This is a genomic window from Pseudoxanthomonas sp. P4_B2 (genome assembly GCF_056402315.1).
The window spans coordinates 278,687-333,629 of the sequence record NZ_JBFUHQ010000003.1; the positions used below are offsets into that span (position 1 = coordinate 278,687).

Here is a 54,943-nt window from a genome sequence, read left to right on the forward strand (position 1 = left end):
CCCTGCTTGCCGTGCATGGCATTGATGACGGCTACGGCGCTGGCCACGCCACAGTAGGAACTGCGCGTTTGCGCGACGAAATTTTGGGTAAGGCTTTGGTAATCGGCCAGATATTCACTTTCGGCGACCAGCTTCTGGCCTGAGGGCGATTGCATGGAGACCAGATATTCCGGTACCGGCAACTTCTCTACCTGCGGCTTTCGGAAGTATCGATCCCAGGCAAGACTTCCGCCTGCGAGCAGAAGAAAAAATACCAGACCCATGACAACGGCCAAGGACCGTTTCATCGCACCCTCCCCGCGCTTGGACGCCGATCGGGGTTCAAGCGCGTGGGGTCAGGATTGTCCTTGGGGGGTCAAGTGGAGGTGAAAAATAAAGGCTTGGGAGCTTGGATGGTCTAGGCGGATGGATCGCGCCAAGAGCACCCCTCCCCAACCCTCCCCTGCTTCGCAAGGGAGGGGGCAAGAGCGGAGCGCCCTCCTCTCATTCGAGCTCCCCTGCGCCCCGAAGGAAGTCCCCTTGAGGGCTTCGCAAAAGAGGGGCCTAGAATCGAGGGAAATTCTCAGGGGATGAAGGTTTGTTCGGGATCGTCGAAGGATTTGAATTCCAGCGCGTTGCCCGACGGATCGAACAGGAACATCGTCACGTGCTGGCCGGGCTTGCCCTTCAAGCGCAGGTGCGGCTCCTCGTGGAAGGCGACGCCGGCCGTCTTTAGGCGCTTGGCCAGCGTCTCCCACGACTCGCGATCCAGATTCATGCCGAAGTGCGGAATAGGCACCGCCTCGCCATCGAAGCGGCCGCTCTGCAACGGCTCGCCCGCGCCGGAGATATGGGCGACCAGGTGATGGCCGAAGAAATCGAAATCCTGGTAGCTCACATCGCTCCTGCCCTGCGGGCAACCGACCACCCCGCCGTAGAAGCGGCGCGCCTCGTCCAGGTCGCGCACCGGAAAAGCCAAATGGAACTGGGTGAGGTTGCTCATGACACCGCCCTGCTCACGGCATGCCTGCTTACGGCACGCCTGCTTACGACACGACCCTGCGGCCGGCGCCGCAGGCTTCGAAGATGTTCTCCCAGAACTGATTCCATGCGCTGATGCTGCGTTCGTAGCCTTGGGCCAACTCCGGCAGCACGCTGGGATCCTGCTGCAGATAGTCGTCGATGGCTTGGCGCGTGAGTTCGCCGTGCACGAGGTCCACCTCGCCGGTATGGATGGTCCAGAACTCCCAGTCGATGCGGTCCGCGTGTTCGCGCAGGTACGGATGCACGCGCAAGTGTTCGAACATCACCGACAGATAGGTCTGGCATAGGCATTCGCCGCCCATTCCGCGCAGGCCCACGCCGAACGCCGGACCGCGGCGGCGCAACTCCCCGGTCAACGCGCTCAAGATGGCCGCATTGGCGGGCACGCAGCGCTCCCGCTGCTCCGGCTGCACGCCGATGCTGGTCAGGAAACGGTCGTAGATGGCCGGATGCGCTTTTGATGCATCGCCGTCGCCGAGTTCCTCGGCCAGTATCTGGCTCAACAGGCTGCGTAAACCACCGAACGGCAGCTTGGCCAACAGCAGCGCGAGGTCGCTGATGTAATGGATGGTGAAGAAGCGGTACTGCGTGCAGAACAAACGCAATGCCTCGACGGACAGGTGCGGCAGCGCTTTCATCTTCTGGTCGGCCAGCGCCTCGGTCGCTTCCTTGGCGCTGTCGGCGAACTGCCAGAACGATTGCCGATCCCACGCGCGTTGTCGCAACGCCATGGCGGGAACGAAGGGGGTTGCGGGCGCGTTTTGGCTTTTTTGCAATGACATGCGGTCCACCCGGAAGAAGGCCGTGGCGCATGCAACGCCACGAAGCGGCGGGGGCAAGCAAATTTCGCCGGGAGCATACTCCCCGACTTCGCCGGCGCACTTCACTCCGCATTCACGGAGGTGACTTAAGGTCGTGCGATATCGCGGCGAATGCGCAGGCGGGAACACCAAACCGATGGATGCGTCACGCTCTGGCGTGCCTCTGCTCTGGACCGGCGGCTGGGATTCGACCTTCCGGCTGTTGCAATTGCTGTTGATCCATAAGGTCCCTGTCGCTCCCCTTTATCTGCTGGACTCGACACGGGCGTCGACGCAGATCGAACTGCGCACGATGGCCCGCATCGGCGATCGCCTGGGCGACGCCTATCCGCACACGCGCAAATTGCTGCAACCGCTGCGCACCGCGGCGGTGGCCGACATCGCGAAGGATGCGGAGATAAACGCAGCGCTGCGGGAAATTCGCAAGCGCGTCTACATCGGTAGCCAGTACGCCTGGTTGCCGGCGTACTGCAAACACAATGCGATCGACGACATCGAACTGGGCGTGCATATCGACGACAAGGTGCAGGCGCTGGTGCGCCCGTTCGCCGAGGTGTTCGATCATCCCGGCGGTTACCGGAGCATCCGCGTGGATTCCAGGCATGCCGACACCCCCGAGTACAGATTGTTTCGCTACTTCAGCTTTCCGCTGTTCGGGATAGACAAGGTAGGGATCGACCGCCAGGCGGAAGCCGAAGGCTGGAGCGAGTTCATGGACATGACCTGGTTTTGCCACACGCCGGTGCATGGCAAACCCTGCGGCCTCTGCCCACCCTGCGTGTACACCATCGAAGAAGGACTGGCGCGCAGAGTGCCGGCTTCGCGGCGTGTGTTGTCTTTCTTCTACCGGCGCCTGGCTTTGCCCATGAAAGGGCCGCTGAGGCGAATGCGCGCTACTCACGCGCCATAAAAAAAGCCCCGCGATGCGGGGCTTTTTTTGCCAAGGAGCACGGATGGATCGCGCCAAGAGCACCCCTCCCCAGCCCTCCCCTGCTACGCAAGGGAGGGGGCAAAAAAATCAGGCGAACGGATCCTGCAACACCATGGTGTGGTCGCGGTCCGGTCCCGTGCTGACGATGGATAGCGGGCAGCCGGCCAGTTCTTCCAGCGCGCGCAGGTAGGCGCGGGCGGCGGCGGGCAGTTTGTCCCACTCGGTGACGCCATGGGTGTTCTCTTCCCAACCCGGGAATTCCAGATACACCGGCGTGCACTCTTCCCAACCCTGCGCATCCAGCGGCGCATATTCGGTGCGCTTGCCGTGGTACTCGTAGGCGATGCAGATGTTCAACTTCTCCATGCCGTCCAGCACGTCCAACTTGGTGATGCACAGGCCGCTGATGCCGTTGATCGCCACCGCACGCTTCAACGCCACGATGTCGATCCAGCCGCAACGGCGCGGACGGCCGGTGGTGGCGCCGAACTCCTGGCCCTTGGCGCGGATCAGCTCGCCGGTTTCGTCGTTCAACTCGGTCGGGAACGGACCGCCGCCCACGCGCGTGGCGTAGGCCTTGCAGATGCCCAGCACGTAATCGATGGCATCGGCGCCCACGCCGGTGCCGGCCAGCGCGCCGCCGACCGTCGTATTGCTGGAAGTGACGTAGGGATAGGTGCCGTGGTCGATGTCGAGCAGCGAACCCTGCGCGCCTTCGAACATCACCCGCTTACCCTGCTTGCGCAGGTCGTGGAGGATGCCGGCCACGTCGGACTTCATCGGCTGCACGTATTCGCCGAAGGCCAGGGCTTCGTCCAACGTCTGCTGGAAATCCACCGGATCGGTGTTGAGGTATTTGGTGAGCACGAAGTTGTGGTAATCCAGCGCCACGCGCAGCAGTTCGGCCAACTGCTGCGGATAATGCAGATCGGCGATGCGGATGCCGCGGCGCGCCACCTTGTCTTCGTAAGCCGGACCGATGCCGCGGCCGGTGGTGCCGATGGCCTTGCCGCCGGCCTTGAGTTCGCGGGCCTGATCCAAGGCGATGTGGTACGGCATGATCAGCGGCGCGGCCGGCGAGATCTTCAGGCGCGAACGCACTTCCACGCCGTTTGCTTCCAGCTCGCCGATCTCCTTCATCAGCGCCGCCGGCGAAATGACCACGCCGTTGCCGATCAGGCACAGCGCATCGGAGCGTAGGATGCCGGAGGGAATCAGGTGCAGCACGGTCTTCTTGCCGTTGATGACCAGGGTGTGGCCGGCGTTGTGGCCGCCCTGGAAGCGCACCACCGCGCCGATTTCCTCGGTGAGCAGATCGACGATCTTGCCCTTGCCTTCATCGCCCCACTGGGCACCGAGAACGACGACTGACTGACCCATGATGCTCGACTCCGAATTTTGTATGGTCTAGACGCAGAAAAAGCCGGAGGGGAGAAGAGTCCCCATCCGGCTTTTGTGCATTATCCGGGTTTTAGGGGGCGGGGGCTACCCTGCTCTCCCTCCCAATGCCGATTGAACCCCTCTCCCGCTTCGCGGGAGAGGGTGGCCGGAGGCCGGGTGAGGGCTCGGCTTTTGATTTTGAGAGCGGGAAGCAAGATCAAAAGCCGCCCCCATCCGCCCTTCGGGCACCTTCCCCCGCAAGCGGGGGAAGGGTTAAATCAGCGATCGCTCTTCATGTACTGCAAAAACGGATCGTCCTTGTCCAGGACGATGACGCTCTGGCCGTCGGCGAAGGAGGTGCGGTAGGCCTCCAGGCTGCGCTGGAACGCGTAGAACGAGGGATCGCGGTTGGCGGCCTCGGCGTAGATACGGGCGGCTTCGGCGTCGCCCTCGCCTTTCAACTTCTGCGAATCGCGTTCGGCTTCGGCCACTAGCACGGTCTGGTCGCGGTCGGCCGAGGCGCGGATGGTGCGGGCCTGCTCTTCACCCTCGGCGCGCAGCTTGCTGGCCACCTGCATGCGCTGGGCGCGCATGCGCTCGTAGACCTGCTTGATCACTTCGCTGTCGGTGGGCAGGTCGATCTGCTTCAGACGGATGTCGGTGATGTGCATGCCCAGCGTGGCGGCGCCTTCGTTGATGGCGGTGAGCTGCTTGACCACGATGTCGTTACGGTCACCGGACACCAGCTGCTGCAGTGTGCGCGAGTTGATCTCGTTGCGCAGCGAGTCGGTGATGATGGGCGCCAGACGCTCGTTGGCGGTCTTCTCTTCGCCGCCGGTGGCGCGGTAGAAGGCGCGCACGTCGGAGATGTAGCCCACGGCGAAGAAGTCGACGCTGACGTCCTTGCGTTCCAGGGTCAGGTAGCGCTCCGGCGCGGTTTCCAAAATCTGGAAGCGGCGGTCGAACACGCGCGCGGTTTCCACCAACGGTACCTTGAAGTGCAGACCCGGCTTGATGTCGGCGCGGGCCACCCGGCCCAGGTTCAACACCAGCGCGGTCTGGTCCTCGCGGACGATATAGACCGAGCCGAGCAAGCTAAACAGGATCACGGCCGCGATGGCGGCGTAGAAGGAAGTTTTCATCGTTCGACCTCCTCACGGCCGGTGGGTCGCGCGGGGCGTTCGTTCGAGTTGGAAGGCACGGTGCTGCGCACGGGCGGCATCAGCACGTCGCTGGGCAACACGGCGGGCGCGGGCGCGGCCGGCGCGCCGTTTTGCGCGGGCATCGGCACGTAGATCAGCTGCTTGCCGTCGCCGCCGACAACCTTGCGGTTCTGCGCCAGCACGTGCTGCACGGTTTCCAGCCACAGGCGCTTGCGGGTGACATCGGGCGCGGACTTGTACTGTTCCTGCAACAGGCTGAAGCGGGCGGCGTCGCCGGTGGCGCGGGCCACGGCAGCGGTCTTATAACCGTCGGCGGTGGTGCGCAGGCGAGCAGCTTCGCCGCGGGCTTCGGGCACGACCTTGGCGGCGTAGGCCTGGGCCTGGTTGACCAGGCTTTCGCGGACTTGCTGGGCGCTGTTGACCTCGTCGAAGGCCGGCTGCACTTCGGTGGGCGGACGCGCGTCGGGCAGGTTGAGTTCGGTCACGACCAGACCGGTGCGGTAGGCATCGAGCGAGTGCTGCAGGCGTTCCCTGGCCGAACTGCCCAGCGGACCGCGTACGCCGAGGACGGTGTCCAGGTCGGAACGGCCGACCTGTTCGCGCACGGCGCTCTGCGCGGCCTGCTTGAGCACTTCGTCGGCGTTGCGCGAGCCGAACAGGTACAGGCGCGGATCGCTGATGCGGTACTGCACGTTGAGCGAGACGGTAACGATGTTCTCGTCCTTGGTCAGCACCGGCACGGTGTTGCTGAAGGTCTTGATTTCGGTGGCGTTGACCTTGGTGACCCTTTCGATCGGCCAGGGCCATTTGAAGTTGGGGCCGGGCTGCATGATGCGGGCGAACTGGCCGAAGCGCAGGACCACGCCGCGCTGCTGTTCGCCGATCAGCTGAAAGCTGCTGAAGACGATCAGCAGGGCCAGGCCGATGGCCACCCAACGCAACGGATTGCCGCCGCTACCGTCGAACAGGCCGCGCAGGCGGTCCAGCAGGCCGTTCAGATCGTTGCCGCCGCCCTTGTTGCCTTTCGGCTTCCAAGGATTGGGCCTGGGCTTTTCGCCGTCGCCGTTCGATCCGTTGCCGCTGCTACCGGGGGTGTTCCAGGCCATGCCTACTCCACGTTTGATGATGAGCGCAGGCCGGGGCCGTTGCGGTTCCGATTCTACTAGATAGGGCCTTGCATCCCGGCAGACAAGCGTAGGGCGGGTCTTGACCCGCCATTGCCATGCTTCCGGTCGACGCGAGATTGGATCGAAGCCAACCGTCGCATCACTTTTTGCCACCTCGATTGAGGGCGTCGCTGGTGGAGACAGGGCAATGGCGGGTCAAGACCCGCCCTACGCCATCCATTCCTCTGGCAGCACTTCAGGCAGCAGCGCTTCCAGTGGCGCGCCGCCGGCCTGCACCGCCAGGCGCTGGGCGTCGGCGAGCGAGAGGTCGACTTGCAGATGCCAGCCGTCCTCGTCGTGGGTCTCGCCACGCACCGCGCCCAGGGCATGCAGGCGCGAACGCAGGCGTTCGGAATGCGCGGCCGGCAGATGCAAAGGGCCCTGCACACGCACTAGCGACAAACGCTGGGCCAGCGTTTCTTCCAGCAGGTCCAGGCCCAGTTCGTCGCGGGCGGATAGCCAGACGCGTTCGCGGCCTTCGTTGGGCTGGTCGTGGCGCGGCTGCGCGCCTTCGATGCGGTCGATCTTGTTGTAGACCAGCACCTGCGGAATGTCGCCGGCGCCGATGTCCTGCAGCACCGAATCGACTTGGGCGATGCGGTCTTCGCGCAGCGGATCGGCGGCGTCGATGACATGCAGCAGCAGATCGGCCTCGCGTGCCTCGGACAGGGTGGAACGGAACGCGGCGACCAGTTCGTGCGGCAGATCGCGCACGAAGCCGACTGTGTCCGAGAGCATGATCGCGCCGCCGCGCAGGTTCACCCGGCGCACGGTGGGATCCAGGGTGGCGAACAGCTTGTCGGCCGCGTAGGCGTCCGAGCCGGTCATGGCGTTGAACAGAGTCGACTTGCCGGCGTTGGTGTAGCCGACCAGGGCGACGCGCGGCATCTCGCTGCGCACGCGGGCGCGGCGCATCTGGGTCTGCTGCACTTCCACTTTTTCCAGGCGCTTCTGCAGTTGGTCGACGCGTTTCTGCAGCAGGCGGCGGTCGGTTTCCAGCTGGGTTTCGCCGGGACCGCGCAGGCCGATGGAACCGCCGCGCTGGCGTTCCAAGTGGGTCCAGCCGCGGACTAGGCGCGTGGCCATGTGTTGCAGCTGGGCCAATTCCACCTGCAGCTTGCCTTCGAAGCTGCGCGCGCGCTGGGCGAAGATGTCCAGGATCAGCCCGGTGCGGTCCAGCACCCGGCGCTCAAGGAATTTCTCCAGATTGCGCTCCTGGCCCGGCGACAGGGAATGGTTGACCAGGATCAAGTCGGCGCCGGTGGCATCGGCCGCGGTCCTCACCTCATCCAGCTTGCCGCTGCCGATATAGGTCGACGGACTGGGCTTATCCACGCGCGCGGTGATCACCGCGGCGATGGACGCCCCGGCGGAACGGGCGAGGTCGGCGAATTCCTCTTGCGCCCCGTCATCGGGCGAACTCCCCCCGGAACCCGAGCGCATGGGCTGTATCAACAGGGCGTGCTCGCCCTTTCTGGATCTTTCGAACATGGGACAAGTGTGGGGGCAGAGGGGCGGATTACAAAGGGCGAGGCCGCTTTTGCTTCAGATTCGGCTCTTACGCGCTTTTCGAGCCCCGTGAGCGGCGGCAGGCGGGCCGGGACAAACCCGAAGGGCAGCGCACAGGGATGTGCGCCGTTTCCGGAGGCGCAGAGCCTGCCCCGTACTTGATACGGGGATGCGCCTTACGGAAATTCCCGGCGCGCATGCGGACCCCACGGCTCCATCGTGGGGCGCGGCGTTAGGGTGTGTTTCTTTGGTTACTTTCTTTGCACAAGCAAAGAAAGTGACTCGCGCAAAGCACGAAACGCTTTTTGCTTGGGATTCAAAAGCAAGATCAAGATGGATCCCAGCTTGCGCTGGGATGACGTCGGGTATTTGGAGGACGTCGGGAAGGATCAGATCGCTACAGAAAACAAGCGCCCTACTCGTTCTCGTCCCCGCCTTCCTCGCTACCGTCCTCATTGCCCTGCACATACCCACCCCCCGGCCCCACCCGCACATTGCGCGCCGGCACCACCGTGGAAATGGCGTGCTTATAGACCATCTGGCTGACCGTATTGCGCAGCAATACGACGAACTGATCGAACGACTCGATCGTGCCCTGCAGCTTGATGCCGTTGACCAGGTAGACCGAAACCGGCACCCGCTCACGACGCAACGCATTCAGGAAAGGATCCTGCAAGGATTGCCCCTTGGACATTTCTAACTCCCGCCTATTTCAATAGGTGTTGTTTTTATTGGTCCGGAACGGCGCAAGGCTCCCCTGCCGTGGCCCGGTGACCCGATGTTACACAACATCGGGCGCTTGACCAGCTACCCAGTGCCCAGATTCGGGGGCAGGAACAGGGCCAGAGCCGCTTCCAGGCCCTGGCGATCGGCCAGTGGATCGAACCAACGCGCGTCTTGCTGGCCGCGCAGCCAGGTGAGCTGGCGCTTGGCCAGCTGGCGAGTGGCGAAGATGGCGCGGTCGCGGAATTCGGCTTCCGAGAGGGTTCCATCCAAGTATTCCCAGGCTTGCCGATAGCCGACGGCACGGATCGCCGGAAGGTCCAGCGGCTTGTCGATCGCCTGCAACTGCGGCAGATCGCGCAAACGATGCACCTCCTGCAAGAAGCCGGCCTGGAGCATCGCGTCGAACCGCAACTCGATGCGTTGATGAAGCAGCGCACGGTCGCGCGGCGAAAGCACCAGTTTGAGCACTCGAAACGGCAGGCGCTCGCGCACGGACGTCGCCTGCCATTCGCTGATGGGCTTGCCGCTGAGACGGAACACTTCCAGCGCGCGCTGGATACGTTGCGGATCGGTGGCTTTGATCTTCGCCGCAGCACGTGGGTCGATCCCGGCCAACTCGGCGTGCAGCGCCGGCCAGCCTTTGTCCGCGGCTTCGCTGGCGATGATCGCGCGGACCGCTGGATCGGCTTCCGGCATGGGGGCCAGTCCTTCCAGCAGTGCCTGGAAATACAGTCCGGTGCCGCCGGCGAGGATCGGGATTTTGCCGCGTGCGGCGATAGCGGCCAGCGCGGCGCGCGCATCGGTCGCGAATTCTGCCGCCGAATAAGGCTGCCACGGTTCGCGCACATCGATCAGATGATGCGGCACGGCCGCGAGCATGGCCGCATCCGGTTTGGCCGCGCCGATGTCCAGGCCGCGATAGACCAGCGCCGAGTCGACGCTGACGATTTCCCCGCCGAGGCGTTGCGCCCATTCCATCGCCAATGCGGTCTTACCCGAGGCGGTGGGACCCATCAGGGCGAGAGCGATCGGCCGGCGATCGGCCGCCATCAATCGTCGTCCGGCCAGCGGATCGTCGGCGCCTGGGTTTTGCCGCGCGGCATGGGCACGGCCGCGACTGCATTCCAGACCTTCAATGCATCCACGGTGGCGGCCACGTCGTGCACGCGCAGGATCAGGGCGCCGCGCTGTGCGGCGATGAGGTGGGCGGCCACCGAAGCGGCGACGCGATCCCGCGCAGCGTCGCGACCGGTGAGTTCGCCGAGAGTGCGTTTGCGAGACAAGCCGGCGAGCACGGGCACGCCCAGCTCGACGAAACGTTCCAGCTGCGCAAGCAGCGATAGGTTGTGCTGGGTGTTCTTGCCGAAGCCGAAACCCGGATCGACGATGAGGTTCTTCTTGGCAATGCCCGACATTTCGGCGGCGAAGATGCGCTCGGTCAGGAAACGATGTACGTCGCCGACCACGTCGTCGTAGTCGGGGGCCTGCTGCAGGGAATGCGGCTCGCCCAGCATGTGCATCAGTACGACCGGCACGCCGAGCGCGGCGGCCGTCTCCAACGCGCCTTCGCGGCGCAATGCGTAGACATCGTTGATCATGCCCGCGCCCGCCGCGACCGCGGCGCGCATCACTTCCGGCTTGGAAGTATCGATGCTGATCGGCAGCGAGGTCCGCTTCGCCAATTGCTCGATCACCGGAATCACGCGACGGAGTTCTTCTTCGACGGAAACCTGCTTCGCACCCGGGCGTGTGGACTCGCCGCCGATATCGAGCAGGTCGGCGCCCTCCTCCGCCAGTTTCAACGCGTGCGCCACCGCGGTTTCCAAGGTGTCGTGCGCGCCGCCGTCGGAGAAGGAATCCGGAGTGACGTTGACGATGCCCATCACTTGCGGGCGATCGAGCTTGAGAATGCGGCCAGCGCAGTCGAGTTGGGGGGTGATGTCGAACATGGGAATGCGGGCCTTAAAAGACGGTAGTGTAGGTCGGGGCTACGCCCCCGACACGCTTGATGGGACCAGCGTATCCGGACGCGCAGTCCCGGCCTGTTAACTTCCCTTTTTCCCCGACACTGCGCCCATTGCAATGCCCAAGGCCAGGCCGATGCCGATGCCTATGGCCAGATTGCCCATCGCCATGCCGATCGCCACGCCCATGGCGATACCGATGGCGATGCCCGCGCCAGCGCGCGCATTGGGTCCAGAAGGACTGGGGTTGAGATCATTCATTAGCGGCTCGTTGCATGCGAACAAAAAGGCCAGAGCGAACTCTGGCCTTTCCGGTGAAGCATGACAAGAGGCTTTGGGCAGACCGGGGCTGCGCGCTGACGTGCTCTCAAATTGCCCCCTGCATTTAAAGTTTTTCGATCACGTGGAACAGATACGCTTTTCGCTCTTCGTTGAATCGGAGCAGACACCTGAAGAAGACTTGCCTGGCACCGGAAGCCGCAGCGCCGGCATAGCCGACTTCGAAACTGCACTGGCGTTCGCTGAATTTCTTGAACCGCCTGGCCGCATCGCGCATCGAGGAAGCCGCTTGTTCGTGGTGCGCGCCAGTGATCGTGCCGTCTTGTTCTCTTTTTCCCGATTGCGCCACGATCCGGTCCTCCAGACGGCGGATCTCCAGGTTGCTTTCGTAGTAGAGGCGTTGCAGGCAATCCGTCGATCCGGCACCGGAGTTGGCCGCAATGCATTCTTCGGCGTCGGCGATGTAATCCTGGCAAAAAGCGAGAGTGGGGATGGCTAGAAGCAACAGCGGCACGAATCGAACCAGGCGCATGCGGATGCATCGTTGGGAAAGCCGCATTCTATCCGGCCGATCCGCATGCCGACTTCTGGCGCTTCTCCCCCTTTCCCCCTTGCGCGAAGAAACTGACGAAACGAATTCCCCTCCACTCAAGCAGCATCGGATGGCGGCAAAGAGCCCACAAAAAAAGGCCAGGTGAACCCTGGCCTTTTTCGGCGAGCATCGACGACCCGGCCGGTCGGATCAGGTCTGCGCGGCCGGCCCGCCGATCGGCGGCAACGGCATCACTTCGCCCTTGTCGGTCTTGGTCCAGCCGGCTGGCGGCGGCGGCTCGCGGCCTTCCATGATGGCGTCGATCTGCGGCACGTCGATGGTCTCGTACATCATCAAGGTCTCGGCCATCGCGTGCAGCTTGTCGATGTTCTCGGTCAGGATCTTGGTGGTGCGCGCATACGCCTTGTCGAGGATCGTGCGCACCACTTCGTCGATCTTGCGCGCGGTGTCGTCGGAGACGTTCTTGTGCTGCGAAACCGACCGGCCCAGGAACACTTCCTCTTCCTCTTCCGCATAGGTGATCGGGCCGAGCTCTTCGGACAGGCCCCACTTGGTGACCATGTTGCGGGCCATCTTGGTGGCGCGCTCGATATCGTTGGACGCGCCGGTGGTGACCTTGTCGGCGCCGAAGATCAGCTCTTCAGCCACGCGACCACCGTACAGCGTAGCCAAACGGCTCTCGATGCCAGTGCGGTTGATGCTGTACTTGTCGCCTTCCGGCAGGTACACGGTCACGCCCAGCGCACGGTCGCGCGGGATGATGGTGACCTTGTAGACCGGGTCGTGTTCCGGCACCAGGCGGCCGACGATGGCGTGACCGGACTCGTGGTAGGCGGTATTGCGCTTTTCTTCCTCGCTCATGGCCAGCGAGCGGCGCTCGGTGCCCATGATGATCTTGTCGCGGGCGCGGTCGAAATGCTCCATGCGCACTTCCTTGCCGCTCTCGCGCGCGGCGAACAGCGCCGCCTCGTTGCAGAGATTGGCGAGATCCGCACCGGAGAAACCGGGCGTGCCGCGGGCGATGACCATCGGCACCACGTCGTCGGCCAGCGGCAGCTTGCGCATATGCACCCGCAAGATCTGTTCGCGACCCTTCACGTCGGGCAGGCCGACCACGACCTGGCGGTCGAAACGGCCCGGACGCAGCAACGCGGGATCGAGCACGTCGGGACGGTTGGTCGCCGCGATCACGATCACGCCTTCGCCGCCTTCGAAACCGTCCATCTCCACCAGCAACTGGTTGAGGGTCTGCTCGCGTTCATCGTGACCGCCGCCCAGACCGGCGCCGCGATGGCGGCCGACAGCGTCGATTTCATCGATGAAGATGATGCACGGGGCGTGCTTCTTGGCCTGGTCGAACATGTCGCGTACGCGGCTGGCACCGACGCCAACGAACATCTCGACGAAGTCCGAACCGGAGATGCTGAAGAACGGCACCTTGGCTTCGCCAGCGATGGCCTTGGCCAGCAGCGTCTTGCCGGTGCCGGGCTGGCCGACCATCAGCACGCCGCGCGGAATCTTGCCGCCGAGTTTCTGGAACTTGCCGGGGTCGCGCAGGAACTCTACGAGTTCGCTGACTTCTTCCTTGGCCTCGTCGCAACCGGCCACGTCGGCGAAAGTCACCTTGATCTGGTCGTCGCCCTGCAGCTTGGCCCGCGACTTGCCGAAGGACATCGCGCCCTTGGCCCCGCCACCGCCGCCCTGCATCTGCCGCATCATGAAGATCCAGAAGCCGATAATCAGCAGCACCGGCAGGAAGGTCATCAGGATGGAACCCAGGGACAGGCCGCTGGCCGGCTTCTCGCGGGTGATGGCGACGTTCTTCTTCACCAGCATGCTAACCAGGTAGTCGTCCTGGGGGCCGTAGACCGTGCCGGGAGTGCCGTCGGTGCGCTTGTACTGGATCGCGTTGGTGACCAGGTTGCTGTCGTTGGTGAAATTCACCGACGCCACCGAACCGTTGTCCACTTCCTGCAGGAACTGCGAATAAGTAGTCTCGGCGCCGGCGGCGTTGCCCAGCTTCGGCGAAAAACTCTGGAACACCACCATCAGTACGACGGCGACGACTACCCACAGCAGCAGATTCTTGCTCAAGCCGTTCATCCTCATTGACTCCGGTGTTTCCTATAACTCGATTGGAAGACTACAACGAACCACGTCATTTCATGTGCAGAAGCTTGCCCTGCCCCAGCGCATAGACTTCCGGGGAGCGCTTGCGCGAGGCATCCGGCTTGCGGATGACCACTTTCTCGTAACGCCGCCTCAATTCGCGCACGTAGTCATCGAAACCCGTGCCCTGGAACAGCTTGATCAGGAAAGCACCGCCGGGCTTCAAATGGCCGTCGGCGAAATCCATCGCCAGCTCGGCCAGATGCATCATGCGCGGCTGGTCGACCGCGTCCACACCACTCTTATTGGGGGCCATATCCGACAGCACAAGGTCCACGGGATGGCCGTTCAACATCGCTTCCAACTGCGATAGGACGTCATCCTCCCTGAAATCCCCATGAAGGAAGTCCACCCCGGCCAGGCTGGGCATCTCCAGGATGTCCATCGCCACCACCCGGCCGCTGTCGCCCAGCGCCTTGCGCACGAACTGCGACCAGCCGCCCGGGGCCGCGCCCAGATCGACCACCACCATGCCCGGCTTGAGCAGGCGATCGCGCTCGATCAGCTCTTCCAGCTTGTAGGCCGCACGCGAACGCAGACCCTCGGCCTGCGCCTTCTTCACATAAGGGTCGGCGAAGTGCTCTTTGAGCCAGCGTTGGCTGCTTTTGCTGCGGGTGGCCATGGGCGCGTCAGTCCCCCGGCCCGCGCGCAGGCGGCTGGAGAGAGGGGTTCGGTGGGGCGGCCATGATACCCTGAACCCCCTTGAGACCCCGTACCGCAGCGCATGTCCACAGCTTTGACCTCCAGCCAGTCGCGCTTCCTGCGTGGCCAGGCCCATGACCTGAAAGCCCTGCTGCAGATCGGCGCCAAAGGACTTACCCCGGCCTTCCTCGCCGAACTGGATGCGGTGCTGGAACAGCACGAACTGGTCAAGGTGAAGATCGGCGCCGAAGACCGCGAAGCGCGGGATGCCATGATCGGGGAACTCGTGGAGAAATCCGGATCCGCCCTGGTGCAACGCATCGGCCATGTGGCGGTGCTGTACCGACCGAGCAAGGATCACCGCCAGATCGTGCTGCCCCGGAAATAAACGCGGAACCGGGAATCCTGAGCCGTTTCACCATTCCCTGCGACCTGCCGCTGCCATGCAACTGAACCACGAGCTCCCCGACTATACCTACGCCCTGCGCGCGGCCGACGGCCACAGCGCCAAAGTCAACGATCGAGTGCTGGAAGCCAGCTTCATCCTGGCGCCGAACGAGTTGCTGGAGGGCTGGGCCGTCCGCGAAAGCTCGGCCCTGATGCCGGAAGACCTCGCCTCCCTGCTGGCCATGAACCCGGAATTGATACTGTTGGGCACTGGCGAGCGCCAGGTGTTTCCCTCGGCAGCGGTGATGGCGGCCTGCCTGACCCGCGGCATCGGAATCGAAGTGATGACCAATGCCGCCGCCGCACGCACGTTCAATGTGCTGGCCGGCGAAGGCCGGCGCGTAGTGGCGGGATTCCTGTTGGCGCCGTGATCCCGGCCGCAGGCTTGCGGGCGGCGACCGCGGTCGCGAAGAAAGCGGCCGTGTTCGTTTCCCTGGCAGCGCTGCTGGCGGCCGTGCTGTTGGCGGCATGCGCACCCGCCGCGTCGAAAGACCGCTTCGAGGACTGGAGCGCAACCCCCGCAGCGGCAGGCGTCGCGGAATATCGGCAATACCTCCAACGCCAAGGCCTGGGCGACGTGGCGCCGATGCCTGCGCTATTGCGAAGCGCGCGGAGCTGGCGCGAATGTAATGCTGGGGAATTCGCTTTGCCGCCGCGTGCGCTGTGGCCGAATATTCTGCCCACGCTGCGCGTGTTGCGTCGGTTGCAGGCAGCCGGACTGGTCGATGGCCGCAAGGTCGCTTCCGGTTATCGCGAGGTGACGCTCAACCGCTGCGCCGGTGGCAGCGCGCGCAGCCGCCATCTATCGAACAACGCCCTGGATTTCGACCTCCTGGAGTCGCCGGACAACGTCGAGCGGCTATGCGATTTCTGGCGTAGCAAAGGGCCGGCGTTGAAGCTGGGGCTCGGCTTCTACGCGGATACCAGGATCCATCTGGACACCTCCGGCTTCCGCACTTGGGGCAGCGATCACACTTGGCGGACGTCGTTGTGCAGTCCGCGTGCGCCAGCGTCGTAGCGCCGGTCGAACGACTGGATTTGCCCTACAGCCACGGGCTCAACGCTTCGGCAGGTACTGCAATGGATCCACTGGCTTGCCGTTGTAGCGGATCTCGAAATGCAGCATGTCGCGCGAGGCGCCGCTGCGGCCCATCTCCGCGATCTGCTGTCCGGCCTTTACATTCTGGCCCTCATTGACCAAGCGCTTGCGGTTGTGGCCGTAGGCGGACAGCCACGATTCGCTGTGCTTGATGATGATCAATTCGCCGTAACCCACTAGGCCGCCGCCCGAGTACACCACCACGCCGTCGCTGGCCGCGCGCACTGCCTGGCCATTGGCGCCAGCGATGTCGACCCCCTGCTTGGTGGCGTCGCCGCTAGTGAAGCGTCCGATGACTACGCCTTCGGCCGGCCAACGCCAATTGAAGCCGCTGCTGGCCGGTCCCGGCGCCGGCTTGGCCGGGACGGGCGGCTTGGGAACGGCAGGCGCGGGCCGGACGACGGTGGTTGCCGGACGCGTGTCGCCCGCGGTCTTGCCGCCACTGGGCGGATAGAGCCGGAGGCTCTGCCCTGGATAGATCGTATAGGGCGAACTGATGTTGTTCCAGGCGGCGAGATCCCGGTAGTCGATGTCGTTGCGGAAGGCGACCCCGAACAGCGTATCGCCGCGCTGCACGCGCAGGGTCGCACCGTATTTGGGTTTGGAGACGATGCGCTGCGAGGGGTAGGACGACGGAGAGGTTTCGCGCACGACACTGCTGCTGCATGCCGCCAGCAAGACGACCGCGGCCATCGTGGCTATTGTCTTATGCGTAATCCATCCGCTTCTGTTGGTCATTTTCTGATCGTCATTCCGTGGTTGTTCCGCGTCATCCGCCGTTCGCTTTCCACACCAACCAGCCGATCAACGCCACCAGCAGCGCGGTGGAGACCCAGCCTATCGGTTCGATCCAGCGATGCAGCGCCGCCTCGGCGCGCGCGCCTCCTAGCTTGATCGCACCTGCCACCAGATAGAGGCGCTTGCCGCGACCCACCAACATGCTGGCAAGGAACGGTAACAGCGGCACACCGACAATGCCTGAGGCCCAGGTGAATATCTTCAACGGGATCGGCGTGAATCCGGCGAACACCAGCAACCAGAATGCTTTCCATGGCGACTCCGCCACGACTTGTCGCAGATGCGTCACCTGCTCGTTTATTCCGGCGCTCCAACCCAGCCATTCGATCACCGGTTTCAGCGCTTCGAACGCGAAATGACCCAACGCGTATCCGACCACCGCGCCGGCCAGCGAACCGATCAGGCTCAAGGTGGCGAACCAAAGCGCGCGTTTCGGTTGCGCCAGCGACATCGGCGCGAGCATGACTTCCGGCGGAACCGGAAAGATGATGGCTTCGACGAAACTCAATCCAGCCAGCATCCTGGGCGCATGCCGGTGTTGCGCCCACTGGATGGCGCGGGCGTACAGCGGTCCGAATATTTTCATGGGTCAGTCCAACGTGCCGGACAGCAACGGAACGAACACCACCGGCGCCAACACCTCTTCGTCTACACCGCCGTCTTCGCGCTTGGTCAGCTTGATCAGCGATTGCGACGAAGCGCCGCCCACCGGCGCGACCAGGCGCGCGCCGACCGCCAATTGATCGACCAGCGCATTCACCAGCGCGGGCGCGGCGGCGGTGACGATGATCGCATCGTAGGGCGCATGCTCGGCCCAGCCGATGCGTCCGTCGTCATGCTTGCTGCGCACGTTCATACCCAACTGGCGCAGACGCTTGCGCGCCTGCCGCAGCAGGTCGCCGATGCGTTCGACCGTGTACACCTCCAGCCCCAGCGCCGCCAAAATAGCGGCCTGGTAACCGGAACCGGTGCCGATCTCCAGCACTTTTTTCGGTGCCGCGTTCTGCAGCAACGCCTCGGTCATGCGCGCCACCACCCACGGCTGGGAAATGGTCTGGCTGTGGCCGATGGGCAAAGCGGTGTCTTCATAGGCACGGGTCGCCAACGCTTCATCGACGAACAGATGACGCGGCACCGTACGCACCGCGTTGAGCACGTTCTCGTCGCGAATGCCCGCTTCGCGCAAGCGCTCCACCAGACGGTCCCGAACGCGCTGAGAAGTCATGCCCTGCCCTACGGCCTCCCGCAAACGTGGCGTCACGCCGATGCCTCCAGCGAAGCGCTCAGGCCACCGACCCAACTGGCGACTTTTTCCAGCGCCTGGAAGCGCGTCAAATCGACATGGATCGGCGTGATGGAAATAAAGCCGGTGCGTACGGCGTGAAAATCGGTGCCGGCGCCAGCGTCCTGCTCCGGCCCGGCCGGCCCGATCCAGTACACCGTACCGCCACGCGGATCGGGCTGCGGCAGACAGGCCTCGGAACGGTGGCGATTGCCCAGCCGGGTCACTTCGAAGCCGGCGATTTGATCCCACGGCAGATCGGGCACGTTGACGTTGAGGATGGTGTCGGCCGGTAGCGGATCGGAATTCAGCCGCGCCACGATCTCCACTGCGGCTCGCGCCGCAGTCGCGAAATTATTGGCCTTGTGATCGGTGGTGACCAGCGACACCGCCACTGCGGGCAGTCCGAGAAAACGTCCTTCCATCGCCGCCGACACGGTTCCCGAATAGATCACGTCATCGCCCAGGTTGGCGGCGTTGTTGATGCCGGACACGACGATATCGGGTTCGATGTCCAGCATTCCCGTCAGCGCGAGATGCACGCAATCGGTAGGCGTGCCGGCGACGCGCCAGGTCTGCTCATCCAGCTTCTTGATGCGGATGGGCAGATCCAGGGTCAGCGAATTGCTGGCGCCCGAGCGGTCGCGGTCTGGCGCCACCACCAGGACTTCATGGCCCGCGGCGCGCAGGCCCTCCGCAAGGATTCGGATGCCGGGGGCGTCTACGCCGTCGTCGTTACTTACCAGTACGCGCATGGGGTTCCTCAGGTACGGGCCCATGATACCGCACGCCCTTGCGCGACGCCCCGATGCCGTTAACCTGCGACTATGCCGATGCCACCCGACGACGACGATGCCGCACTGTTCCGCGAAGCGATAGGACCCGTCAAGCCCTTGCCTGAATCATCGCCGGCTCCCAGCAAACCCAAACCCAGGGCCATCGCACGCATGGCCGAACGCGACGAGCAGGATGCGCGCAGCGAATTCCAGCGTGGGCTTGACGATCTTTCCGCATTGGCAGCGGGCGACACCCTGAGTTACCGGCGCGATTCGGTGCCGCCGGCGGTCTTCCAACGATTAAAGCGGGGACGTTTCTCGGCGCAGGACGAACTGGATCTGCACGGCGCCACCCTGCTGCAGGCCGAATCGATGTTAAGGCATTTCTTTGCCGAAGCTCATGCCCACGATTTCGGCTGCGTGCGCATCATTCACGGCAAGGGGCAGCGCGACGATGGCGGAATGCCGGTATTGAAAAACCTGGTCGACCGCGTGCTGAGGCAACGCGCCGACATACTCGCGTTCCACTCCGCGCCGGCCGCGCAAGGCGGTACCGGCGCCGTGGTGGTGTTGCTGGCCAGACGTTAATTCTCTTGCCGTGGCCGCACTACTCGACGACTGCCACCGCGGGTACTTTTTTCGTAGGCGGATGAACCCACATCACCTTTGCCCCACGCTGTTTGGCGACATGCTCGACGATCGCCACATACCTGTCGTCCGTCACGGTGGACCCCGGTGCCGGCGGTGCGGGGCGGTACGCTGTCTGCGTACTTGCGCAACCCACCAGCAACAGAATTCCGAGCGATAAGGCCGAGATTCTCAAAAGAGTCTTCATGACACCCTCCGATTCGAAAAGTCAGAACTCCATGGCGGCCGGCGAATACTCCGAAAATAAAACTCCGGACGTCAACTCGGCTTATACGCTGCGCCTGCCTGCGTTCCAGTACCTACCAAGGCTTTCCGACGAACGGCATCAATTCCGCGTTGCATCGGTGACTTCGCCGAGTTCTTGGAGCAAGGCGGTGGCATAGCTGCCGGGCGGCAGCGAGAACGACAGCAACAGCGCGGCCTCTTCCTGCCATGTCCAGGTCAGCCCTTCGGCGACCAGACGCAGGGCACGACGCTCCTGTTTTAACCCCGCATCCTGCAGACCTTTGCGCAAGACGAGCGCATCGTCGCCGTCCAAGGCCGATAGCTCGACCTCGGCGCACCGCGCCGCGCTGCGAAGTTCTCCAGCGCCCCACAAAGGCCCGCTGGGGTGGATATCGAAACGCGTTAGGCGGTCGGCCAATATCTCGTCCCAAGGTTCCGGTCCGAATACGCTGCGGCTGCCCGACAGGATCCAAACCTCGCCTTCCAGTCCCGTGTCCCAACTGGCGTCGCGTACGCGCGCGGCCAGTACGCGATTGAATAGCTCCGAGCGCGCTGCCGAAAGCAGGATCGAACGCTGGTCATGGCGCACGCGACGGCCCGCGAACATGGACAGCGCCGATTCCACGTTGTCGCCGCCTCGGCCGAACCGCTGTTCGCCGAACCAGTTGGGCAAGCCGCGGGCCGCGATCTGCCGCAAGCGCGCTTCGATGGCCGCGCGTTCGCCTGCCACTTCGCGCAGGACCAGCACAAAGCGATTTCCGGCCAGCGCACCTCGCGGCAATTTGCGGTTATGCCAAGTAGAGGACAGCACATCCATATCTTCGGATTGCAGGCCCTTCGTGTCCGGCGCGATGCGCTTGGGCAGATGCACGCTGAATCGCTGGCGCGTTACCGCGTGCCTGTCCTTCATTCCTGCATAGCCGACAGCCATTTCCGGCAACCCGGCCCAGTCGGCCAGGCGTTTGGCTACTGCGGCGGTATTGAGCCCGCGTTTTTCGATGGTCAGCAACAAATGCTCGCCTTCTCCGCTGGGCTCGAACCCCGCGACTTCCTCGACGAAGAAATCCTCTGCGATGGTGCGGATGCGGGCGCTGAGCACCGCTGCGCCGAAGGCGCTGGGTAGCGGCTGGGTCACCTGGCCTTGACCAAAAGCACTACCGCCTGGGCGGCAACGCCCTCGCCACGGCCGGTGAAACCGAGTTTCTCGCTGGTCGTGGCTTTGACGCTGACCGCGTCGGCATCGATGCCGAGATCGGCGGCGATCAGCAAACGCATCGCTTCCGCATGCGGACCGACTTTGGGGCGTTCGCAGATCACGGTGATGTCGGCATTGCCCACGCGCCAATCGCCGTTCCCGCTGATCAGCGCGTTGCAATGGCGAAGGAAGGAACGGCTGTCGGCATCTTTCCATTGCGGATCGGACGGCGGGAAATGCCTGCCGATATCGCCGAGCGCCAATGCGCCCAGCATCGCGTCGCACAGCGCATGGATCACCACGTCGCCGTCGCTATGCGCTTGGACACCTTGGTCGTGCGGTACACGGACACCGCCTAGCATGAGGTGGTCGCCAACGCCGAAGGCGTGGACATCTATGCCCTGGCCGACGCGAATATTGAAAGTGTTGTGCATGCGGTGCGTCCCGATTCCATTGATGGCTATTGCCGTCATTCCCGCGAAGGCGGGAATCCGGTGACTTGTAGCTCAGCGTCGCTTATCTCGCAAAAAACCAAAGGCGCTGGCTTCCCGCCTTCGCGGGAATGACGGGCAGGAATCGCCTCACGCCTCACGCCTCGAAAGTATGAACTCGAAACGCGAAAGATCGGCCGGCGTGGTGATCTTGAAATTGTCCTCGCTGCCTTCGATCAGTAACGGCCGCAAACCCTGCAGCTCCATCGCCATCGATTCGTCGGTGACTTCGACGCCCGCCTTGTCGGCCTCTTCCAGCGCGCGCGTCAGTTGCAGACGGCGGAACAGCTGCGGAGTCAGTGCACGCCACAGTCGTTGCCGTGGCTCGGTGCCGTCGATGCCGCCATCGTCGCCGGCGCGTTTCAGCGTGTCGCGTACTGGTGCGGCCAGGATCGCGCCCACCGGATCGTTGCGGCCACGCTCAAGCAGTTGCTGCAGATCCTCCTGACCCAGGTTCGGCCGCGCCGCATCATGCACGAGCACGAAGTCGTCGGCCCTGACCTCGGCCGGCAGCGCTTTGAGCGCAGCGAGCACCGACCCGGCACGGCTGGTACCACCGACACAAGTCAGGATCGGCTTGCCGCTGAAGCTATCCCAGCCCAGCCAGTCGGCGTCGTTCTCCGACAGCGCCACCACGGCGCCTTCCACCACTGGATGCGCGAACAGGGCTGCAAGGGCGTAGGCGATCAACGGCTGTCCGCCGACACTCAGATACTGCTTGGGGGTTTCACTGCCGAAACGAGTGCCACGACCGGCGGCGGGGACGACGACCCAGATACCGGGCATCAGCGGCTTTGCTCTACTGGCGGAGCAGCGGTTTCTTCGGTGACCGGCGCGGGCGCAGAGGGCGATTCCACCACGCGGTAGAACTTCTCGCCCGGCTTGATCATGCCCAATTCGCTGCGCGCGCGCTCTTCCACCGCTTCTTCACCCGATTTGAGATCCTCTACTTCGGCCGCCAGGGCGTTGTTGCGTTCTTGCAAGCCCTGGTTGTCGCGCCGCTGGTGGGCCACTTGGTTCTGCAGGCCGGTGACCTCACCCCAGCTGCCTTCGCCGAACCACAAGCGGTACTGCAGCCATCCGAATAGCAGCGCCAGGATCAGCAGTGGCCAGCCGAGGCGCCGCATCGCTTTATCGCTTCAATGACACGAATGCGTCGCGGCCGGCGTAGCGCGCACGCTTGCCGAGCGATTCCTCGATCCGCAGCAACTGGTTGTACTTGGCGACGCGATCGCTGCGGCACAGCGAGCCGGTCTTGATCTGGGTGGCGGTGGTGGCCACCGCGATGTCGGCGATGGTGGTGTCTTCGGTTTCGCCGGAACGGTGCGAAATGATCGCCGCGTAGTTGGCGTGGTGGGCCATGGAAACGGCTTCCAACGTTTCGGTGAGCGTACCGATCTGGTTGACCTTGATCAGGATCGCGTTGGCGGTGCCGGATTCGATGCCTTGCTTGAAGATCTTCGGATTGGTGACGAACAGATCGTCTCCGACCAGTTGGACTTTTTTGCCCAGACGATCGGTCAGCAGCTTCCAGCCCGCCCAGTCGTCCTCGGCCATGCCGTCTTCGATGGTGATGATCGGGTACTCGGCGGCCCAGTCGGCCAGGAAGTCGGTGAACTGCTCCGAGGTCAGGCGCTTGCCCTCGCCCATCAAGTGGTATTTACCGTTGTCGTAGAACTCCGAACTGGCCACATCCAGGCCCAGCAGAATGTCTTCGCCCGCCTTGTAGCCAGCCTTGCCGATGGCTTCCAGGATGGTATCCAGCGCTTCGACATTACTGCGCAGGTCCGGCGCGAAACCACCCTCGTCGCCCACCGCCGTGCTCAGGCCATGGCCTTTCAGCACCGACTTGAGCGCATGGAAGATTTCGGTGCCGGCGCGCAGCGATTCGGCGAAGGAATCGAAACCGACCGGCAACACCATGAATTCCTGCAGGTCGACGTTGTTATCGGCATGCGCGCCGCCGTTGATGATGTTCATCATCGGCACCGGCAACACGACGTCGCTGCCGTTGGCCAAGTGCTGCCACAACGGAATTTTCTTGGATGCGGCGACTGCGTGCGCGTTGGCCAACGAAACCCCGAGCAGCGCGTTGGCGCCCAGGCGACCCTTATTCTCGGTACCGTCGATATCGATCAGGCGACGGTCCAGACCTTCCTGATCGGCCGCATCGAAGCCTTTCAGCGCGGTGGCGATAGCGCCGTTGACGTTGGTCACGGCGTGCTGCACGCCTTTGCCCAGGTAACGGGTCTTGTCGCCGTCGCGCAACTCGACCGCCTCCTTAGAACCGGTCGAAGCGCCCGAGGGCACCATGGCGCGGCCGAAGGAACCGTCCTCGAGCGTGACTTCCGCTTCCAGGGTGGGATTGCCGCGGCTGTCGAGGATTTCGCGGGCGTGGATCTTGGTGATTGAGGTCATGGTCGTGCCGGATTGAGGGGATTGAGGGAGGATTCCACTTCGGCCAGCGCGGCGAGGCTGTGCTGGCTCTGATCTATCGGAAAAGTACCGTACAAAGGCACGATCTCGCCTGATGGGCTGGGCCGCTGGGCGAACACCAGATAGTCCTTGCCTTCCAGGAAATAGACATCGCAGTTGGTCGCGCCATTCTGGATCAGGGATTGTTCCGGCTGCTTACCTTTGAGCACGCGCACGGTGGAAAATTCCGCGGAGGTGGTTGGCAGACGGATGGCTACGTTCACGGGCGGGTCGGTGAATACCCGCTCCATGAATGCTTCGTCTTCCGGGCTTAGCGGCCGGATTCGTTCGACATGGACAATGGCGATCAGATCGGCCGTACTTGCCAGATCGCCGTACGACGGCGCCTTCATGGGCGGATTCATCCGACATGCAAGGGCGTCGAATGAAGCAAGCGCCAGGAACGCGAGCATGCCTGGGACCGCCACTCTTCTCATGGAACCCGCCTGGCAGCCGGAGTGAACCCTTCATCCATCAGACAGTACTCTCCAGAAAACCGTTCTTCTTGGTAATACTGTCCAGCGCCATCAACGTTTCCAACAACGCTTCCATCTTGCCGAGCGGCCACGCATTGGGGCCATCGGAGAGCGCTTCTTCCGGCTTGGGATGGGTTTCCATGAAGATGCCGGCGATACCCACTGCCATTGCGGCTCGCGCCAGCACCGGCACGAATTCGCGCTGACCGCCGGATTTTCCATCCATGCCTCCGGGCAGCTGCACCGAATGGGTGGCATCGAACACCACCGGACAACCGGTGTCGCGCATCACGCTGAGCGAGCGCATGTCGGAGACGAGATTGTTGTAGCCGAAACTGGCGCCGCGTTCGCAGGCCATGATCTGCTGGTTGCCGGTGGCCTTGGCTTTGTTGGTGACGTGCTTCATTTCCCAGGGCGACAGGAATTGGCCTTTCTTGATGTTGACCGGCAAGCCGGCGCTGGCGACTTTGTGGATGAAGTCGGTCTGCCTGCACAGGAACGCCGGGGTCTGCAGCACGTCGACGACCGCAGCGACTTCATCCAGAGGTGTGTACTCGTGCACATCGGTCAGTACCGGCACGCCGATCTGCTTCTTCACTTCGGCCAGCACCTTCAGCCCTTCCTCCAGTCCGGGACCGCGGAAGCTGGTGCCGGAAGTGCGGTTGGCCTTGTCGAAGCTGGATTTGAAGATGAAATTGATCCCCAGCTTGCGGGTGATCTCTTTCAGCTTGCCAGCGACATCCAACTGCAACTGCATGGATTCGATGACGCAGGGACCGGCGATAAGGAAAAAAGGTTTATCGAGGCCGACTTCGAAATCACAAAGCTTCATGCACGTGCTTCCTTGAGCAGCTTGCCACCGGCTTTCATCTCGCGCGCGGCACGGATGAAACCGACGAACAGCGGATGGCCGTCACGCGGCGTGGAGAGGAATTCGGGATGCGCCTGGCAGGCCAGGAACCACGGATGCTGGTTGCGCGGCAGTTCGATCATCTCCACCAGCAAGTCGTCCATGGATTTGGCGGAAATCACCAGGCCGGCGTCTTCCATCTGGGTGCGGTAGCGATTGTTGAATTCATAGCGATGGCGATGGCGTTCGGCCACGACGTCCTTGCCGTACAGCTCGCGCGCCAGCGTGCCCGGTTTCAGACGCGCTTCCTGCAGGCCGAGGCGCATGCTGCCGCCCAGATCGGTGCGTTCGTCTCGCTTTTCCACCTCGCCGGTGGCGGTGCGCCATTCGGTGATCAGGCCGATCACCGGATGCAAGGATTGTTTGTCGTTCTCGGTGCTATTGGCGTCTTCCATGCCGAGGATATTGCGCGCGTAGTCCACCACCGCGGCCTGCATTCCGTAGCAGATGCCGAAATACGGCACGCCGTGTTCGCGCGCGTAACGCGCGGTGACCACCTTGCCCTCGAAACCGCGATCGCCGAAGCCGCCCGGCACCAGAATGCCATCGACATCTTCCAGGGCCGACATGTCTCCGCCTTCCAACTCCTGGGCTTCCAGCCATTTCAGGTTTACCCGCGTGCGCTGGCGCAATCCGCCGTGCTTCAGCGCCTCGCCGACGGACTTGTAGGCGTCCTTGTGGTCCACGTACTTGCCGACCACCGCGATAGTGACTTCATCGAGCGGATTGAGCGTGGCGTCGACCGCCGCTTCCCATTCCGAAAGATCGGCGGGGCCGGTCACCGGCAGCTTCAGCTGGTTGACCACGATCTCGTCCAGCTGCTGTTCGTGCAGTTCCAGCGGAATCTTGTACAGGACATCGACGTCGCGCGCGGTGATGACGGCGCGCTCGGGCACGTTGGTGAACGAGGCGATCTTGCGGCGTTCGGAATCCGGCAGCGGTTGTTCGCTTCGGCACAGCAATACGTCGGGCTGGATACCGATAGAGCGCAGTTCTTTCACGGAGTGCTGCGTGGGCTTGGTCTTCAGCTCGCCGGCGGCGGCGATGTAAGGCACCAGGGTCAGGTGCATGAACATCGCCTTTTCCTGGCCGCGCTCGGTGCGGATCTGGCGGATGGCTTCCAGGAACGGCAGCGATTCGATGTCGCCGACGGTGCCGCCGATCTCGACCAGGGCCACATCGAAGCCTGCGGTGGCCTCGTCGATGCAGCGTTTGATCTCGTCGGTGATGTGGGGAATGACCTGCACGGTGGCGCCCAGATAATCGCCGCGGCGTTCCTTGCGGATCACGTTCTCGTAGATGCGCCCGGTGGTGACCGAATTCTTGCGGCTCAGGCGGGTACGAACGAAGCGTTCGTAGTGGCCCAGATCCAGGTCGGTTTCGGCACCGTCGTCGGTGACGTAGACCTCGCCGTGCTGGAACGGGCTCATGGTGCCCGGATCGACGTTGATGTAGGGGTCCAGCTTCATCATCGTGACCCGCAGGCCACGGGCTTCAAGGATGGAGGCAAGCGAAGCGGCGGCGATGCCCTTGCCAAGCGAGGACACTACACCGCCGGTAACGAAAATCAGGGGGGTCATGGCTCGAGGCCTCCCGGAAAGCCATAGTTTACCGGTTGGCGGGCCCGGCCGCACCGTTGACTTGTGGTCGGCTCCTCGTTCCAGCAGGTCCAAAATGGGGACGCCCCGATAATCGGGGCGTCCGTGTGTGCGGCTGATGGGTGCTCCCGGCTCAGCGCTCGCTGCGATCCGGCTTGTCCTGTCCGGCTTCTTCCTCACGGGCCGCCTTACGCTCGGCCCGGCGCTCGCTCCGAGATTTCTTGGTGCCACTGGACGCTGCCGTATCGGTCGACTGGCCGGTGATAGCGCTACGGGTCGCCGCCGTCGCGTTGCCGGATACGCTCGTTACCGCCTGGTCATTGGCATGAAGCGCTCCGTTGGCCGCGGCGTCCGCGCCCACGTTGGCGCTGGCCTGTCCCGACGACTGGGTCGCCGCATTGGCAAGGCCCCGCCCCGAGGCGACGGCACCCAGCGCCGCGTTGCCAGCGGCCTGCGTCGTGCCGGTAGCGCTGTCGACCGCCTGCGTGCCTGCCGATGCCGCCGCCGAAGTAGCGGCCGCTACTTCCGCGTTGGCGCGAGCGGCGGTCCTGCGGGCGGCATGCGTAGTCTGCTCGACCGCGTCGGTATTGGCGCCTACATCGGCGCGCGCGCCCACTACACCGCCCGCGTTGGCGGGTCCTGTCTGCACGCTCGCCCCGCCGCCGACCCCTACGTTGCCGCCCAATACCTGAGCGGACGCGATGGGGGCGGCCAGCGAAGTGGCGATCAGGATCGGCAGGAAATATTTGTTCTGCTTCATGGTCGATATCCTCGTTTCTATCTGTCGGGGGACATATCTATCTGTCGGGGGACACATCGGAGCCGCTCGGCTTGCAGCAGCGTGTCGACCCTAGGCAATGCCTACCGGCTCCGGACTGAACCACCCTCGCCAGCTCCGGTGGATAGAGACAAGCCAGTCGTTTTTTCGCCAAAAACCTTTTCCAATACAGACAGTTGCGGCGCAAAAACGGATGAACGTCCGACAACAAAAAAAGCGCCCCGGCATGCGGGGCGCTTTTGGACCAGACGGGCCCTTAACTATTTACTCGTCGGAAGAAGGCACGCAATCAAGGTTTGCGCTCTTCCTCTTCTTCCTCGGTGTCCGATTTCTTTCCGCTTTCGCCTTTCGCCTTGGCCTTTGCTGCCGCCGCCGCTTCGTTCTGGGCGCGGCGCTGGGCTTTCTTGTCGGCGTCGGACTGTTCGTCCCCTGCCGCTTCCGCGGTGCGATCGGCCTTGGTGTCGGCCTTGGACTGGGCAAACGCCGCCGTAGCGGTCAGGGCGGCGGCGATGACGCCAAGGATGAGCAGGATGCGCTTGTTCATTGAGGTTCTCCGTTTTGCTGCCGGCTGGGGACAGATGACGCCCACGCTGCCGTGCGGACTACGCGAAACATTAGTCCCCCCCGACCTACTTGCTACTGAACGTGCAAAAAATGACCCCAAGCCGCACACTTCGGGGCTGTAGTCGCCCTAGAAAAAGTCCTGCCCATTCCATGAATACCCGCTACAACGCAGCCGACATCGAAGTCCTTTCCGGCCTGGACCCGGTCAAACGCCGTCCGGGCATGTACACCGACACCACCCGACCCAACCATCTGGCCCAGGAAGTCATCGACAACGCGGTCGACGAAGCGCTGGCCGGGCACGCCAGCGAGATCGAAGTGATCCTATTCAAGGACGGCAGCTGCCAGGTCAGCGACGACGGCCGCGGCATGCCGGTGGATATCCATCCGGAAGAGAAGATCTCCGGCGTGGAGCTGATCCTCACCCGTCTGCATGCCGGCGGCAAGTTCAACAATCGCAATTACACCTTCAGCGGCGGCCTGCACGGCGTGGGCGTCAGTGTGGTCAATGCGCTGTCGAAGAAAGTGGAACTGTTCATCAAACGCGACGGCAACGAATACCGCATGGAATTCCGCGACGGCGATGCGGCCTCCAAGCTGGAAGTGGTCAACACGGTCGGCAAGAAGAATACCGGCACGCGCCTACGCTTCTGGGCGGACCCGAAATACTTCGACACGCCGAAATACAACCTGCGCGCGCTCAAGCACCTGCTGCGCGCCAAAGCGGTACTGTGCCCGGGCCTGACCGTGAAACTGTTCGACGAGGCCAGCGGCGAGCGCGATGAGTGGCATTACCGGGACGGCTTGCGCGACTACCTGCTGGGCGAACTTCAAGGGCGCGAACTGCTGCCGCCGGAGCTGTTCACCGGCCAGCTGTCCAAGCAGAGCGAGATCGTGGACTGGGCCGTGTCTTGGATTCCCGAGGGCGAACTGGTGCAGGAAAGCTACGTCAACCTGATTCCCACCGCCCAGCACGGCACGCACGTGAATGGTCTGCGCAGTGGCCTGACCGACGCGCTGCGCGAGTTCTGCGATTTCCGCAATCTGCTGCCGCGCGGGGTCAAGCTGGCGCCGGAAGACGTATGGGATCGCGTCGCGTTCGTGCTTTCGCTGAAGATGACCGACCCGCAGTTCAGCGGCCAGACCAAGGAACGCCTGAGCTCGCGCCAGGCCGCCGGTTTCATCGAAGGCGCCGCCCACGATGCGTTCTCGCTGTGGCTCAACCAACATACCGATTTCGGCGAGCGCATCGCGCAGCTGGCGATCGAACGCGCCAGCGCGCGCCTGAAGACCGAGAAGCAGATCGTCCGCAAGAAGGTGACGCAGGGCCCCGCCCTACCCGGCAAGCTGGCCGATTGCATCAGCCAGGATCTCTCGCGCACCGAACTGTTCCTGGTCGAAGGCGACTCCGCCGGCGGCAGCGCCAAGCAGGCGCGCGACAAGGATTTCCAAGCCATCCTGCCGTTGCGCGGCAAGATCCTCAACACTTGGGAAGTGGCTTCGGGCGGCGTGCTGGCTTCCAACGAAGTGCACGACCTGGCGGTGGCCATCGGTTGCGATCCCGGCAAGGACGACATCACCGGCCTGCGCTACGGCAAGGTGGTGATTCTCGCGGACGCGGACTCCGACGGCCTGCATATCGCTACGCTGCTGACCGCGTTGTTCCTTAAGCATTTTCCGGCGCTGGTGCAGGCGGGCAACATCTTCGTCGCCATGCCGCCGCTGTTTCGCGTGGACGTGGGCAAGCAGGTGTTCTACGCCTTGGACGAGGAAGAGAAGCGCCTGCTGTTGGAGAAGATCGAACGCGAGAAGCTCAAGGGCGCGGTCAACGTCACCCGCTTCAAGGGCCTGGGTGAAATGAATCCCTCGCAGCTGCGCGAATCGACTATCCACCCCGATACGCGCCGGCTGGTGCAGCTGACCAATGAAGACGACAGCGGCACGCGTTCGCTGATGGACATGTTGTTGGCCAAGAAGCGTGCGAGCGATCGGAAGGCATGGCTGGAGCAGAAGGGCGATTTGGCCTCACTGGAAGTCTGAACCGGCTAATCACACATCGTCTGCCGTGGCGACGGCGCAGATATCCAGATCACGGACGGGGAATCCCGCGGCGCGGCTGGAGCAGAAGGGCGATCTAGCTTCGCTGGAAGTTATGAATTCTTCCGCGTCACCGCGGGTCTCCATGCTTCTGGCCTGACACGACACACGGAGGCACAGAATATGCATCAATCCCCTTGGATCATTTCTGCCACGCTCAAGCAATATGCCGCCGGGTCCTCCATGGACCGACACCTGCACGACCGAGCTTCTTTATCTCTGGTCGTCAATGGCGAGTATGAAGAAAACATCTGTGGGCGCGCCGAGACGCACAACAGCGGACATTTGGTGTTCTGCCCCGCCGATGAGCCGCATGCGCAGCGCTTTTCCCGCAATGGTGCGCTCAAGGTGCTGGTCGTACCATCGACTGCGGCACTGGACTATCTTGGGAAGCGTCTGCCACTGACCTCTGCGCCGTCCGCTTGTTCGGTGCAACTGGCTGGACTCGGCATGCGCCTAAGCCATGAACTGCGGCATCCCGACGATTTCTCGCCCTTGGTGGCCGAAGGGCTACTGCTTGAGATGTTCGGCCATTTCTGTCGGAAGCAGTCGCATCAAGAGAGCGCCGCGCAATGGTTGCGCGATGTTCGCGACCAACTCCATGCGCAAACTCCCGTCCAGCCCAGCCTGGACGCGCTTGCGAATACCGCAGGACGCCACCCGGTCCACCTTGCCCGCAGCTTTAAACGGGCTTATGGCAAGACAGTCGGCGAATACGCGCGCGAATTGCGGGTCCGCCATGCTGCCGGCCTGCTGCGTTCGACCCTCATGCCCATAGCCGACATTGCGTTGTCGTGCGGCTTCTGTGATCAAGCGCACCTGAGCCACTCGTTCAGGATCGTATATGGCTGTTCCCCCGGCCGTTATCGGGAAGGACAGCGCTAACCAGGTACAAATCCGCTGTTCCACCGCAATACCGACCAGCAATGTATCGGCACACTCAAGGGATCCAGCCAGCGAAGATCACCGCCATGCCTTCCCTTAGTTTTACTCGCCGTTTTACTCGTCTCGCGCTAGGGTGCATGCCCCTCCCACTGCTCATCGGCATGGCCGTACTACTATCGGTCGCTTCCGCCGAAGCTTGGTCAGAAACACCCGCCCCAGCATCATTCGATCGCAGCGGCTGGCTACAGGATTACCGGTACCTGAAAACCCAACTGGAACAGGACTACGCGAACTTGGCGTGGTTTGCTTCTCCACAGGGCGGAGTGGATTTGCCCGGGTTGGACGGGACTACACAGGCGGCGCTGAATCATGCGGAAAATGATGGGCAGGCCCGGCAAGCCATCTTGAATTTCGTCGAAAGCCTGCATGACGGCCATTTCTCCCGATTGCCCGATCTTCCCGAAAACAATGCCGTACCTACCGCGGAACCGCCAGACGCGTCGCTCGACTCCGATGACGCCGCCACCGCTTGTGCTGCTTCCGATTATGGCTTTAACAGTCAGGTGGCTTTTTCCCTGCCATTCGAGTCGCTTCCCGGTTTTCATCTGCAATCGGATGGATCGACTCAGGTCTTCCGTTCGGGTCTGCTGACGCGCTCCGATGGCGGCAAAATCGGCATCGTGCGCATACCGGACTTCAAACAACGCGAATATAGCTTGTGCTTGGAGGCGTGGCGCGTCATAGCCCGATCGAGCGTCCCAGATCGGGAAACAATCAATCGCGCCGTCGTCGAAAATTGGTATGCCACTCTGGCGACCCGTTTACGCGACTTACGTACTGCGGGCGCTTCGTTGCTGCTGGTAGACGTAGGTCGCAACAATGGCGGCAACGACAGCGGGGACATCTCAGTCAGATTATTCACCGACAAGCCCGTCCATTCGGCGCGCCTGCAGGTGAGTCAATCCCAGGTCGGCACGGCCTATTTGGACGAACAGATCCAGGAGTTGCAGCACGGTCTTGAACTTAAACCCAGCATCGGTACCAGACGTTTACTCGAACAAACGATCGCACGATTCCAGGATATGAAAAGCGATTCGGCCAGAACCCATTGCGACCTGTCGTGGGTATGGAGCGAACGCCGCGATTGGAACGGCTCCGGATGCCATCGCCTGGTTGATGCAGGCTCCGCGGGCGGGCCCTTGGATTACTTGTCCGCTGCCGGACAAAGCGACATCGCCGCCGCCGCCAAACTGCACTGGCCGATCCAGGCCCGCCGCGTAGAAGGTTCTTGGACAGGCCCTGTCTATGTGCTTACCGATGGCGGGACCTACTCATCGGCGGAAATGTTCGCCGCGGCCCTGCAGAACAATCGGTTGGCGCGTGTTGTCGGCAGTCGAACCGGAGGCGACGGCTGCGGCTTCATGATCGATAGCGACCCTGTCGTTCTGCCTAATTCCAAACTTCGCTTCCGCGTGCCCAACTGCGTCCGACTGCGAGCGAACGGCGGCAACGAAGTCGCCGGTGTCGTACCGGATCTTCCTGTGCTTACGACAGCAGGCGAAAGCCGACGCGCGCGCGCTGCACGCGTGCTGAATACCATTGCCGACGCTTCGCAGCGCTGATCACCATATGCCTTCCGGTTATAGCGATCTCGATGTTGGCCTCGTCACCGTAAACACGCCGATCAGCACCAATACCGTGCCGGCGATCTGCCAAACGCCCATCGATTCGCCGAGCACGAACAGGCTCAGCACGATGGTCGAGATCGGGCCGATCATTCCAAGCTGCGAAGCCAACGCCGAGCCGAGCCTTTGCACCGCCATCATCGTGGCTAGCACCGGCAGCACCGTGCACAAGGTGCCGTTGAGCAACGACAGCGTATATATCTCCGCTGGCAGTTCGAACAGCGAATGCCATGGCCGCACCAGCAGAAAATGCAGGATGCAGAATGCGGCCGCCACCGCACTGGCATAGGCGGTCAGACGCACCGCGCCGACCCGCGCCACCACTTCGCCGCTGCCGACCAGATAGGTCGCGTAGCTGAGCGCGCTGAGGAAGACCAGCACGCCGCCCAGCGCGATGCCATCGCCGCCGATCTCTAGATCGTGCGCGAAAGCCAGCGCCACGCCGAGGTAGCTGATCGCCAGCGCCAGCAGCTGGCGTGCCGCGGGTTTGCGTTTGAACACCAACACGCTGATCAGGAGCACCAGGGTGGGAGTGAGATACAGGATCAACCGCTCTAGCGTCGCGGTGATGTACTCCAGTCCCGCGAAATCCAGGAAGCTGGCCAGGTAATAGCCGCTGAAACCCAATCCGACGACCTTCCACCGGTCGCTACCGCGCAAACGGAAACGTTGCGAGTCGCGCCGCGCCCACCCTGCCATCAGCGCGAAGAACGGAAGCGCTACCAGCATGCGCAGCGCAAGCAGGGTGATCGCGTCGGCGCCGTATCGATAGCCAAGCTTGACGATGATGGCCTTGCCGGAAAAAGCGATGGCGCCGAACAGCGCCAGCGCGATACCCGACCAGGGATGTCCCGGCCGTGTTGGCGGTTGGTCCGGAACGTCTACAGGCAGCGTTTCGTCTGGAACAGCCGCGGTTTCGCTCATGCCAGCATCTGGTCGAGCAGTTCGCGCAGTACGACCTGCGTGCGGGCCGCCTTGCCGGCATCCCATTCGAAACTGTCTTCGTCCATGTAGATGCGCTGGCTGATTTCCAGCTGCACCGCCTGGATGTTCTGCGCGGGATCGCCGTATTGGCGGGTGATGTAACCGCCTTTGAAGCGGCCATTGACCACGAAGTCGTGGCGGTCCTGCGCTTCCAACACCGATTCCAGCCGCGCCTGCAGCGCCGCCGAACAACTTGTGCCTCCCGCCGTTCCCAGATTGAGGTCCGGCAGCCGGCCCTCGAACAGGAACGGCACCACGCCGCGGATCGAATGCCCTTCCCACAACCCGGCACGCCCATGCTGCGCATGGATGCGCTGCAGCTCTCCCGCCAGCGCACGATGGTAGGGACGCCAGTAGCGTTCGACGCGCTCGGCGACTTCGGCTTCGTCGGGATCCTGGCCGTCGCGATACACGCGCTCACCGCTGAATTGCAGATGCGGGCACAGGCCGGTGGTGTTCTGCCCGGGATACAGCGACACGTCGTCCGGCGGCCGGTTGAGGTCGATCACGTAGCGCGAATAGTGGGGAACGATCATCGAAGCGCCGAGCTCTCGCGCGAAATCGTAGAGTTTCGACACGTGCCAGTCGGTATCGGGCACGCGCCGCGCAGAATCGGCCAAACGTGCGGCGATGTCGTCGGGAATGGCGGTGCCGTCATGCGGCAGGCTGATCAGCAGCGGCGCGGTGCCGCGATGCAGGGTGTAGGTTTCCATGCGCTCAGTTTAGCTTTTGCGCGGCCGCGCGGCTTTCTTCGGCAGTTCTTCGGCCGCTGGCAGCGCTCCGGGGAACCCGGGCGCGGTGCCGCGCACCGATTCCAGTTCGCGCATGCGTTTCTGTCCGTATTCCCACTCCTGCTCGGTGGTTTCGGCCAGCAACGCTTCGGCTATCGCCATCAGCGCCACGCTGGAATCCCACACCGAAGGGACCGCGACTCGCGCCGGCAACACGTGCGTGGCCAGGCGCGAGATCGGCGACAACCACTGATCGGTGACCAGCACCACCTTGGCCTGGCGCTTGCTGGCGGCCTGGGCCAGGCGCAGCAGACTGGGCTGGTAACGACGGATGTCGAATACCAACAACACATCGCGCTTACCCATGTCCAGCACCTGGTCGTACCAGTTGTCCTCCTGGTCCTCCAGGTGATTGATGCCCGGGCGCAGGATGCGCAACTGCACCGACAAATAGCGTGCCAGCGCATCGGTGAACCGTCCGCCGATCAGATGCAGACGATTGCGACGATCGGCGAGCAGACGCACGACCTGGTCGAACTCGGTGGCCGGCAGATGGCTGAAGGTTTCGTGCAGATTGCCTTCCAGCACGGTCGCGAACTTCTGCAGCCGCGGCGCGGCCGCGCCGCCACTACGGCGTGCGGTGGCAGGCGACTTGTTCAAAGGGGAACTCAGCTGGGCGGTGAGTTCTTCGCGCATCACCCGCTGGAAATCCGGATACGAGGCGAATCCCATCCGCGCCACCATGCGCAGGACGCTGGGCGCGCTGACGCCCACTTCGCGGGCCAGGTCGCTGGCGCTCTGCAGGCCGGCGATCGGATAGTCGGCGAGGATCCGCTGCGCTACCCGCCGCTCGCTGGCGGGAAAACCCGCCAAACCGTCGCGCAATCTTTCCATGACCGTCCGCATGATCCAGCTCCGACTTGACAACTGCCTCCTATTGTTAGACTTTCTTCAGGAAAGGCAATATCTATCTGTTTCGTACTTTTCGTTACATGACGGCGGACGACCCATGGCAATGGCGGCAGTCAGCGCATCGGATGTGGCAAGCAGCGCGGTGGCGGTGAGGAATCGGGGCGGACGCGGCGCGTTCGTGCTGACCTGCGACCACGCCAGCGCGCACATCCCGCCCGGCTACGCCGGCCTGGGCTTGTCGGCTGCGGAACTGCAGCGCCATATCGCCTGGGACATCGGCGCGCTGGGTCTGGCCGAACAACTCTCCGGACTGTTGGATGCGCCGCTGCTGCACCCCACCGTCTCGCGTCTGCTGCTGGATGTGAATCGGGATCCCGGCGCGCACGACTCCATCGCCGTCACCAGCGAAGACACTCTCATCCGCGGCAACCAGACGATCGATGCGGATGAGCGCCAGCGACGGCACGACTGGATCTATGCCCCCTACCACGGCGAAATAGCAGCGATGATGGCTGCGCGCATCGCCGCTCGACTGCCCACGGCGATGATCTCCATCCACTCGTTCACTCCCGTATTTAAAAGTCTGGAGCGCCGCTGGCAGGTAGGCGTGCTTTCGCATCGCGACCGCCGCATGGCCGATCCTTTGTTGCGCGCTCTGGGCGCGGACTCCGGACTGGAGGTAGGCGACAACCAACCGTACGCGCCACGCGATGGCGTGTACCACACGCTGGAACGGCACGCCGAGGCCCATGGCCTGCCTTGCGTGATGCTGGAGATCCGCAACGACCTGATCCGCGACACCCCGGGGCAACTGTCCTGGGCCGAACGGCTGGCGCCGCTGCTACTGCGCGCCTTCGAGGACGCCCGTGCTGCGGAGGGGGCTGCCGAGCGTCGTTAACCATTGTCCACCGTTGTAGCCACCGCAAGGGGATTGGAAATGTCCGAATCATCGAGTGTCCAATACACCAAGGTTGACCAGAGTTATTTCGAGAAACGCGGACTGCGACGCTACGCCGGCGTGTGGTCGTTATGGGCGTTGGGCGTCGGCGCGGTGATCTCGGGGCACTTCTCCGGCTGGAATTTCGGTCTGGCCAATGGCTGGGGCAGCATGCTGGTGGCCGGCATCATCATCGCGGTGATGTACCTGGGCCTGACCTTCTCCATCGCCGAAATGAGCCCGGCCTTGCCGCACACGGGCGCGGCTTATTCGTTCGCGCGCACCGCGATGGGGCCGTGGGGAGGATTCCTCACCGGACTGTCGGAAAACGTGGAGTACGTGCTGACCCCGGCGGTGATCGTGTTCTTCATCGGCAGCTACATGACCGGCATCACCGGCACGCCGACGGAAATGCAGCCCTTGTGGTGGATAGGGTTCTACATACTTTTCGTCGGCCTAAATGTCATCGGTGTGGAACTGTCGTTCCGCATCACCTTGGTGGTCACTTTGCTGGCGTTGGCGTGCCTGGTGGTGTTCTGGATCAGCGCTCTGCCGCACATCGATTTCAACCGCTGGGCATTGAATGTGGGTGCCGGCCCCGACGGCGCGCCAATTGAGCTAGCCGAAGGCGGTGGTTCCTGGTTCCCATTCGGATGGAAAGGCGTCCTGGCCACCCTGCCCTTCGCGGTATGGCTATTTCTGGCCATTGAGCAATTGCCGCTGGCCGCCGAGGAGTCGGTGGACCCGAAACGCGACATGCCCAAAGGCATCATCCTGGGCATGTTCACCCTGATCGTTTCGGCTTTCATGATCATGTGGTTGAACCCGGCCGTCGCCGGCATCGGATCCTTCAAACTGGCGACATCCGGGGAACCGCTGTTGGACGGCTTCAAGGCGATCTATGGCGAAGGCACCGCCAAGTTGTTGGCGGGCGTGGCCGTGCTGGGTCTGGTGGCCAGTTTCCACACCATCATCTTCGCCAAGGGACGGCAGGTGTACTCCCTGGCTCGCGCAGGCTATTTCCCACCGGGTCTGTCGATCACCCACGGCACGCGCAAGACACCGCATGTGGCGATGGTGTTCGGTTCGATCGTCGCGCTTGGAGTGATGTTCGCGTTGTGGTTCGGTCTGGGCGCCGACCATGGCGGCAAGATCATCGGCGCGACGTTGCTGAACATGGCGGTATTCGGCGCGATGTTCAGCTATTTCATGCAGGCGCTGTCCTTCATCGTGCTGCGCAGGAAGCTGCCCAACATCCATCGCCCGTACCGGAGCCCGTTCGGCATCTTCGGCGCGGCACTGACCATGATCATCGCCGTGGTCACCCTTTTCTATCAGATCAAGGATCCTGCCTACAGCACTGCGGTCATGTGGGTGGCGATCTGGTTCGTAATCGGCATCTTGTATTTCGCCGTGCGCGGACGGCATCGCCTGATCCTCTCGCCCGAAGAGGAATTCGCGCTGGAACACAAGCAGCAAGCCGGCGTCTGAGCAATCGATATGGAGAGCGGCGGCGCGCAGGCGCCGCCGCATGCTTCCCACTTACGGAAACCGAGATGACCGCACCCCTAAGCTTCGCCGAACTCAAGCGCGCTGTCGCCGACGGCAGCATCGATACCGTGCTGGCCTGCATGATCGACATGCAAGGCCGCCTAATCGGCAAGCGCTTCCAGGCCGAGTTTTTCCTGGACAGCGCGCACGACGAGACCCACGGCTGCAATTATCTGCTGGCCGACGACATCGACATGGAACCGGTGCCCGGCTATGCCGCGGCCAGCTGGGATAAAGGCTATGGCGACTTCGCGCTCAAACCCGACCTGGGAACCTTGCGCCGCATTCCGTGGCTGGAAGGCACGGCGTTGGTGCTGTGCGATGTGCTGGACCACCATCACAAGGATCTGCCGCACAGTCCACGCGCCATGCTGAAGAAGCAGATCGCCAGACTCGCCGAACGCGGCTATGTCGGCATGTTCGCCTCGGAGCTGGAGTTCTACCTGTTCGACGAAAGCTACGTGGACATCCATGCCCGCGACTACCGCAATCCGAAGACCGCCGGCTACTACATCGAGGACTACCACATCCTGCAGACCACCCGCGAGGAACCGGTGATGCGGGCGATGCGCAAGGGCATGCAGGCCGCCGGCATCCCGGTGGAGAACACCAAGGGCGAATGGGGTCCGGGCCAGGAAGAAATCAACGTGCGTTATGCCGAAGCGCTGGAAATGGCCGACCGCCACGCGATCATGAAGAACGGCTGCAAGGAGATCGCCATGCAGCACGGCAAGGCGATCACCTTCATGGCCAAATGGCGTTACGACTTGGCCGGTTCCAGCAGCCACATCCACAACTCGCTATGGAGCGCGAAGACCGGCAAGCCGCTATTCCTGGACGCCAAAGCCGAATACGGCATGTCGGATCTGATGCGCGCCTGGGTGGCCGGACAGGTCAAGTACGCGCGGGACGTCACCTGGTTCTTGGCGCCTTACATCAATTCTTACAAGCGCTTCCAGGCCGGCACTTTCGCTCCGACCAAGGCCGTGTGGAGCGTCGATAACCGCACCGCCGGCTTCCGACTCTGCGGCGAGGGCGGCAAGGGCATCCGCATCGAATGCCGGATCGGCGGCGCGGATCTCAATCCGTACCTGGCCTACGCCGCATTGATCGCGGCGGGGCTCGCCGGAATCGACGAGAAGCTGAAGCTGGGCAAGCCCTTCTCCGGCGATGCCTACGGCGGCGAAAAACTGCCGGAAGTCTCCAAGACCTTGCGCGACGCCACCGATGCGTTGCGCGGGTCGAAGATGCTGCGCAAAGCGCTGGGCGATGAAGTGATCGATCACTACGTGCATACGGCCGAATGGGAACAATCCGAATGCGACCGCAGGGTGACCGATTGGGAATTGCGGCGGGGGTTCGAGAGGTATTGACAGAAAACCGCTGTCGAAAAAAGGACGTCGTCATCCCAGCGCAAGCTGGGATCCATCTTGATTTTCGCGGGATACCTACCGAAGCATTGAAAAACAAAAAGCAAGATCAAAATGGATCCCAGCTTTCGCTGGGATGACAACTGATAGTAGACCTGCATGGCAACGATCCCCACCATTCCGAGAACCGAATGAGCAACGAAGTAAAACTAATCTCTCCCGTCGACGGCCGCGTCTATGCCGAACGCCACTACGCCAGCGATGAGACCGTGACCGCTGCACTGGACACCGCCGCGCAAGCGCAGCGCATCTGGAAGAAAACTCCGTTGGCCGAACGCGCCAGCTATTGCACCGCGGCGCTGGAAGCGTTGCTGGCGATGCGTGAGGAAATCGCACCGGAAATCGCCTGGCAGATGGGGCGTCCTGTGCGTTACGGCGCCGGCGAGCTGCGCGGGGTGGAGGAGCGCGCACGCCACATGATCGCCATCGCCGCGGATGCGCTGGCCGATATCGACTCCGGCGAGAAAACTGGCTTCCGCCGCTTCGTGCGTCGCGAACCGTTGGGCACGGTATTGGTGATCGCGCCCTGGAACTACCCTTACCTCACCGCGGTGAACTCCATCGTTCCCGCATTGATGGCCGGCAACGCAGTGATCCTGAAACACGCGACCCAGACCTTGCTGGTGGGCGAGCGCTTCGAGCGCGCATTCGAGCAGGCCGGCTTGCCCGCGGGCGTGTTCCGCAACCTGTTGCTCGATCACGAACAGTCCGCGCGGGTGATCGGTTCCGGCCGTGTGCAGCAGGTCAATTTCACCGGCTCCGTCGAAGGCGGGCGCGCCATGGAACGCGCCGCCAGCGGCCACTTCCTCGGGCTCGGCCTGGAACTGGGCGGCAAGGATCCGGCTTATGTGCGCCACGATGCCGACCTGGATTTCACGGTAGAGAACCTGGTCGACGGCAGCTTCTTCAATTCCGGGCAGAGCTGCTGCGGCATCGAACGCATCTATGTCGATCGCGGCGTGTATCCGGAATTCGTCGAGCGCTTCACCGAACTCACCCGCAGCTATGTGTTGGGCAACCCTTTGGACGAGGCGACCACGCTCGGCCCGCTGGTCAAGGCCGCCAGCGCCGACTTCGTGCGCGGACAGATCGCCGCTGCCATCGCCGGCGGCGCGCGCGCGCTGATCGATGGCGCCGCCTTCAGCGCCGACGCCATCGGCACGCCTTACCTCGCTCCGCAGGTGCTGGTCGAGGTCGATCACTCGATGTCGGTGATGCGCGAGGAAAGTTTCGGTCCGGTAGTCGGAATCATGCCGGTGGACGGCGACGCGCAAGCGTTGCAGCTGATGAACGACAGCCCATACGGCCTCACTGCTTCGGTGTGGACGCGCGATCTCGACGCCGCCGAACGCATCGGCGACGACATCGCTACCGGTACGGTATACATGAACCGTTGCGACTATCTGGATCCCTCTTTGGCCTGGACCGGCGTCAAGCACACCGGACGCGGCGCCACTTTGTCGCGCGTGGGCTATGAAACCCTTACCCGGCCCAAATCCTTCCATCTGCGCCACGACATCACCAAATGAGAATCCCCGAATGACCCTCCGCGCCAACTGGAACTATCCCACCTCGATCCGCTTCGGCGCAGGGCGCATCAGCGAACTGGCGGAAGCCTGTTTGACCAGCGGCATCCGCAAGCCGCTGCTAGTGACCGACGCCGGCCTGGCCAATGCGCCGATCACAACGAATGCGTTGGCGTCGTTGCGCGCCGCTGGATTGGATGCGGAACTATTCGCCGACCTGAAACCGAACCCGGTGGAAGCCAATCTCAACGCCGGCCTGCTGGCGTATCGCGACGGCGGCCACGACGGCGTGGTGGCCTTCGGCGGCGGCAGCGGCCTAGACACCGGCAAGCTGATCGCCTTCATGAGCGGGCAATCGCGCCCGGTCTGGGATTACGAAGACATCGGCGACTGGTGGACCCGCGCGGACCCCGACGGCATCGCTCCCATCATCGCCGTGCCCACCACCGCTGGCACAGGCTCGGAAGTCGGCCGCGCGGGCGTGCTGACCGACGACAACACCCATACCAAGAAAATCATCTTCCACCCGAAAATGATGCCGCGCGTGGTGATCTGCGATCCGGCGCTGACCGTGGGCATGCCCGCGAAGATCACCGTCGGTACCGGCATGGATGCGCTATCGCATTGCCTGGAAGCCTATTGCGCGCCTGGCTATCACCCCATGGCCGATGGCATCGCGGTCGAGGGCATGCGCCTGGTCAAGCAGGCGCTGCCGCGCGTCTATGCGCAACCGGACGACCTCGAGGCGCGCGGCGACATGATGGCCGCCGCCGCGATGGGAGCCACTGCCTTCCAGAAAGGACTCGGCGGCATGCATGCGCTGTCGCATCCGGTCGGCGCGTTGTACGACACCCATCACGGCATGACCAATGCGGTGTTCATGCCGTACGTGCTTGCCTTCAACCGCAGCGCGATCGAGGAACGCATCGAACGGCTGGCCGCCTACCTGCAGCTTCCGCGTCAGGATTTCGCCGGCTTTCTGGATTTCGTGCTTGAGCTTCGCGCGTCGCTGGGCGTGCCGCATGCGCTGGAGGAGTTCGGCGTGAACGGCGACCGCGCTGGCGAGATCGCGGTGATGGCCGAGGCGGATCCGTCGGCGGGAGGGAATCCGGTGAAGTTCGACTCCGCGGCGGCGGCGAAGGTGTTCGATGCGGCGTTGACTGGCCGCGTGTAGCTTCCTTTCTCCCATCGGGAGAAGGTGCCCGAAGGGCGGATGAGGGCATGTAAGTTCCGCTTTTACTGGAAGGTGGAAGGCGAGTCATTGCCACTCCCTCATCCGTCGCTGCGCGCCACCTTCTCCCGGTGGGAGAAGGACAGCACTCATCACCGCATCAACACCACTTCCTCCGCCGAAGTCGGATGGATCGCCATGGTGTCGTCCAGATCGCGCTTGGTGATGCCCTTCTTCAAGGCCACTGCGAATCCCTGCAGGATTTCGTCCGCACCTTCGCCTAGCAGATGGATGCCGATTACGCGCTGCTGTTCGGGTGCGTCGCCTTCGCCCACGCATACCAGCTTGAACAGGCTGCGCTGCGGCGAATCGGCCAACGCGTGCAGCATCGGGCGGAAAGCGGCGCTGTAGGTCTTCACCGCATCGCCATGGCGTTCGCGCGCCTCGGCTTCGGTCAGGCCGACCATGCCCAGCGGCGGATGCGCGAACACCACGGTGGCGATGTCGTCGTAATCGAGCTTCGCTTCTGGTTTGCCGCCGAACAGGCGGTCCATCAGGCGACGCGCGGCGGCGATGGCCACGGGCGTAAGCGCAAGCCGGCTGGCAACGTCGCCCACCGCATGTATGTTAGCAACGCTGGTGTCCTGGAATTCATCGACCACGATGAAACCATCGCCGTCGATGGCCACGCCGATGTCTTCCAGACCGAGTTGCCGGCTATTGGGCTTGCGGCCGGTGGCGAAGATCACGGCATCGTAGGGTTCGCTGATCTGCCCGTTGCGCTCGTGCAGGACCCGCTGCCCGCCCGCCTGCTCAAGCGAAGCGATCTGGTGCCCGAAATGACAATGGATGCCATGCTGCCTGAGGTTTTCCGTCAGTGCGTCGGTAAGCTCGCTGTCGAAGGAATCGAGCAGGCGCTTGCCGCGCACGAACAGTTCCACCTTGCTGCCCAACGCCTGCAGGACGCCGCCCAATTCGACTGCGATATAGCCGCCGCCGACTATCGCCACGCGCCCGGGCGCGCCGCAAAGATTGAAGAAATCGTCGGAGACCAGACCCAGTTCCGCGCCGGGAATGCCCAGACGCTTCGGCTGACCACCGGTCGCAATCAATACGTGCGCAGCACTGATGCGCAGGCCCTGATGGGTTTCCACCGTATGCGCATCGATGAAATGTCCGCGGCATGGCAGGTGTACTATCTCGGCCGTGTCCAAGCGCTTGCGATAGCTGTCGTGGATGCCGGCGATGTAACGCTGGCGATGGACGATGAATTCGCGCCAGTCGAGCTTAGGCGGCGGCAAGCCGAATCCCAGCCGCGAGGCCATATCGATGCGCTGCGCCAGTTCGGCCGCCAACCACATCGCCTTCTTCGGCACGCATCCCACATTGACGCAGGTGCCGCCGAACTCGCCAGGTTCCAGTAGCGCGACGCGCGCCCCATGCCATGCAGCGCGGAAAGCGCCGGCCAGGCCGCCGGAACCGCCGCCGATCACCACCAGGTCGTAATCGTAAGCCGGTAAAGCAGCACTCACAGGAAACGCTCCATCCGATAGGGCGCGGGATCGATCGCGGTCGTGTTGCCGACGATCAAGTCCGCCATCAATTGTCCGCTGGCCGCGCTCATGGTGACGCCGAGCATGCCATGCCCGGCGGCCAGCCAGAGCCTACGCTTGCCGGGCACGCAGCCGAGCACCGGCAAGTCGTCCCAGGTCATCGGCCGCCAGCCGTACCAGCGTTCATGAATGACCGCGCCGACTGGTTCATACAGGTACTCGTCTGCGCCGAACTCGAGCGCAGCCAGCCGTGTCTCATTCAAAGTCTCGTCGTAACCGGAGAACTCCATGGTGCTGCCCAGGCGGAAGCCGCTATCCCACACGGTCACGCAAACCTGCCGATCCTTCAGCACCATCGCACGCCGGGGCACCAGCGCAGGACGCGAATAGGTGATCGAGTAGCCCTTGCCCGGCTGGATCGGCAGTTTGATCCCCAACGTGCTCGCCAACGCCGGCGACCAGGCACCGAGCGCGATAACCGCATCGCTGCCGCTGCGCGGACCCAGACTCGTTCCCACGATCACGCCGTTAGCGGACTCCTGCAGCGAATCGACCCGGCAATTTTCCTCGATCACGCCGCCCCGCTCCCGCACCACTCTCGCGAGCTCCGCCACGTAGCGATCCGGACGCAGGCGCGCATCGTCCGGGAAACGAACCGCACCGGCCACGCCGGGTTTCAAAGCCGGTTCGTCGCGCAGATAATCGGCGCCGTCGAGTATTTCGCTGACGATTCCGAATTCGCGCAGCAACTCGCACTCTTTCGCGTAATGGTCGAAGTACTTCCGCTGCCGGAATACGTAATCGAGCCCTTCTTCCGCGAACTCGCATTGCAGCCCGTAACGTTCCACCCAGTCGGCCAAGCGGCTGCGCGAATCGTTGAGGATCGCCGAACGCGACTGCGTGCTCTGCCGCCAATTCTTGAGGTTGCAGCGCGCGGCGAAATGCGCCAGCCAGCGCCACAACCCAGGATCCAGCCGCGGTTTCAGATACAGCGGCGCGTCCGGGGTGAACATCCAGCGCAGACCCAACGCGATCATGCCGGGGGCGGCCAGCGGTGGCGCGTGGCTCGGCGTGATGGTGCCGCAGTTGCCGTGCGAAGCGCCGCTGCCGACCGTCGCCGCTTCGAGCACGCGCACGCCCCGGCCAGCTTCGAGCAGCGCCAGCGCCGTGGCCAGGCCGATCACGCCGCCGCCGATGATTAGAACTTCGTCGCGTTGTCCAGTCATTGCCCTAGTCTAGGACAGCAAGCAGCTGATCTGGTACATGCTCGATGCGCACAATGCGGTTGCATACGATCTAGTTCGCACCGACTCGCATTGGCTGCGGCTTGAGATAGGTCAGCGAACGCCACAGCCATTCCATCGGACCGAAACGGAAGCGCTGCAACCACCAACGGCTCAGCAACAACTGCGCGCAAAACAACGCCAGCACGAACGGAACCTGCCAAGCCCGCGGCAGTCGTTCGAAGTAACCCAGTCCGTAGCCGTAAAAGACCAGCGTGCAGACCAGCGACTGCAGCAGATAATTGGTCAGGGCCATGCGTCCGGCCGGCGCCAGCCAGGCCAGCTTGGCTGCCCACGTCGGCGACTGCATGCCGTGTACCACCCAGCCGGCATACCCCAGACACATCAGCGCGCCGCCCAGCATGCTCAGACAGAATACGCTCGAAGCGGTCAGGCTGATTTCGGCGGGATCTTGCGTGGGATGCCAGACGAACGAGCCCAGCACTATCGCCAGACCCGCCGGCAAGCCCAGCCAGCGCATTCTGCGGAACAGTCGCGGATGGTTTTCCGGATGCGCGATCGCCCCGGTCTTAACCAACCAGGAGCCGAGCAGGAACATGCCGAATATCAAGGGTCCGATCATCATCAGGTTCATCAGCGAAAAGCCAAGATCCTTCGCCCGTTGCAGCGTCGCCTGCAGATAGCTGCCGGCGCCGAACGCCTGGCGCTGCCCCTCCAGCATGGCCGCGATCATTTTTTCCTGTTTGCCCATGGTCAGCTCCCAGGCTGTCGCCAGCTCGGGCGTGGATTGCATCAGCGACCCCATTAGACCCTGCAGCATCATCAGGCACAGGGGCGCGAGAAACGAAGCGATGGCCAACCACAGTAGCCAGCGCGCGGACACCTCGCGAAACGCCAATAGCAGCATCGAAAGCAAGGCATAGGCCACCAGGATGTCGCCGGACCAGATCAACAGCGCATGCACCAGGCCTATCCCCAGCAGGGTCAGGCCGCGTCGCCAATAAATACCGGCGAACGGACGGTGCGCGGCCTGCGCCCTCTGCGACATCACCGCAAAACCCATGCCGAACAACAGCGAAAACAGGGTGAAGAATTTGCCCTGCACAAAGAGATAGATCAGCGCATCGGCCCAACGGTCGGCGCCGGTCAAGGCGGGATCCAAGCCAGTCGCTGTGGCCATCAACGGGCCGGTCATGGCTTCGATGTTCATCAGCAGGATGCCCAGCAGCGCGAAGCCGCGCACCACGTCCAAGGTCTGGATACGCTCGGCGACAGGAATCGGATTCATAGCCAGCGAAGGCGGCATCGTGCTCATCTTGCTCCTTGGGCGATATGGGTCGGAACCTCGCTTACAGGGCACCGGATACGAAGACGGCCCGCCTGAGCGAGCCGTCGGTATCGATCCGGAACCTGGATCAACGGCCGGGATCAGTGGTGGTGACCGCCGTCGCCATGCACGTGACCGTGTTCCAGTTCCTCGGCGCTGGCTTCGCGCACTTCCACGATTTCCACGTCGAAATGCAGATCCTTGCCGGCCATCGGGTGATTCAGGTCGACGTCGACCACGCTCATGCCGACCTTCTGGATGGTCACTGCGCGCGGACCGAAGTTGGTCTGCAACACCACCTGCATGCCGGGCTCGAGCTTCTGCGCGCCGAAATGCTTCTTGGGCACGCGCTGGCTCAGGCCGTCGCGCTTTTCCCCGTAGGCATCGGCTGCGGCCACGTCGACACCGAAGCTGTCGCCGGCTTCGCGGTCCAGCATGGCCGTTTCCAGGCCCGGGATGATGTTGCCGTGGCCGTACAGGATGGCCAGCGGTTCGCGGTCTTTGGAGCTTTCCAGCGATTCCTGGCCCACTTCGGACACGGTGTAGTGGAAACGGACCACGCTGTCTTTTGCGATTTTCATGTTCGGCTCTGGCAGGGCTGCATCGCGTTTGGTTAGGCGATCGCAGACGGGAGCGGCTTGTGGGCCACGGGAGATTGCGGTCAATATTGGCCGCAATGAAGGCCGCGCATTATCCCGGCTTGCCGGGTCCCACGCCAGTTGCCGCCCGTAGTGCGGGAGGTCGCGGCGTCGCCTTCCCTCGTGCAGCCCTGCTCCTACTCCCACTGCTTCTCGCTTTGCTGCTGAGCGGATGCGGCGGGCAGCAGGTGCGGCCGACCCCGCCGGCCGGGGCAACGCAACGACATTGGCCGCAGGTAATACCCGCCGATCCCGATGCCGCCAATGCGGTGTTGATGCGGGCCATCGGCCTGGTAGGCACGCCCTACACATATGGCGGAAACACCCCGCAAACGGGTTTCGACTGCAGCGGCCTGGTCGCCTATGTCTATCGCGACATGCTGGATCTGCGCCTGCCGCGCACTTCTCGCGAGCTCGCCAGCATCCAGGGGCCACGCATTGCCCCGGAAAAGCTAGCCACTGCCGATCTGGTCTTCTTCGGCAGCAAAGGCAGCGTGAGCCATGTGGGGATTTACGTCGGTGAAGGGCGCTTCGTGCATGCGCCTAGCACCGGCGGGACGGTCCGGCTGGACCAGTTGGATGGCCCTTACTGGCGCGATCATTATTCTGGCGCCAAACGCGTATTGAATTGAAAATGTGACACGTGTTCTATTGAATTCACGCGACACTAACGAAATTTGAACCATATGAAGGACTTATGACGGCATGATCCGTCCCTGATTCACTGCACAGATCTCCGCGTGACGACCGACGACCTGCAAAAAGGCCTGCCCGCCGCCCGCCGCCCCCTTCGGGGTGTGACCCTTACTCTCTTCAGCACCGCCGTCCTTTGCCTAGCCAGTATTTCGGCCCAGGCCCAGAACGCGCCCGTCGCCGCCCCGCTCGAGGCTGCCGCGCTCAAGCAGGCGTCTTCCCAGTCCGTCGTCGCCGCTACTGCGGACGCCGTAATAGCCGATGCGCTGGCCTCGACCGCGGTAACGACCACCGACAAGGTCTCTTCCAACAGCGTCCGCGATAAGGCCGCACAGGCCGCCGCCGCTACCCTGACCGCCCTGTTGCCGCGACTCGCCGCCAGCGACACGATGCCGATGCTGGACCGCTCGGCGATGTTCGCTGGCGACTTGAGCCGTCTGCTGGCCAATTACGACCTCAGCCGCACCGGCGTGCTTGGGCAGCAGGATTCCGGCGGCAAGGTGCAAACCGTACTCCAGCGTGCACTGACCCTGCTCGGCACGCCGTACCGCTGGGGCGGCACCTCGCCCGACAGCGGTTTCGACTGCAGCGGGCTGGTCGGCTATGTGTTCCGCACCGCGCTGGGCATCGATCTGCCGCGCGTCTCACGCGACATGGCCCGCAAGTCCGACGCCGAACTGATCAAGAATCGCGAAGACCTGCAGCAAGGCGACTTGGTGTTCTTCGGTCGCAGGGGCCGCGTGAGCCACGTGGGCATTTACGTCGGCGAAGGCCGTTTCCTGCATTCGCCCAGCACCGGCAAGGACGTGCGCGTGGACAGCCTGATCACCGGTTACTGGAGCGCGAAGTTCATGCAGGCCCGCCGTGTGGCGATGTAAACCGCGCTGTCCTAGCCAGCACGCCCTACTCAAGCACGATCCGAAGGCCGCCTAATCCGCGGCCTTCTTCGTTGTGGGCTGCTGGTAGTGGGCGATGGTCTGCTCGATGCCTTTGCTCAGTTCCATCACCTTGGTCGCGTACTCGGACATGCGGCGGTCGTCATCGGTTTCGGGCTTCCATGACGGCACCGGCATGGGCTTGCCTTCCACGCCGTCCAGCGCCACGAACACGATGATGCAGTGGGTGCACAGGCGGTTCTCGGCCTGGCTGGAGTCCAGTCCGGGATCGCGTGCGCGTACGTCGACGGCGAAATGCATGCTGCTGGTGCCGGTATAGACCAGGGTCGCCGTCACCGTGACCAGATCGCTGATGCGGATGGGTGCGACGAAACGGATGCCGCCCACCGCCACGGTCACGCTGTAGTGGCCGCTCCAACCCACCGCCGCCGCGTAGCCTACCTGGTCGATCCACTTCATCACCACGCCGCCGTGCACCTTGCCGCCGTAGTTCACGTCGGTGGGTTCGGCCAGGAAACGGAAAGTCAGCTCGCGTTGTTCGCCGCTCATGCATCGATCTCCTCTGTCGGGCAGCAGCTTATCCGGTTGCGGCGCGCAAGGCTTGGCGTCATCCTGCGGACGGTAGGCCGGCAAGAGGAAGGGCAATGATCGCCATGATGCCCCACCACCCCGCGTGGATGAGCACTTAAGGCCTGCTGTTGCCGGTCCCGGCGGCAGTGCTGGCTGCGCGCCTGGCCAAGCCACGCCTGCCTCCGTTGCGGAAGACGACTTGATCGCAGCCACCTCGCCGGTGTGGAACTCGTCGCAGCTGTCGTCAACGCTTCACCGAACCAGCGGGTTGCGACTTCGTTTTAGTCGCGCCATGCTTACGGCTTGAACCACAGGAGAACAACGCGATGGTACGCACGGTTTTGGGGACTTTTTCTGGCGCGCTGATCGCCAGCCTGGCGCTGATCGGCAGCTGGTACGGCATCGCGGAGATCTATCCGTTGCCGACGAATACCGATTTCGCTACTCCCGAATCGCTATCGGCTTACGCCGCGGCGACTCCCTCTTCGGCCCAGGCTTGCATTCTCGGCGCCTGGGCGCTCGCGGCACTGCTGGGCGGCTGGACTGCGGCCCGTACCTCGAAAGGCCGTCGCGGCGCCGCAGCATTGGTGATCGGAGGTTTGCTTACCGCGACCGTGATCGTCTACGCCACGCTCATCCCCAATCCGGAATGGATGACCGTGGTCGGCGTGCTGCTGCCGATTCCGTTTGCGGTCCTGGCCGCGCTAGTGGCGATGCCTCGCAACGAAATCTGAAAGCGTGATGCGGCGGAGATCGCCGCTATTGTTTTCAGCGCCTGACGGTGTAATCCATCCCTACCGAAACCGGACCGGCCTCGACGAAGCCGTATTGGGCGTAGAGATGCCGCGCGTCGCCATCGGCGAACAGGGAGACATTGGAGGAATCCGGCGCATTGGCGCGCAGCCACGCATCGAGCGCGCCCATGATGCGTTTGCCGAGCCCACGCCGCTGATATTCCGGCTGCACCGCGATATCGACCACCACGAAGAAACAACCGCCATCGCCGATGATCCGGCCCATGCCGATGGTGTCGTTGCACAGCTTCAGGCTGACTCCATACAGCGTGTTCGCCAGCCCCAGCACGGCGGCCTCCGCCGATTTCGGCGACAAGCCGGCGACGCTGCGCAGGCGGCGATAATCCTCCACGCCGGGGAACTGCTCCACCAGAGCGATCTCGTCAGGCGCGTTCACGTAGCTTCTCCGGCACCTTCAAGTCCTCTTCTTCGATGCCGACGTTGGTCGGTGCCGCTTCGTAGATCGTGCGGTCGAGCATTCCGGTCTCTTTCGCCACCAGCACTGGCACCAGCATCTGTCCGGTGACATTGGTCATGGTGCGCATCATGTCCAGCACCCGGTCGATGGCATACAGATAGCCGATGGTTTCCAACGGCAGGCCTGCGGCGCTCAGCACCACCGTGGCCATTACCACCGCCGTGCCCGGCACGCCGGCGGTGCCGAAGCTTCCAAGCACCGAGGCGATCATCACGATGAAGTATTGATCCGCACTCAACGGATGGCCGGTGTATTGAGAAATGAACACCGCGCACAAAGCCGGATAGATGGCCCCGCAACCGTCCATCTTGATGCTCGCGCCCAACGGCACGGCGAACGAGGCGTAGTCTTTGTTGACGCCCAGGTTGTGGGTGACGCTACGGATCGCGGCCGGCATCGCCGCGAAACTCGAAGAACTGACGAAGGCGACCTGCATACCGGCCGCGGCGCCGCGGAAGAACTTGATCGGATTCAGCCCGTGCGCCAGCAGCAGGCCGCTGTAGACGATGACGATATGCAAGGCGCAGGCGAGATACAGCGCGCCAACGAAACTCAGCAGCGGAAGCAGCTTCTCGAACCCATAGGCGCCCACCAGCGCCGCGATCAAGCCGAAGGTGCCGATGGGGGTGACCTCCAGCACGAAGCGGGTGACCTGGATCATCACCTCGCTGGCTTCGCCCGCCAGCTTGCGAGCACCGGCCACACGTTCGCCCAGCTTGACCATGGCGAAGCCCAGCAGCATGGCGAAGAAGATCACCGGCAGGATCGAGCCCTTGCCGGCGGCCAGTACAGTTTCGCCCGCCGCGTTCTTCACCGCACCGATACCGGTCAGCGCCTGGAATGGATTGGAAGGCACCACATTCAACAGCACCTGGATCGGGCTGGGAACGTCCTTGGGCACGTAGTTGGGATCGACCTGCAGCGTGGTCACCCCCACGCCCGGCTGCACCACGATGCCCACCGCAAGACCCACGCCTACCGCCAGCACGGCGGTGATCACGAACCACAGGAAGGTGCGCCCGCCCAACGCGGCGACCGATTTCTGGCCATGCAGGCTGGACACCGCATTGATCACCGCAAAGAACACCAGCGGTATCGCGATCATCTTGATCAGGGTGACGTAGAGATCGCCCAGCGGACCGAACCAGGTCTCCGCCGAAGGCCCGAACGCCCAGCCCGCCAGCGCGCCCAGCACGAAACCGGCAACCACGCGTTGCCAGAACGGGATCTTGAACCAGGCTGCCACTAATTTCATTTCATCAACCCACCATTGCGTGCACGCACGATAGCCCAGTCGGCAAAAGGACGCGACGGCAGCACTGGAATTGCGTCATGTCATCGGCAGGACACTGTACTCACGGCATAATCTGGGATTGCCCGCATGGACCCAGCGATGCTTCGACCTGCCCCCGCTCTGCTCTGCTCTTCCCTGGTTTTGCTTGCCGCCTGCGCCGCAGTGCCCGCGCGCCACGACAGGCCGGCCACGTACTTGATCAAGGTGCCCGAGGTTGCGCATCCCGCAGCCGAAACCCCGGCCTGGTGGTACCGCAGCGGCGCAGCGCGCGCAGCGGGCAATGGCGCGATGAACGGACGGGCGAAGAACGTGATCCTGTTCCTGGGCGATGGCATGAGCCTGACCACCGTGGCCGCCGCCCGCATCCTGGAGGGCCAGCGCAAAGGCGGCCCGGGCGAAGAGAACCAGTTGGCTTGGGAAACCTTTCCCAACACCGCATTGAGCAAGACCTACAACACCGATTCGCAGACACCCGATTCGGCCGGCACCATGACCGCCATCACCACCGGCGTGAAGACGCACATGGGCGCGATCGGCGTTACCGCCGGCAAGCGCGACGACTGCGCGGACAGTCTGCATAAATCCGCGCTTACCTGGCTTGAACTTGCCGACAGCGTAGGCATGGCCACTGGCATCGTGACCACCACCCGTCTTACCCATGCCACGCCAGCGGCGACGTACGCCCATTCCCCGGAACGCAATTGGGAAAACGACACCGACGTGCCAGCGGAGGCGAAGACGCAAGGTTGCAAGGACATAGCGCAGCAGCTGATGACCTCGCGTTTCGGCAAGGGTCCGACGGTAGCGCTGGGCGGAGGCCGCGGCGAATACACCACGGTCGAAGAACGCGACCCCGAATACGACGACAAGGTCGGCCAGCGCCTGGATGGACGCGATCTGGTCGAAGAATGGCGTCGTGCCCACCCGCAGGGTGCTTATGCCTGGAACAAGCGCCAACTGGATGCGGCCGGCAACGCATCAGCGCTGCTTGGCCTGTTCGAGCCCGACCATATGCAGTTCGACCACGACCGCAACAAGGGTCCCGATGGCGAACCCTCCTTGGCGGAGATGACGACCGCAGCGATACATACGCTATCCCGCAATCCGGACGGTTATGTATTGATGGTGGAAGGCGGACGAATAGACCACGCCAACCATTATGGAAATGCGTTCCGCGCGCTGGACGAAACCATTGCGCTGTCCGACGCGGTGAGGGCCGCGGCCGCGGCCACATCGCCGGAAGACACCCTGATCCTAGTGACCGCGGACCATTCGCATACGCTGAACTTCGTCGGCTACCCGGTGCGTGGCAACCCCATGCTGGGCAAGGTCCGGGGAGTGGGTGGCGAAGACGGCAACCGCGACGATTACGCGCGCGATCTCAGCGGTCTGCCGTACACCACGCTCAACTATGCCAACGGCCCCGGCTATGTCGGCGCCAGCAATGCGCAGGAAGCCGGTCCGAAAAAATTCTTGCACGAACCCAGCAGCTCCGAGGCCGCCGATGGCCGCCCCGATCTGACCAAGGTGGACACCGAGGACCCGGATTACCTGCAAGAAGCGACGACCCCGTTGAAAGCCGAAACCCATGGCGGCGAAGACGTCGGCATCTGGGCCCGCGGCCCTGGCAGCGATGCGGTGCGCGGCACGGTGGAACAAAACACTATCTACCATTTCATTGTGCAGGCCACGCCCCGCTTGCGCGAGCGTCTGTGCGCGGCGAAGACCTGCAATGCCGATGGAGTGCCGGTGGAGTTGCCGACGCCTGCTGATTTCGAGAAGAAATAATGCGCTTTCGTAGGTGCGGACTATGCCCGCACCTGCCACGCAACTGCTTCAGAACGGCTTGGCCAACACCAGGTAGACCACACCGACCAGCAACAGCACCGGCAATTCGTTGAACCAGCGCAAAGCCTTCGAGGACGGCAGCGCGCGGCCTTTCTCGGCGCCTTTCAACCAGCGGCCCGCGATGATGAAGTGCGCTAGCATCAGCGCCACCAGGGTCAGCTTGGCGTGCAGCCAGCCGCCGCTGATGTGGAAGTAGAACCACAGCACCAAGCCCAGGACGAGCGCCAGTCCGAACATGGTGTGGCCGAAGCGGTAGAGCTTCTTCCCCATCATCAGCAAGCGCGCCTGCACTTCAGGCTGACCGCCGCTCTCGGTAAGGTTCACCAGAATGCGCGGCAGATAGAAAACGCCGCCCATCCAGGCCATGACGAAGACGAGATGTGCGGTCTTGACCCAGAAATACATACGCTTGGCTCCCGTTGGCTGACAATAGGATAGCGGAGCGCGCATCGCGGCATCGAATGCGCCTTGCTCCCGTCGCATATCAACTTCCGATTCCGGCGCCATCAAGATGACCAAACAGTACGATCAGGCCTACTTCCAGCAGTGGTACCGCCGCAGCGATATCGGCGGTCCACAACGGCTTGCGCGTAAGGTCGCGCTAGCGGTGGCCTGCGCCGAGTACTACCTGGAGCGTCCCATCCGCACTGTGCTGGATATCGGCTGCGGGGAAGGCGCGTGGCGCGCACCCTTGCTGAAATTGCGCCCGAAACTGCGCTATCTAGGATTCGATAGCAGCGAGTTCGCGGTCTCGAAATACGGTCCGCGCCGCAATCTGCACTACGCGCACTTCGGCGATTTCTCCCAGCTGCGTCCCTGCCCACCGGTCGATCTGCTGATTTGCGCGGATGTGCTGCACTACGTGCCCGCGCGCGAACTGCAACGCGGCTTGCCCGGGTTGGCGGAACTCTGCGGAGGCGTGGCCTTCCTGGAGACCTTCTCCCGCGAGGACGAGTTCGAAGGCGACCACATCGGTTTCCAACCCCGCGCCGCAAGCTGGTACCGCAAGCAGTTCGGCGCCCATGGCCTGCAATCGGTGGGATCGCATTGCTGGCTGTCTCCGGCCCTCGCAGACCAGGCGGCGGCCCTGGAAAAAGCGGATTAAGCCTAGCCTTGCCGGTTTGCGGTATGCTGCGGCGCAGCAACCCGCTATTCGCCGGACTCCGTACCCGATGATGCTTTATCAATGGCATGAACTGAGCCGCAACTGGATGGCTCCCTGGATCCACCAGGCCGAAGCCAACGCCAAGCTCTTCTCCGATCCCAACAGCTGGCTGTCCACCCTGCCCGGCGCCGACCGCATCTCCGCCGGCAACGAGCTGGTGCACCGCCTGGGCAAGGACTACGAAAAGCCGCCGTGGAATATCCACCAAGTGGAAGTCAACGGCGCCAAGATTCCGGTGGTGGAACAGGAAATCATCGCCACGCCGTTCTGCCGCCTGCTTCGCTTCAAGCGCTACACCGATGAAGTGAAAAGCATCGCGGCGATGAAGAAGGAACCGGCCGTGCTGGTGGTCGCTCCCCTGTCGGGCCATCACGCGACCTTGTTGCGCGATACCGTGCGCACGCTGCTTCAGGACCACAAGGTCTACGTGACCGAGTGGATCGATG

At 63.3% G+C, this 54,943-nt stretch carries 59 protein-coding genes (2 of these 59 cut by a window edge); 19 read left to right on the forward strand and 40 right to left on the reverse strand.

Going from position 1 to position 54,943, the window contains the following annotated elements; translation table 11 throughout:
* The 3 genes from AC1DTQ_RS10100 to AC1DTQ_RS10110 all read right to left on the reverse strand — a co-directional run.
* Positions 1-275 carry the start of a phytochelatin synthase family protein gene (locus AC1DTQ_RS10100; protein ID WP_477849442.1) on the reverse strand. The gene continues 442 nt to the left of window position 1, outside the view, so only the first 275 of its 717 coding nucleotides appear in the window; it begins with the start codon at positions 273-275; its stop codon lies beyond the left edge, outside the window.
* A 287-nt stretch (positions 276-562) separates the two neighbouring features.
* On the reverse strand, positions 563-982 hold the full coding sequence (locus tag AC1DTQ_RS10105) for a VOC family protein (protein WP_477849443.1): 420 nt from the start codon (positions 980-982) through the stop codon (positions 563-565).
* A 43-nt stretch (positions 983-1,025) separates the two neighbouring features.
* Positions 1,026-1,805 (reverse strand): iron-containing redox enzyme family protein, encoded by a 780-nt coding sequence (locus AC1DTQ_RS10110; protein WP_477849444.1) that lies wholly within the window; start codon positions 1,803-1,805, stop codon positions 1,026-1,028.
* Positions 1,806-1,980: 175 nt separating this feature from the next.
* On the opposite strand from AC1DTQ_RS10110, the gene AC1DTQ_RS10115 reads away from it, so the two are divergent.
* On the forward strand, positions 1,981-2,754 hold the full coding sequence (locus AC1DTQ_RS10115) for a hypothetical protein (RefSeq protein WP_477849445.1): 774 nt from the start codon (positions 1,981-1,983) through the stop codon (positions 2,752-2,754).
* A gap of 108 nt (positions 2,755-2,862) precedes the next feature.
* Here the strand turns inward: AC1DTQ_RS10115 and AC1DTQ_RS10120 are convergent, their stop codons facing one another.
* The 11 genes from AC1DTQ_RS10120 to rlmE form a co-directional block, all read right to left on the reverse strand.
* Positions 2,863-4,155, reverse strand: coding sequence for an adenylosuccinate synthase (locus AC1DTQ_RS10120; RefSeq protein WP_477849446.1), 1,293 nt, complete (start codon positions 4,153-4,155; stop codon positions 2,863-2,865).
* Positions 4,156-4,433: 278 nt separating this feature from the next.
* Positions 4,434-5,297 carry a protease modulator HflC gene (hflC, locus tag AC1DTQ_RS10125; RefSeq protein ID WP_477849447.1) on the reverse strand — a complete coding sequence of 288 codons (864 nt, stop codon included), beginning with the start codon at positions 5,295-5,297 and terminating at the stop codon, positions 4,434-4,436.
* Complete coding sequence (gene hflK, locus AC1DTQ_RS10130) at positions 5,294-6,424, reverse strand: FtsH protease activity modulator HflK (RefSeq protein ID WP_477849448.1); 1,131 nt, start codon at positions 6,422-6,424, stop codon at positions 5,294-5,296. Before hflK ends, hflC begins: the two co-directional genes overlap by 4 nt.
* A 228-nt stretch (positions 6,425-6,652) precedes the next feature.
* A complete protein-coding gene (gene hflX / locus AC1DTQ_RS10135) occupies positions 6,653-7,975 on the reverse strand; it encodes a ribosome rescue GTPase HflX (protein ID WP_477849449.1) in 1,323 nt (440 codons plus the stop codon).
* A 433-nt stretch (positions 7,976-8,408) separates the two neighbouring features.
* A complete protein-coding gene (gene hfq / locus AC1DTQ_RS10140; protein ID WP_310094408.1) occupies positions 8,409-8,687 on the reverse strand; it encodes an RNA chaperone Hfq in 279 nt (92 codons plus the stop codon).
* Between the two features lie 113 nt (positions 8,688-8,800).
* Positions 8,801-9,769, reverse strand: a complete 969-nt coding sequence (miaA, locus tag AC1DTQ_RS10145) for a tRNA (adenosine(37)-N6)-dimethylallyltransferase MiaA (protein WP_477849450.1) — start codon at positions 9,767-9,769, stop codon at positions 8,801-8,803.
* Positions 9,769-10,668 carry a dihydropteroate synthase gene (gene folP, locus AC1DTQ_RS10150; protein WP_477849451.1) on the reverse strand — a complete coding sequence of 300 codons (900 nt, stop codon included), beginning with the start codon at positions 10,666-10,668 and terminating at the stop codon, positions 9,769-9,771. Before folP ends, miaA begins: the two co-directional genes overlap by 1 nt.
* A 96-nt stretch (positions 10,669-10,764) precedes the next feature.
* Positions 10,765-10,944: a glycine zipper domain-containing protein gene (locus AC1DTQ_RS10155; RefSeq protein ID WP_477849452.1), complete on the reverse strand. Its 180-nt coding sequence runs from the start codon at positions 10,942-10,944 to the stop codon at positions 10,765-10,767.
* A 124-nt stretch (positions 10,945-11,068) separates the two neighbouring features.
* Positions 11,069-11,494 carry a lysozyme inhibitor LprI family protein gene (locus AC1DTQ_RS10160; protein ID WP_477849453.1) on the reverse strand — a complete coding sequence of 142 codons (426 nt, stop codon included), beginning with the start codon at positions 11,492-11,494 and terminating at the stop codon, positions 11,069-11,071.
* A gap of 210 nt (positions 11,495-11,704) precedes the next feature.
* Complete coding sequence (ftsH, locus tag AC1DTQ_RS10165; RefSeq protein WP_477849454.1) at positions 11,705-13,618, reverse strand: ATP-dependent zinc metalloprotease FtsH; 1,914 nt, start codon at positions 13,616-13,618, stop codon at positions 11,705-11,707.
* 55 nt (positions 13,619-13,673) lie between these two features.
* Positions 13,674-14,306 carry a 23S rRNA (uridine(2552)-2'-O)-methyltransferase RlmE gene (rlmE, locus tag AC1DTQ_RS10170; RefSeq protein ID WP_477849456.1) on the reverse strand — a complete coding sequence of 211 codons (633 nt, stop codon included), beginning with the start codon at positions 14,304-14,306 and terminating at the stop codon, positions 13,674-13,676.
* A 102-nt stretch (positions 14,307-14,408) separates the two neighbouring features.
* On the opposite strand from rlmE, the gene yhbY reads away from it, so the two are divergent.
* The 3 genes from yhbY to AC1DTQ_RS10185 are packed head-to-tail and all read left to right on the forward strand — an operon-like array spanning position 14,409 to position 15,791.
* Positions 14,409-14,714, forward strand: coding sequence for a ribosome assembly RNA-binding protein YhbY (gene yhbY / locus AC1DTQ_RS10175; RefSeq protein WP_477849457.1), 306 nt, complete (start codon positions 14,409-14,411; stop codon positions 14,712-14,714).
* A gap of 55 nt (positions 14,715-14,769) precedes the next feature.
* Positions 14,770-15,144, forward strand: a complete 375-nt coding sequence (locus AC1DTQ_RS10180; RefSeq protein ID WP_477849458.1) for an Mth938-like domain-containing protein — start codon at positions 14,770-14,772, stop codon at positions 15,142-15,144.
* Positions 15,141-15,791 carry a D-Ala-D-Ala carboxypeptidase family metallohydrolase gene (locus AC1DTQ_RS10185; RefSeq protein WP_477849459.1) on the forward strand — a complete coding sequence of 217 codons (651 nt, stop codon included), beginning with the start codon at positions 15,141-15,143 and terminating at the stop codon, positions 15,789-15,791. The genes AC1DTQ_RS10180 and AC1DTQ_RS10185 overlap by 4 nt, the downstream gene beginning before the upstream one ends.
* A 39-nt stretch (positions 15,792-15,830) precedes the next feature.
* Here the strand turns inward: AC1DTQ_RS10185 and AC1DTQ_RS10190 are convergent, their stop codons facing one another.
* The 4 genes from AC1DTQ_RS10190 to surE are packed head-to-tail and all read right to left on the reverse strand — an operon-like array spanning position 15,831 to position 18,707.
* Positions 15,831-16,610 carry a peptidoglycan DD-metalloendopeptidase family protein gene (locus tag AC1DTQ_RS10190; protein ID WP_477849460.1) on the reverse strand — a complete coding sequence of 260 codons (780 nt, stop codon included), beginning with the start codon at positions 16,608-16,610 and terminating at the stop codon, positions 15,831-15,833.
* Between the two features lie 31 nt (positions 16,611-16,641).
* Positions 16,642-17,256 (reverse strand): YqaA family protein, encoded by a 615-nt coding sequence (locus AC1DTQ_RS10195; RefSeq protein WP_477849462.1) that lies wholly within the window; start codon positions 17,254-17,256, stop codon positions 16,642-16,644.
* A gap of 3 nt (positions 17,257-17,259) precedes the next feature.
* Positions 17,260-17,931 carry a protein-L-isoaspartate(D-aspartate) O-methyltransferase gene (locus AC1DTQ_RS10200; RefSeq protein WP_477849463.1) on the reverse strand — a complete coding sequence of 224 codons (672 nt, stop codon included), beginning with the start codon at positions 17,929-17,931 and terminating at the stop codon, positions 17,260-17,262.
* A complete protein-coding gene (gene surE, locus AC1DTQ_RS10205; protein WP_310094439.1) occupies positions 17,928-18,707 on the reverse strand; it encodes a 5'/3'-nucleotidase SurE in 780 nt (259 codons plus the stop codon). The genes AC1DTQ_RS10200 and surE overlap by 4 nt, the downstream gene beginning before the upstream one ends.
* A 72-nt stretch (positions 18,708-18,779) precedes the next feature.
* Here surE and AC1DTQ_RS10210 point away from each other — a divergent pair, with 72 nt between their 5' ends.
* Positions 18,780-19,316 carry a Smr/MutS family protein gene (locus AC1DTQ_RS10210; protein WP_477849464.1) on the forward strand — a complete coding sequence of 179 codons (537 nt, stop codon included), beginning with the start codon at positions 18,780-18,782 and terminating at the stop codon, positions 19,314-19,316.
* 19 nt (positions 19,317-19,335) lie between these two features.
* Here the strand turns inward: AC1DTQ_RS10210 and AC1DTQ_RS10215 are convergent, their stop codons facing one another.
* From AC1DTQ_RS10215 to AC1DTQ_RS10265, 11 genes are all read right to left on the reverse strand, one after another.
* A complete protein-coding gene (locus tag AC1DTQ_RS10215; RefSeq protein WP_477849466.1) occupies positions 19,336-19,563 on the reverse strand; it encodes a hypothetical protein in 228 nt (75 codons plus the stop codon).
* A 138-nt stretch (positions 19,564-19,701) separates the two neighbouring features.
* Positions 19,702-20,736, reverse strand: coding sequence for a tRNA pseudouridine(13) synthase TruD (gene truD / locus AC1DTQ_RS10220; RefSeq protein WP_477849468.1), 1,035 nt, complete (start codon positions 20,734-20,736; stop codon positions 19,702-19,704).
* The gene (gene ispF, locus AC1DTQ_RS10225; protein WP_477849469.1) at positions 20,733-21,230 is read right to left on the reverse strand and encodes a 2-C-methyl-D-erythritol 2,4-cyclodiphosphate synthase; all 498 of its coding nucleotides are present in this window, start codon (positions 21,228-21,230) and stop codon (positions 20,733-20,735) included. Before ispF ends, truD begins: the two co-directional genes overlap by 4 nt.
* A 147-nt stretch (positions 21,231-21,377) precedes the next feature.
* On the reverse strand, positions 21,378-22,076 hold the full coding sequence (gene ispD, locus AC1DTQ_RS10230) for a 2-C-methyl-D-erythritol 4-phosphate cytidylyltransferase (RefSeq protein ID WP_477849683.1): 699 nt from the start codon (positions 22,074-22,076) through the stop codon (positions 21,378-21,380).
* Positions 22,073-22,414, reverse strand: coding sequence for a cell division protein FtsB (gene ftsB, locus AC1DTQ_RS10235; protein WP_477849470.1), 342 nt, complete (start codon positions 22,412-22,414; stop codon positions 22,073-22,075). Before ftsB ends, ispD begins: the two co-directional genes overlap by 4 nt.
* Positions 22,415-22,418: 4 nt before the next feature.
* Positions 22,419-23,705 (reverse strand): phosphopyruvate hydratase, encoded by a 1,287-nt coding sequence (gene eno, locus AC1DTQ_RS10240; protein ID WP_477849472.1) that lies wholly within the window; start codon positions 23,703-23,705, stop codon positions 22,419-22,421.
* Positions 23,702-24,175 carry a hypothetical protein gene (locus tag AC1DTQ_RS10245; RefSeq protein ID WP_477849473.1) on the reverse strand — a complete coding sequence of 158 codons (474 nt, stop codon included), beginning with the start codon at positions 24,173-24,175 and terminating at the stop codon, positions 23,702-23,704. The genes eno and AC1DTQ_RS10245 overlap by 4 nt, the downstream gene beginning before the upstream one ends.
* 61 nt (positions 24,176-24,236) lie before the next feature.
* On the reverse strand, positions 24,237-25,070 hold the full coding sequence (gene kdsA, locus AC1DTQ_RS10250; protein ID WP_477849474.1) for a 3-deoxy-8-phosphooctulonate synthase: 834 nt from the start codon (positions 25,068-25,070) through the stop codon (positions 24,237-24,239).
* Positions 25,067-26,728 (reverse strand): CTP synthase, encoded by a 1,662-nt coding sequence (locus AC1DTQ_RS10255; RefSeq protein ID WP_477849475.1) that lies wholly within the window; start codon positions 26,726-26,728, stop codon positions 25,067-25,069. Before AC1DTQ_RS10255 ends, kdsA begins: the two co-directional genes overlap by 4 nt.
* A 151-nt stretch (positions 26,729-26,879) precedes the next feature.
* Complete coding sequence (locus AC1DTQ_RS10260) at positions 26,880-27,506, reverse strand: hypothetical protein (protein WP_477849476.1); 627 nt, start codon at positions 27,504-27,506, stop codon at positions 26,880-26,882.
* A 307-nt stretch (positions 27,507-27,813) separates the two neighbouring features.
* Positions 27,814-28,068 carry a hypothetical protein gene (locus AC1DTQ_RS10265; protein ID WP_477849477.1) on the reverse strand — a complete coding sequence of 85 codons (255 nt, stop codon included), beginning with the start codon at positions 28,066-28,068 and terminating at the stop codon, positions 27,814-27,816.
* A 170-nt stretch (positions 28,069-28,238) separates the two neighbouring features.
* Here AC1DTQ_RS10265 and parE point away from each other — a divergent pair, with 170 nt between their 5' ends.
* From parE to AC1DTQ_RS10280, 3 genes are all read left to right on the forward strand, one after another.
* Positions 28,239-30,128, forward strand: a complete 1,890-nt coding sequence (gene parE, locus AC1DTQ_RS10270) for a DNA topoisomerase IV subunit B (protein ID WP_477849478.1) — start codon at positions 28,239-28,241, stop codon at positions 30,126-30,128.
* Between the two features lie 180 nt (positions 30,129-30,308).
* Entirely contained in the window at positions 30,309-31,070 is a 762-nt protein-coding gene (locus AC1DTQ_RS10275; RefSeq protein WP_477849479.1) for a helix-turn-helix transcriptional regulator, read from the forward strand.
* Between the two features lie 137 nt (positions 31,071-31,207).
* Positions 31,208-32,692, forward strand: a complete 1,485-nt coding sequence (locus tag AC1DTQ_RS10280; protein WP_477849481.1) for a S41 family peptidase — start codon at positions 31,208-31,210, stop codon at positions 32,690-32,692.
* 18 nt (positions 32,693-32,710) lie between these two features.
* Here the strand turns inward: AC1DTQ_RS10280 and AC1DTQ_RS10285 are convergent, their stop codons facing one another.
* The 3 genes from AC1DTQ_RS10285 to AC1DTQ_RS10295 are packed head-to-tail and all read right to left on the reverse strand — an operon-like array spanning position 32,711 to position 35,376.
* On the reverse strand, positions 32,711-33,679 hold the full coding sequence (locus AC1DTQ_RS10285; protein WP_477849482.1) for a DMT family transporter: 969 nt from the start codon (positions 33,677-33,679) through the stop codon (positions 32,711-32,713).
* Complete coding sequence (gene hutG, locus AC1DTQ_RS10290; protein WP_477849483.1) at positions 33,676-34,452, reverse strand: N-formylglutamate deformylase; 777 nt, start codon at positions 34,450-34,452, stop codon at positions 33,676-33,678. Before hutG ends, AC1DTQ_RS10285 begins: the two co-directional genes overlap by 4 nt.
* A 9-nt stretch (positions 34,453-34,461) precedes the next feature.
* Positions 34,462-35,376: a MurR/RpiR family transcriptional regulator gene (locus AC1DTQ_RS10295; RefSeq protein ID WP_477849484.1), complete on the reverse strand. Its 915-nt coding sequence runs from the start codon at positions 35,374-35,376 to the stop codon at positions 34,462-34,464.
* Positions 35,377-35,479: 103 nt separating this feature from the next.
* Between AC1DTQ_RS10295 and AC1DTQ_RS10300 the strand changes: the two genes are divergently transcribed.
* The 5 genes from AC1DTQ_RS10300 to AC1DTQ_RS10320 all read left to right on the forward strand — a co-directional run bounded on the left by AC1DTQ_RS10300 (position 35,480) and on the right by AC1DTQ_RS10320 (position 42,000).
* Entirely contained in the window at positions 35,480-36,280 is an 801-nt protein-coding gene (locus tag AC1DTQ_RS10300) for an N-formylglutamate amidohydrolase (protein ID WP_477849485.1), read from the forward strand.
* 39 nt (positions 36,281-36,319) lie between these two features.
* A complete protein-coding gene (locus AC1DTQ_RS10305; protein ID WP_477849487.1) occupies positions 36,320-37,810 on the forward strand; it encodes an amino acid permease in 1,491 nt (496 codons plus the stop codon).
* A gap of 65 nt (positions 37,811-37,875) precedes the next feature.
* Positions 37,876-39,243: a glutamine synthetase family protein gene (locus tag AC1DTQ_RS10310; protein ID WP_477849488.1), complete on the forward strand. Its 1,368-nt coding sequence runs from the start codon at positions 37,876-37,878 to the stop codon at positions 39,241-39,243.
* Positions 39,244-39,431: 188 nt separating this feature from the next.
* A complete protein-coding gene (locus AC1DTQ_RS10315; RefSeq protein WP_477849489.1) occupies positions 39,432-40,829 on the forward strand; it encodes an aldehyde dehydrogenase family protein in 1,398 nt (465 codons plus the stop codon).
* Between the two features lie 10 nt (positions 40,830-40,839).
* The gene (locus AC1DTQ_RS10320) at positions 40,840-42,000 is read left to right on the forward strand and encodes an iron-containing alcohol dehydrogenase (protein WP_477849490.1); all 1,161 of its coding nucleotides are present in this window, start codon (positions 40,840-40,842) and stop codon (positions 41,998-42,000) included.
* Positions 42,001-42,149: 149 nt separating this feature from the next.
* Here AC1DTQ_RS10320 and gorA read toward each other — a convergent pair whose 3' ends face one another.
* The 4 genes from gorA to AC1DTQ_RS10340 all read right to left on the reverse strand — a co-directional run bounded on the left by gorA (position 42,150) and on the right by AC1DTQ_RS10340 (position 46,702).
* Complete coding sequence (gorA, locus tag AC1DTQ_RS10325) at positions 42,150-43,529, reverse strand: glutathione-disulfide reductase (RefSeq protein ID WP_477849491.1); 1,380 nt, start codon at positions 43,527-43,529, stop codon at positions 42,150-42,152.
* Complete coding sequence (locus AC1DTQ_RS10330) at positions 43,526-44,776, reverse strand: NAD(P)/FAD-dependent oxidoreductase (protein ID WP_477849492.1); 1,251 nt, start codon at positions 44,774-44,776, stop codon at positions 43,526-43,528. Before AC1DTQ_RS10330 ends, gorA begins: the two co-directional genes overlap by 4 nt.
* A gap of 70 nt (positions 44,777-44,846) precedes the next feature.
* Positions 44,847-46,100: a DUF418 domain-containing protein gene (locus AC1DTQ_RS10335; RefSeq protein ID WP_477849685.1), complete on the reverse strand. Its 1,254-nt coding sequence runs from the start codon at positions 46,098-46,100 to the stop codon at positions 44,847-44,849.
* 122 nt (positions 46,101-46,222) lie between these two features.
* The gene (locus tag AC1DTQ_RS10340; RefSeq protein ID WP_477849493.1) at positions 46,223-46,702 is read right to left on the reverse strand and encodes an FKBP-type peptidyl-prolyl cis-trans isomerase; all 480 of its coding nucleotides are present in this window, start codon (positions 46,700-46,702) and stop codon (positions 46,223-46,225) included.
* 95 nt (positions 46,703-46,797) lie between these two features.
* Between AC1DTQ_RS10340 and AC1DTQ_RS10345 the strand changes: the two genes are divergently transcribed.
* Positions 46,798-47,391: a C40 family peptidase gene (locus AC1DTQ_RS10345; protein WP_477849494.1), complete on the forward strand. Its 594-nt coding sequence runs from the start codon at positions 46,798-46,800 to the stop codon at positions 47,389-47,391.
* Between the two features lie 108 nt (positions 47,392-47,499).
* Positions 47,500-48,330, forward strand: a complete 831-nt coding sequence (locus AC1DTQ_RS10350; RefSeq protein ID WP_477849495.1) for a C40 family peptidase — start codon at positions 47,500-47,502, stop codon at positions 48,328-48,330.
* 51 nt (positions 48,331-48,381) lie between these two features.
* Here the strand turns inward: AC1DTQ_RS10350 and AC1DTQ_RS10355 are convergent, their stop codons facing one another.
* Positions 48,382-48,897: an acyl-CoA thioesterase gene (locus tag AC1DTQ_RS10355; protein ID WP_477849496.1), complete on the reverse strand. Its 516-nt coding sequence runs from the start codon at positions 48,895-48,897 to the stop codon at positions 48,382-48,384.
* Between the two features lie 347 nt (positions 48,898-49,244).
* Between AC1DTQ_RS10355 and AC1DTQ_RS10360 the strand changes: the two genes are divergently transcribed.
* Positions 49,245-49,652, forward strand: coding sequence for a hypothetical protein (locus AC1DTQ_RS10360; RefSeq protein WP_477849497.1), 408 nt, complete (start codon positions 49,245-49,247; stop codon positions 49,650-49,652).
* Positions 49,653-49,686: 34 nt separating this feature from the next.
* Here the strand turns inward: AC1DTQ_RS10360 and AC1DTQ_RS10365 are convergent, their stop codons facing one another.
* Together AC1DTQ_RS10365 and AC1DTQ_RS10370 are read right to left on the reverse strand one after the other, a co-directional pair.
* On the reverse strand, positions 49,687-50,109 hold the full coding sequence (locus tag AC1DTQ_RS10365; protein WP_477849498.1) for a GNAT family N-acetyltransferase: 423 nt from the start codon (positions 50,107-50,109) through the stop codon (positions 49,687-49,689).
* A complete protein-coding gene (locus AC1DTQ_RS10370; RefSeq protein ID WP_477849499.1) occupies positions 50,096-51,445 on the reverse strand; it encodes a dicarboxylate/amino acid:cation symporter in 1,350 nt (449 codons plus the stop codon). The genes AC1DTQ_RS10365 and AC1DTQ_RS10370 overlap by 14 nt, the downstream gene beginning before the upstream one ends.
* A 138-nt stretch (positions 51,446-51,583) precedes the next feature.
* Here AC1DTQ_RS10370 and AC1DTQ_RS10375 point away from each other — a divergent pair, with 138 nt between their 5' ends.
* On the forward strand, positions 51,584-53,272 hold the full coding sequence (locus AC1DTQ_RS10375; RefSeq protein WP_477849501.1) for an alkaline phosphatase family protein: 1,689 nt from the start codon (positions 51,584-51,586) through the stop codon (positions 53,270-53,272).
* Positions 53,273-53,320: 48 nt separating this feature from the next.
* On the opposite strand, the gene AC1DTQ_RS10380 is transcribed toward AC1DTQ_RS10375, so the two are convergent.
* Complete coding sequence (locus tag AC1DTQ_RS10380) at positions 53,321-53,737, reverse strand: CopD family protein (RefSeq protein ID WP_477849502.1); 417 nt, start codon at positions 53,735-53,737, stop codon at positions 53,321-53,323.
* Positions 53,738-53,843: 106 nt separating this feature from the next.
* On the opposite strand from AC1DTQ_RS10380, the gene AC1DTQ_RS10385 reads away from it, so the two are divergent.
* Positions 53,844-54,437 carry a class I SAM-dependent DNA methyltransferase gene (locus AC1DTQ_RS10385; RefSeq protein ID WP_477849503.1) on the forward strand — a complete coding sequence of 198 codons (594 nt, stop codon included), beginning with the start codon at positions 53,844-53,846 and terminating at the stop codon, positions 54,435-54,437.
* Between the two features lie 70 nt (positions 54,438-54,507).
* Positions 54,508-54,943, forward strand: the 5' end (the start) of a protein-coding gene (locus tag AC1DTQ_RS10390; RefSeq protein WP_477849686.1) for a polyhydroxyalkanoate depolymerase. 809 nt of this gene lie beyond the right edge of the window; only the first 436 of its 1,245 coding nucleotides appear in the window; the start codon lies at positions 54,508-54,510; its stop codon lies beyond the right edge, outside the window.

Bases quoted from the DNA above. Each gene is read 5' to 3' on its own strand.
- AC1DTQ_RS10105 (WP_477849443.1), bottom strand. From the start codon at position 982: ATGAGCAACCTCACCCAGTTCCATTTGGCTTTTCCGGTGCGCGACCTG.
- AC1DTQ_RS10110 (WP_477849444.1), bottom strand. From the start codon at position 1,805: ATGTCATTGCAAAAAAGCCAAAACGCGCCCGCAACCCCCTTCGTTCCC.
- AC1DTQ_RS10115 (WP_477849445.1), top strand. From the start codon at position 1,981: ATGGATGCGTCACGCTCTGGCGTGCCTCTGCTCTGGACCGGCGGCTGG.
- AC1DTQ_RS10120 (WP_477849446.1), bottom strand. From the start codon at position 4,155: ATGGGTCAGTCAGTCGTCGTTCTCGGTGCCCAGTGGGGCGATGAAGGC.
- hflC (WP_477849447.1), bottom strand. From the start codon at position 5,297: ATGAAAACTTCCTTCTACGCCGCCATCGCGGCCGTGATCCTGTTTAGC.
- hflK (WP_477849448.1), bottom strand. From the start codon at position 6,424: ATGGCCTGGAACACCCCCGGTAGCAGCGGCAACGGATCGAACGGCGAC.
- hflX (WP_477849449.1), bottom strand. From the start codon at position 7,975: ATGTTCGAAAGATCCAGAAAGGGCGAGCACGCCCTGTTGATACAGCCC.
- hfq (WP_310094408.1), bottom strand. From the start codon at position 8,687: ATGTCCAAGGGGCAATCCTTGCAGGATCCTTTCCTGAATGCGTTGCGT.
- miaA (WP_477849450.1), bottom strand. From the start codon at position 9,769: ATGGCGGCCGATCGCCGGCCGATCGCTCTCGCCCTGATGGGTCCCACC.
- folP (WP_477849451.1), bottom strand. From the start codon at position 10,668: ATGTTCGACATCACCCCCCAACTCGACTGCGCTGGCCGCATTCTCAAG.
- AC1DTQ_RS10155 (WP_477849452.1), bottom strand. From the start codon at position 10,944: ATGAATGATCTCAACCCCAGTCCTTCTGGACCCAATGCGCGCGCTGGC.
- AC1DTQ_RS10160 (WP_477849453.1), bottom strand. From the start codon at position 11,494: ATGCGCCTGGTTCGATTCGTGCCGCTGTTGCTTCTAGCCATCCCCACT.
- ftsH (WP_477849454.1), bottom strand. From the start codon at position 13,618: ATGAACGGCTTGAGCAAGAATCTGCTGCTGTGGGTAGTCGTCGCCGTC.
- rlmE (WP_477849456.1), bottom strand. From the start codon at position 14,306: ATGGCCACCCGCAGCAAAAGCAGCCAACGCTGGCTCAAAGAGCACTTC.
- yhbY (WP_477849457.1), top strand. From the start codon at position 14,409: ATGTCCACAGCTTTGACCTCCAGCCAGTCGCGCTTCCTGCGTGGCCAG.
- AC1DTQ_RS10180 (WP_477849458.1), top strand. From the start codon at position 14,770: ATGCAACTGAACCACGAGCTCCCCGACTATACCTACGCCCTGCGCGCG.
- AC1DTQ_RS10190 (WP_477849460.1), bottom strand. From the start codon at position 16,610: ATGACCAACAGAAGCGGATGGATTACGCATAAGACAATAGCCACGATG.
- AC1DTQ_RS10195 (WP_477849462.1), bottom strand. From the start codon at position 17,256: ATGAAAATATTCGGACCGCTGTACGCCCGCGCCATCCAGTGGGCGCAA.
- surE (WP_310094439.1), bottom strand. From the start codon at position 18,707: ATGCGCGTACTGGTAAGTAACGACGACGGCGTAGACGCCCCCGGCATC.
- AC1DTQ_RS10210 (WP_477849464.1), top strand. From the start codon at position 18,780: ATGCCGATGCCACCCGACGACGACGATGCCGCACTGTTCCGCGAAGCG.
- AC1DTQ_RS10215 (WP_477849466.1), bottom strand. From the start codon at position 19,563: ATGAAGACTCTTTTGAGAATCTCGGCCTTATCGCTCGGAATTCTGTTG.
- ispF (WP_477849469.1), bottom strand. From the start codon at position 21,230: ATGCACAACACTTTCAATATTCGCGTCGGCCAGGGCATAGATGTCCAC.
- ftsB (WP_477849470.1), bottom strand. From the start codon at position 22,414: ATGCGGCGCCTCGGCTGGCCACTGCTGATCCTGGCGCTGCTATTCGGA.
- eno (WP_477849472.1), bottom strand. From the start codon at position 23,705: ATGACCTCAATCACCAAGATCCACGCCCGCGAAATCCTCGACAGCCGC.
- AC1DTQ_RS10245 (WP_477849473.1), bottom strand. From the start codon at position 24,175: ATGCTCGCGTTCCTGGCGCTTGCTTCATTCGACGCCCTTGCATGTCGG.
- kdsA (WP_477849474.1), bottom strand. From the start codon at position 25,070: ATGAAGCTTTGTGATTTCGAAGTCGGCCTCGATAAACCTTTTTTCCTT.
- AC1DTQ_RS10255 (WP_477849475.1), bottom strand. From the start codon at position 26,728: ATGACCCCCCTGATTTTCGTTACCGGCGGTGTAGTGTCCTCGCTTGGC.
- AC1DTQ_RS10260 (WP_477849476.1), bottom strand. From the start codon at position 27,506: ATGAAGCAGAACAAATATTTCCTGCCGATCCTGATCGCCACTTCGCTG.
- AC1DTQ_RS10265 (WP_477849477.1), bottom strand. From the start codon at position 28,068: ATGAACAAGCGCATCCTGCTCATCCTTGGCGTCATCGCCGCCGCCCTG.
- parE (WP_477849478.1), top strand. From the start codon at position 28,239: ATGAATACCCGCTACAACGCAGCCGACATCGAAGTCCTTTCCGGCCTG.
- AC1DTQ_RS10275 (WP_477849479.1), top strand. From the start codon at position 30,309: ATGCATCAATCCCCTTGGATCATTTCTGCCACGCTCAAGCAATATGCC.
- AC1DTQ_RS10280 (WP_477849481.1), top strand. From the start codon at position 31,208: ATGCCCCTCCCACTGCTCATCGGCATGGCCGTACTACTATCGGTCGCT.
- AC1DTQ_RS10285 (WP_477849482.1), bottom strand. From the start codon at position 33,679: ATGAGCGAAACCGCGGCTGTTCCAGACGAAACGCTGCCTGTAGACGTT.
- hutG (WP_477849483.1), bottom strand. From the start codon at position 34,452: ATGGAAACCTACACCCTGCATCGCGGCACCGCGCCGCTGCTGATCAGC.
- AC1DTQ_RS10295 (WP_477849484.1), bottom strand. From the start codon at position 35,376: ATGCGGACGGTCATGGAAAGATTGCGCGACGGTTTGGCGGGTTTTCCC.
- AC1DTQ_RS10300 (WP_477849485.1), top strand. From the start codon at position 35,480: ATGGCAATGGCGGCAGTCAGCGCATCGGATGTGGCAAGCAGCGCGGTG.
- AC1DTQ_RS10305 (WP_477849487.1), top strand. From the start codon at position 36,320: ATGTCCGAATCATCGAGTGTCCAATACACCAAGGTTGACCAGAGTTAT.
- AC1DTQ_RS10310 (WP_477849488.1), top strand. From the start codon at position 37,876: ATGACCGCACCCCTAAGCTTCGCCGAACTCAAGCGCGCTGTCGCCGAC.
- AC1DTQ_RS10315 (WP_477849489.1), top strand. From the start codon at position 39,432: ATGAGCAACGAAGTAAAACTAATCTCTCCCGTCGACGGCCGCGTCTAT.
- AC1DTQ_RS10320 (WP_477849490.1), top strand. From the start codon at position 40,840: ATGACCCTCCGCGCCAACTGGAACTATCCCACCTCGATCCGCTTCGGC.
- AC1DTQ_RS10330 (WP_477849492.1), bottom strand. From the start codon at position 44,776: ATGACTGGACAACGCGACGAAGTTCTAATCATCGGCGGCGGCGTGATC.
- AC1DTQ_RS10335 (WP_477849685.1), bottom strand. From the start codon at position 46,100: ATGCCGCCTTCGCTGGCTATGAATCCGATTCCTGTCGCCGAGCGTATC.
- AC1DTQ_RS10340 (WP_477849493.1), bottom strand. From the start codon at position 46,702: ATGAAAATCGCAAAAGACAGCGTGGTCCGTTTCCACTACACCGTGTCC.
- AC1DTQ_RS10345 (WP_477849494.1), top strand. From the start codon at position 46,798: ATGAAGGCCGCGCATTATCCCGGCTTGCCGGGTCCCACGCCAGTTGCC.
- AC1DTQ_RS10355 (WP_477849496.1), bottom strand. From the start codon at position 48,897: ATGAGCGGCGAACAACGCGAGCTGACTTTCCGTTTCCTGGCCGAACCC.
- AC1DTQ_RS10360 (WP_477849497.1), top strand. From the start codon at position 49,245: ATGGTACGCACGGTTTTGGGGACTTTTTCTGGCGCGCTGATCGCCAGC.
- AC1DTQ_RS10370 (WP_477849499.1), bottom strand. From the start codon at position 51,445: ATGAAATTAGTGGCAGCCTGGTTCAAGATCCCGTTCTGGCAACGCGTG.
- AC1DTQ_RS10375 (WP_477849501.1), top strand. From the start codon at position 51,584: ATGCTTCGACCTGCCCCCGCTCTGCTCTGCTCTTCCCTGGTTTTGCTT.
- AC1DTQ_RS10380 (WP_477849502.1), bottom strand. From the start codon at position 53,737: ATGTATTTCTGGGTCAAGACCGCACATCTCGTCTTCGTCATGGCCTGG.
- AC1DTQ_RS10385 (WP_477849503.1), top strand. From the start codon at position 53,844: ATGACCAAACAGTACGATCAGGCCTACTTCCAGCAGTGGTACCGCCGC.